Origin of the sequence: Methylobacterium sp. Leaf113, assembly GCF_001423325.1 — a bacterium.
In the GTDB taxonomy this organism is placed as follows: Bacteria; Pseudomonadota; Alphaproteobacteria; order Rhizobiales; family Beijerinckiaceae; genus Methylobacterium.
On the sequence record NZ_LMNJ01000054.1, the window covers coordinates 56,319 to 113,017 of the forward strand.

At 70.3% G+C, this 56,699-nt stretch carries 49 protein-coding genes, 1 tRNA gene and 1 pseudogene (1 of these 51 only partly in view); 33 read left to right on the top strand and 18 right to left on the bottom strand.

Annotation, left to right across the window (positions count from 1 at the left end; translation table 11 throughout):
• Positions 1-71: 71 nt before the first annotated feature.
• The 7 genes and pseudogenes from puuE to ASF60_RS22850 form a co-directional block, all read left to right on the top strand.
• Positions 72-962, top strand: a pseudogene (gene puuE / locus ASF60_RS22820) (allantoinase PuuE); the annotation flags it as partial.
• A 90-nt stretch (positions 963-1,052) separates the two neighbouring features.
• Entirely contained in the window at positions 1,053-1,718 is a 666-nt protein-coding gene (rutR, locus tag ASF60_RS22825) for an HTH-type transcriptional regulator RutR (protein ID WP_156634376.1), read from the top strand.
• Positions 1,719-1,971: 253 nt separating this feature from the next.
• The gene (gene rutA / locus ASF60_RS22830) at positions 1,972-3,072 is read left to right on the top strand and encodes a pyrimidine utilization protein A (protein ID WP_056190549.1); all 1,101 of its coding nucleotides are present in this window, start codon (positions 1,972-1,974) and stop codon (positions 3,070-3,072) included.
• Complete coding sequence (gene rutB / locus ASF60_RS22835) at positions 3,072-3,824, top strand: pyrimidine utilization protein B (RefSeq protein ID WP_056190551.1); 753 nt, start codon at positions 3,072-3,074, stop codon at positions 3,822-3,824. Before rutA ends, rutB begins: the two co-directional genes overlap by 1 nt.
• Positions 3,825-3,896: 72 nt before the next feature.
• Complete coding sequence (gene rutC, locus ASF60_RS22840; protein ID WP_056190553.1) at positions 3,897-4,286, top strand: pyrimidine utilization protein C; 390 nt, start codon at positions 3,897-3,899, stop codon at positions 4,284-4,286.
• Positions 4,287-4,373: 87 nt separating this feature from the next.
• Positions 4,374-5,147: a pyrimidine utilization protein D gene (gene rutD, locus ASF60_RS22845; protein WP_056190555.1), complete on the top strand. Its 774-nt coding sequence runs from the start codon at positions 4,374-4,376 to the stop codon at positions 5,145-5,147.
• 5 nt (positions 5,148-5,152) lie between these two features.
• Positions 5,153-5,728, top strand: a complete 576-nt coding sequence (locus ASF60_RS22850; protein ID WP_056190557.1) for a flavin reductase — start codon at positions 5,153-5,155, stop codon at positions 5,726-5,728.
• Positions 5,729-5,867: 139 nt separating this feature from the next.
• Here the strand turns inward: ASF60_RS22850 and ASF60_RS22855 are convergent, their stop codons facing one another.
• The 3 genes from ASF60_RS22855 to ASF60_RS22865 form a co-directional block, all read right to left on the bottom strand.
• Positions 5,868-6,131 (bottom strand): hypothetical protein, encoded by a 264-nt coding sequence (locus ASF60_RS22855; RefSeq protein ID WP_056190559.1) that lies wholly within the window; start codon positions 6,129-6,131, stop codon positions 5,868-5,870.
• 393 nt (positions 6,132-6,524) lie between these two features.
• On the bottom strand, positions 6,525-7,367 hold the full coding sequence (gene pucL, locus ASF60_RS22860; RefSeq protein WP_056190710.1) for a factor-independent urate hydroxylase: 843 nt from the start codon (positions 7,365-7,367) through the stop codon (positions 6,525-6,527).
• Between the two features lie 49 nt (positions 7,368-7,416).
• A complete protein-coding gene (locus ASF60_RS22865) occupies positions 7,417-8,727 on the bottom strand; it encodes a nucleobase:cation symporter-2 family protein (RefSeq protein WP_056190561.1) in 1,311 nt (436 codons plus the stop codon).
• Between the two features lie 443 nt (positions 8,728-9,170).
• Between ASF60_RS22865 and ASF60_RS22870 the strand changes: the two genes are divergently transcribed.
• Positions 9,171-9,431, top strand: a complete 261-nt coding sequence (locus tag ASF60_RS22870) for a hypothetical protein (protein WP_056190563.1) — start codon at positions 9,171-9,173, stop codon at positions 9,429-9,431.
• A gap of 97 nt (positions 9,432-9,528) precedes the next feature.
• Here the strand turns inward: ASF60_RS22870 and ASF60_RS22875 are convergent, their stop codons facing one another.
• Positions 9,529-9,972 (bottom strand): hypothetical protein, encoded by a 444-nt coding sequence (locus tag ASF60_RS22875; RefSeq protein WP_200941017.1) that lies wholly within the window; start codon positions 9,970-9,972, stop codon positions 9,529-9,531.
• Between the two features lie 165 nt (positions 9,973-10,137).
• Between ASF60_RS22875 and uraD the strand changes: the two genes are divergently transcribed.
• The 3 genes from uraD to ASF60_RS25920 all read left to right on the top strand — a co-directional run bounded on the left by uraD (position 10,138) and on the right by ASF60_RS25920 (position 11,990).
• Entirely contained in the window at positions 10,138-11,019 is an 882-nt protein-coding gene (uraD, locus tag ASF60_RS22880) for a 2-oxo-4-hydroxy-4-carboxy-5-ureidoimidazoline decarboxylase (RefSeq protein WP_082508154.1), read from the top strand.
• 241 nt (positions 11,020-11,260) lie between these two features.
• On the top strand, positions 11,261-11,593 hold the full coding sequence (locus ASF60_RS22885; RefSeq protein WP_156375970.1) for a hypothetical protein: 333 nt from the start codon (positions 11,261-11,263) through the stop codon (positions 11,591-11,593).
• A 100-nt stretch (positions 11,594-11,693) separates the two neighbouring features.
• Complete coding sequence (locus ASF60_RS25920) at positions 11,694-11,990, top strand: hypothetical protein (RefSeq protein ID WP_082508155.1); 297 nt, start codon at positions 11,694-11,696, stop codon at positions 11,988-11,990.
• A 21-nt stretch (positions 11,991-12,011) separates the two neighbouring features.
• Here ASF60_RS25920 and xdhC read toward each other — a convergent pair whose 3' ends face one another.
• The 9 genes from xdhC to ASF60_RS22935 all read right to left on the bottom strand — a co-directional run bounded on the left by xdhC (position 12,012) and on the right by ASF60_RS22935 (position 24,001).
• Positions 12,012-12,830, bottom strand: a complete 819-nt coding sequence (gene xdhC / locus ASF60_RS22895) for a xanthine dehydrogenase accessory protein XdhC (RefSeq protein ID WP_082508156.1) — start codon at positions 12,828-12,830, stop codon at positions 12,012-12,014.
• On the bottom strand, positions 12,827-15,187 hold the full coding sequence (gene xdhB, locus ASF60_RS22900) for a xanthine dehydrogenase molybdopterin binding subunit (RefSeq protein WP_056190568.1): 2,361 nt from the start codon (positions 15,185-15,187) through the stop codon (positions 12,827-12,829). The genes xdhC and xdhB overlap by 4 nt, the downstream gene beginning before the upstream one ends.
• Positions 15,180-16,676, bottom strand: coding sequence for a xanthine dehydrogenase small subunit (gene xdhA, locus ASF60_RS22905; RefSeq protein WP_056190570.1), 1,497 nt, complete (start codon positions 16,674-16,676; stop codon positions 15,180-15,182). The genes xdhB and xdhA overlap by 8 nt, the downstream gene beginning before the upstream one ends.
• 60 nt (positions 16,677-16,736) lie before the next feature.
• Entirely contained in the window at positions 16,737-17,828 is a 1,092-nt protein-coding gene (locus tag ASF60_RS22910) for a BMP family ABC transporter substrate-binding protein (RefSeq protein WP_056190571.1), read from the bottom strand.
• A gap of 28 nt (positions 17,829-17,856) precedes the next feature.
• Entirely contained in the window at positions 17,857-18,798 is a 942-nt protein-coding gene (locus tag ASF60_RS22915; RefSeq protein WP_056190573.1) for an ABC transporter permease, read from the bottom strand.
• Positions 18,795-19,871: an ABC transporter permease gene (locus ASF60_RS22920; RefSeq protein WP_056190575.1), complete on the bottom strand. Its 1,077-nt coding sequence runs from the start codon at positions 19,869-19,871 to the stop codon at positions 18,795-18,797. The genes ASF60_RS22915 and ASF60_RS22920 overlap by 4 nt, the downstream gene beginning before the upstream one ends.
• Positions 19,861-21,465, bottom strand: coding sequence for an ABC transporter ATP-binding protein (locus ASF60_RS22925; RefSeq protein ID WP_056190577.1), 1,605 nt, complete (start codon positions 21,463-21,465; stop codon positions 19,861-19,863). Before ASF60_RS22925 ends, ASF60_RS22920 begins: the two co-directional genes overlap by 11 nt.
• A gap of 1 nt (position 21,466) precedes the next feature.
• Complete coding sequence (locus ASF60_RS22930) at positions 21,467-22,828, bottom strand: 8-oxoguanine deaminase (protein ID WP_056190579.1); 1,362 nt, start codon at positions 22,826-22,828, stop codon at positions 21,467-21,469.
• A 174-nt stretch (positions 22,829-23,002) separates the two neighbouring features.
• The gene (locus ASF60_RS22935) at positions 23,003-24,001 is read right to left on the bottom strand and encodes a hypothetical protein (RefSeq protein WP_056190580.1); all 999 of its coding nucleotides are present in this window, start codon (positions 23,999-24,001) and stop codon (positions 23,003-23,005) included.
• Positions 24,002-24,578: 577 nt separating this feature from the next.
• Here ASF60_RS22935 and ASF60_RS22940 point away from each other — a divergent pair.
• From ASF60_RS22940 to hpxZ, 5 genes are all read left to right on the top strand, one after another.
• On the top strand, positions 24,579-25,253 hold the full coding sequence (locus tag ASF60_RS22940) for a cysteine hydrolase family protein (protein WP_056190582.1): 675 nt from the start codon (positions 24,579-24,581) through the stop codon (positions 25,251-25,253).
• An 86-nt stretch (positions 25,254-25,339) separates the two neighbouring features.
• Entirely contained in the window at positions 25,340-26,956 is a 1,617-nt protein-coding gene (locus tag ASF60_RS22945) for a hypothetical protein (RefSeq protein WP_056190585.1), read from the top strand.
• A gap of 56 nt (positions 26,957-27,012) precedes the next feature.
• Complete coding sequence (locus ASF60_RS22950) at positions 27,013-27,213, top strand: DUF4089 domain-containing protein (protein ID WP_056190587.1); 201 nt, start codon at positions 27,013-27,015, stop codon at positions 27,211-27,213.
• A 41-nt stretch (positions 27,214-27,254) separates the two neighbouring features.
• On the top strand, positions 27,255-28,631 hold the full coding sequence (locus ASF60_RS22955) for an AtzE family amidohydrolase (protein WP_156634388.1): 1,377 nt from the start codon (positions 27,255-27,257) through the stop codon (positions 28,629-28,631).
• A gap of 11 nt (positions 28,632-28,642) precedes the next feature.
• On the top strand, positions 28,643-29,023 hold the full coding sequence (gene hpxZ / locus ASF60_RS22960; RefSeq protein ID WP_056190590.1) for an oxalurate catabolism protein HpxZ: 381 nt from the start codon (positions 28,643-28,645) through the stop codon (positions 29,021-29,023).
• 15 nt (positions 29,024-29,038) lie between these two features.
• Here hpxZ and ASF60_RS22965 read toward each other — a convergent pair whose 3' ends face one another.
• A complete protein-coding gene (locus ASF60_RS22965; RefSeq protein WP_056190592.1) occupies positions 29,039-29,695 on the bottom strand; it encodes a hypothetical protein in 657 nt (218 codons plus the stop codon).
• Between the two features lie 272 nt (positions 29,696-29,967).
• Here ASF60_RS22965 and rfbC point away from each other — a divergent pair, with 272 nt between their 5' ends.
• The 15 genes from rfbC to bcsN all read left to right on the top strand — a co-directional run bounded on the left by rfbC (position 29,968) and on the right by bcsN (position 47,282).
• A complete protein-coding gene (rfbC, locus tag ASF60_RS22970; protein ID WP_056190593.1) occupies positions 29,968-30,522 on the top strand; it encodes a dTDP-4-dehydrorhamnose 3,5-epimerase in 555 nt (184 codons plus the stop codon).
• A 90-nt stretch (positions 30,523-30,612) separates the two neighbouring features.
• The gene (rfbB, locus tag ASF60_RS22975) at positions 30,613-31,686 is read left to right on the top strand and encodes a dTDP-glucose 4,6-dehydratase (RefSeq protein WP_056190595.1); all 1,074 of its coding nucleotides are present in this window, start codon (positions 30,613-30,615) and stop codon (positions 31,684-31,686) included.
• A gap of 57 nt (positions 31,687-31,743) precedes the next feature.
• Positions 31,744-32,652: a dTDP-4-dehydrorhamnose reductase gene (gene rfbD, locus ASF60_RS22980; protein ID WP_056190716.1), complete on the top strand. Its 909-nt coding sequence runs from the start codon at positions 31,744-31,746 to the stop codon at positions 32,650-32,652.
• Complete coding sequence (gene rfbA / locus ASF60_RS22985; protein ID WP_056190597.1) at positions 32,649-33,539, top strand: glucose-1-phosphate thymidylyltransferase RfbA; 891 nt, start codon at positions 32,649-32,651, stop codon at positions 33,537-33,539. The genes rfbD and rfbA overlap by 4 nt, the downstream gene beginning before the upstream one ends.
• Before the next feature lie 117 nt (positions 33,540-33,656).
• Positions 33,657-33,974: a hypothetical protein gene (locus ASF60_RS22990; protein WP_056190599.1), complete on the top strand. Its 318-nt coding sequence runs from the start codon at positions 33,657-33,659 to the stop codon at positions 33,972-33,974.
• A gap of 183 nt (positions 33,975-34,157) precedes the next feature.
• Positions 34,158-34,231: transfer RNA gene (locus ASF60_RS22995), tRNA-Gln, on the top strand.
• A gap of 104 nt (positions 34,232-34,335) precedes the next feature.
• On the top strand, positions 34,336-34,542 hold the full coding sequence (locus ASF60_RS26115; RefSeq protein ID WP_338011517.1) for a DUF6538 domain-containing protein: 207 nt from the start codon (positions 34,336-34,338) through the stop codon (positions 34,540-34,542).
• Between the two features lie 444 nt (positions 34,543-34,986).
• Positions 34,987-35,208, top strand: coding sequence for a hypothetical protein (locus ASF60_RS23005; RefSeq protein ID WP_056190603.1), 222 nt, complete (start codon positions 34,987-34,989; stop codon positions 35,206-35,208).
• Between the two features lie 108 nt (positions 35,209-35,316).
• Positions 35,317-36,780: a PDC sensor domain-containing protein gene (locus ASF60_RS23010; protein WP_056190605.1), complete on the top strand. Its 1,464-nt coding sequence runs from the start codon at positions 35,317-35,319 to the stop codon at positions 36,778-36,780.
• A 410-nt stretch (positions 36,781-37,190) separates the two neighbouring features.
• Positions 37,191-38,000, top strand: coding sequence for a cellulose biosynthesis protein BcsS (gene bcsS, locus ASF60_RS23015; protein ID WP_244476838.1), 810 nt, complete (start codon positions 37,191-37,193; stop codon positions 37,998-38,000).
• Between the two features lie 95 nt (positions 38,001-38,095).
• The gene (gene bcsA, locus ASF60_RS23020; protein ID WP_056190607.1) at positions 38,096-40,489 is read left to right on the top strand and encodes a UDP-forming cellulose synthase catalytic subunit; all 2,394 of its coding nucleotides are present in this window, start codon (positions 38,096-38,098) and stop codon (positions 40,487-40,489) included.
• 64 nt (positions 40,490-40,553) lie between these two features.
• Complete coding sequence (locus ASF60_RS23025) at positions 40,554-43,076, top strand: cellulose biosynthesis cyclic di-GMP-binding regulatory protein BcsB (protein WP_056190609.1); 2,523 nt, start codon at positions 40,554-40,556, stop codon at positions 43,074-43,076.
• Positions 43,073-44,368: a glycosyl hydrolase family 8 gene (locus ASF60_RS23030; RefSeq protein WP_443136792.1), complete on the top strand. Its 1,296-nt coding sequence runs from the start codon at positions 43,073-43,075 to the stop codon at positions 44,366-44,368. Before ASF60_RS23025 ends, ASF60_RS23030 begins: the two co-directional genes overlap by 4 nt.
• Complete coding sequence (locus tag ASF60_RS23035; RefSeq protein ID WP_056190611.1) at positions 44,353-46,308, top strand: hypothetical protein; 1,956 nt, start codon at positions 44,353-44,355, stop codon at positions 46,306-46,308. Before ASF60_RS23030 ends, ASF60_RS23035 begins: the two co-directional genes overlap by 16 nt.
• The gene (bcsN, locus tag ASF60_RS23040; RefSeq protein WP_056190613.1) at positions 46,305-47,282 is read left to right on the top strand and encodes a cellulose biosynthesis protein BcsN; all 978 of its coding nucleotides are present in this window, start codon (positions 46,305-46,307) and stop codon (positions 47,280-47,282) included. Before ASF60_RS23035 ends, bcsN begins: the two co-directional genes overlap by 4 nt.
• A gap of 358 nt (positions 47,283-47,640) precedes the next feature.
• On the opposite strand, the gene ASF60_RS23045 is transcribed toward bcsN, so the two are convergent.
• The 4 genes from ASF60_RS23045 to ptsP all read right to left on the bottom strand — a co-directional run bounded on the left by ASF60_RS23045 (position 47,641) and on the right by ptsP (position 54,540).
• On the bottom strand, positions 47,641-49,083 hold the full coding sequence (locus ASF60_RS23045; RefSeq protein ID WP_244478548.1) for a carbohydrate porin: 1,443 nt from the start codon (positions 49,081-49,083) through the stop codon (positions 47,641-47,643).
• Between the two features lie 137 nt (positions 49,084-49,220).
• Entirely contained in the window at positions 49,221-50,963 is a 1,743-nt protein-coding gene (locus ASF60_RS23050) for a fructose-specific PTS transporter subunit EIIC (protein WP_056190617.1), read from the bottom strand.
• A gap of 68 nt (positions 50,964-51,031) precedes the next feature.
• Complete coding sequence (gene pfkB / locus ASF60_RS23055) at positions 51,032-51,991, bottom strand: 1-phosphofructokinase (RefSeq protein WP_056190619.1); 960 nt, start codon at positions 51,989-51,991, stop codon at positions 51,032-51,034.
• Positions 51,988-54,540 (bottom strand): phosphoenolpyruvate--protein phosphotransferase, encoded by a 2,553-nt coding sequence (gene ptsP, locus ASF60_RS23060; RefSeq protein ID WP_056190621.1) that lies wholly within the window; start codon positions 54,538-54,540, stop codon positions 51,988-51,990. Before ptsP ends, pfkB begins: the two co-directional genes overlap by 4 nt.
• A 168-nt stretch (positions 54,541-54,708) precedes the next feature.
• On the opposite strand from ptsP, the gene ASF60_RS23065 reads away from it, so the two are divergent.
• Together ASF60_RS23065 and ASF60_RS23070 are read left to right on the top strand one after the other, a co-directional pair.
• Entirely contained in the window at positions 54,709-55,692 is a 984-nt protein-coding gene (locus tag ASF60_RS23065; RefSeq protein WP_056190623.1) for a LacI family DNA-binding transcriptional regulator, read from the top strand.
• Between the two features lie 324 nt (positions 55,693-56,016).
• A protein-coding gene (locus ASF60_RS23070) for a putative bifunctional diguanylate cyclase/phosphodiesterase (protein ID WP_056190722.1) crosses the window boundary here: on the top strand, positions 56,017-56,699 show its 5' portion. Its footprint extends 1,648 nt past the window's final position; 683 of the gene's 2,331 nt are visible here — the first part of the coding sequence; its start codon is at positions 56,017-56,019; the stop codon falls past the right edge of the window.

The window sequence follows — 56,699 nt, forward strand, 5'->3', positions numbered from 1 at the left end:
GCCGGTTGACAGCAGGCGCCTCCCCGGCCGAACAGCGGAGCCGATCCTTCTCTCCCCCGAGGGCCGGCCCCGTGACCTACCCCCGCGATCTCGTCGGCTACGGCCGCACCCCGCCGCACCCGCACTGGCCCGGCGGCGCGCGGATCGCGGTGCAGATCGTGCTCAACTACGAGGAGGGGGGCGAGAACTGCATCCTGCACGGGGATGCGGCCTCGGAGGCCTTCCTGTCGGAGCTCGTCGGCGCGCAGCCCTGGCCGGGCCAGCGTCACATGAGTATGGAATCGCTGTTCGAATACGGCGCGCGGGCCGGGTTCTGGCGGCTGTGGCGGCTGTTCCAATCGCGCAACATCCCCGTGACGGCGTTCGCCGTCGCCACCGCGCTGGCCCGCCATCCCGACATCGCCGCCGCCATGCGGGAGGCCGATTGGGAGATCGCCTGCCACGGGCTGAAATGGATCGACTACCGCGACTTCACCCGCGCCGAGGAGAAGGCGCATATGGACGAGGCGATCCGCATCCACACCGATCTCACCGGGGCGCGCCCGCGCGGCTGGTACACCGGGCGCTCCTCGCCCCACACCCTCGACCTCGGGATCGAGGCCGGGATGACCTATCTCGCCGATTCCTACGCCGACGACCTGCCGTACTGGATCACGGAGCCCAGCGGCCGGGGCCTCGTGGTGCCCTACACCCTCGACGCCAACGACATGAAATGCGCAGCGATCCAGGGCTTCAACACCGGCGACCACCTCTTCACCTACCTGCGCGACACCTTCGATGCGCTCTATGAAGAGGGCGAGCACGCGCCCAAGATGATGTCGGTGGGCCTGCATTGCCGGCTCGTCGGCCGGCCGGGGCGGATCGGCGCCCTGGTCCGCTTCCTCGACCATATCGCCGCCCACGACCGGGTCTGGGTCGCCCGCCGCATCGACATCGCCGAGCACTGGATGCGGACGCACCCGCCCGCCTGACGGCGGCGCGCCGGAATAACGCGGGACACGCCGCATCGCCCCTCTTGCCAGCCGCCGCCGCCGCGGGCTTCGATGCGCGCCATGACCGAGACCAGCCCGGACGCCGCCGTCGCCCCCCCACCCGCACGTCGGCGTCGCAAGGACGGCGAGGCGCGCCGCGTGATGATCCTCGATGCAGGGCTTGCCCTGTTTTCGAGCGTTGGGCTGCATGGCGCCAGCGTCGAGGGCATCGCCGAGCGGGCGGGCCTCTCGAAGACCAACCTGCTGTACTACTTTCCCTCGAAGGAGGAGCTTTACATCGCGGTCCTGCGCCGGGTGCTCGCGGTCTGGCTCGATCCGCTCCAGGCCTTCGACGCCGACAGCGAGCCGGCCGAGGCCTTCCGGCACTACATCCGCGCCAAGCTGACCCTGTCGCGCGATGCGCCCCAAGCCTCGCGCCTGTTCTGCCTGGAGATCGTTCAGGGAGCGCCGCTGCTGCGGCCGGAGCTGAAAGGCCCGCTGCGCGACCTCGTCGAGGCCAAGGCCACCGTCATCCGAAGCTGGAGCGCGCAGGGGCGAATCGGCCCGCACGACCCGCATCACCTGATCTTCTCGATCTGGGCGATCACCCAGCACTACGCCGACTTCGCCGTGCAGGTGGATGCCGTCAGCGGGCGCAGCCTCGACGATCCGGCCTTCTTCGAATCGGTCGTCGCCAGCACGCAGGACTTGATTCTGGCCGGGCTCGGCCTGAATCCCGCGCGGTAGCGGGCCGAATCCGCCATCCATCTGGGCAGCGACCGCTCAACCGCTAGGCAAACCGGAGAGACTTTATGCAACCACCGGAAAAGCGCCGGATGGAGTTTGACCATTTGGTCTGAATAGAGTTGGATCGTCGGTGCCGGGGGTGATGTCAGTCTCCCGTCCGGTCTCGACAGGCCCTCGTCTTGCTTTGTCCAGTCCGTGCCTGTTGCGAAGTCTTGTCCTTCAGCCGGGGCTGCCCGGTGCGAGCGAGGTTGCCATGAACGTCGGCGTCTTCATCCCGATCGGAAACAACGGCTGGCTCCTGTCGGAGAACGCGCCGCAGTACAAGCCCAGCTTCGAGCTGAACAAGCAGATCGTGCTCAAGGCCGAGGGCTACGGCTTCGACTTCGCCCTGTCGATGATCAAGCTGCGGGGCTTCGGCGGCAAGACCGAGTTCTGGGACCACAACCTCGAATCCTTCACCCTGATGGCGGGTCTGGCCGCCGTCACCAGCCGGATCAAGCTGTTCGCCACGGCCGCGACCCTGTGCATGCCCCCCGCCATCACGGCCCGCATGGCCGCCACCATCGATTCGATCTCGAACGGGCGCTTCGGCCTCAACCTCGTCACCGGCTGGCAGCGGCCGGAATACGCCCAGATGGGCCTGTGGCCCGGCGACGAATATTTCTCGCGCCGCTACGAGTATCTCTCGGAATACGCGCAGGTTCTGCGCGACCTGTGGGAGACCGGCACCTGTACCCTCAAGGGTGACTTCTTCCAGATGGACGATTGCCGTCTCAGCCCGCGCCCGCAGGCCGAGATGAAGATCATCTGCGCCGGCCAGTCGAGCGCCGGCATGGAGTTCACGGCGAAGTACGCCGACTATAATTTCTGCTTCGGCAAGGGCGTGAACACGCCCACCGCCTTCGCCCCCACGGTGGAGCGGCTGGAATCTGCCAAGGCTGCGACCGGCCGCGACGTCTCCTCCTACGTGCTGTTCATGATCATCGCCGACGAGACCGACGAGGCCGCCTGGGCCACCTGGGAGCATTACAAGGCCGGCGCCGACCAGGAGGCCATCGCCTGGCTCGGGGTGCAGGGCGCCGCCGACACCAAGTCGGGCACCGACACCAACGTGCGCCAGATGGCCGACCCGACCTCGGCGGTGAACATCAACATGGGCACGCTGGTCGGCTCCTACGCCGAGGTGGCGCGCATGCTCGACGAGGTCGCCACCGTGCCGGGCACCGAGGGCGTGCTGCTGGTGTTCGACGACTTCCTCAAGGGGCTCGACGCCTACGGCACCCGCATCCAGCCCCTGATGGCCAGCCGCGCCCATATCGCCGCGGACGCCGAGACCATGGCGAAGGTGGCGTGATGGACCAGATCGCAAGACCGGCCGGCTACACCGACGCGGCAGGTCGCCAGGGCGCCATCACCCTGGCGGCACGGCCCGAGCCCATCGCCTTCGACGCCGCGGCCACCGCGCTCATCGTCGTCGACATGCAGAACGCCTATACCAGCCCGGGCGGCTACCTCGATCTGGCGGGATTCGACGTCTCGGGCACCGGACCGGTGGTGGCGCAGATCGCCCGCGCGGTGACGACGGCCCGGGCCGCCGGCATCCGGATCGTCTGGTTCCAGAACGGCTGGGACCCCGATTACGTCGAGGCCGGCGGCCCGGGTTCACCGAACTGGCACAAGTCCAACGCCCTCAAGACCATGCGGGCGAAGCCGGCCATGAACGACCGCCTGCTCGCCAAGGGAACCTGGGACTACGCCCTGGTCGACGCCCTCAAGCCGGAGCCCGGCGACATCGTGCTGGGCAAGTCGCGCTACAGCGGCTTCTACAACACCCAGCTCGACAGCCTGCTGCGCGCGGCCGGCATCCGCACCCTGGTCCTCACCGGCATCGCCACCAACGTCTGCGTGGAATCGACCCTGCGCGACGGCTTCTTCCTCGAATATTTCGGCATCGTGCTGGCCGACGCCACCCATCAGGCAGGGCCGGCCGCCCTGCAGGCGGGGGCGCTCGCCAACATCGAGACCTTCTTCGGCTGGGTCTCGGACGTCGCCGCCTTCGAGGCGGCCCTGCGGCCGGACCTCACCCGCTCGGCGGCGGCGGAATAGGGCCGCCCGCCGCGATTCGCCTGCAAGCTCCATCGACAAAGGCGCCTTCCCCGCCCCAGGAGACCTCCGACCATGCCCAAGACCGTGATCATTCCGCCCGGCACCGGCAAGCCGCTGGCGCCCTACGTGCCCGGTACGCTGGCCGACGGCGTGCTCTACGTCTCGGGCACGCTGCCCCTCGACGCGGAGGCGAACGTCGTCCACGTGGGCGATGCCGCCGCGCAGACCCGGCATGTGCTGGAGACCATCAAGGGCGTGGTCACCGCCGCCGGCGGCACCATGGACGACATCACCTTCAACCACATCTTCCTGAAGGACTGGGCCGATTACGCCGCCATCAACACGGTCTATGCCACGTACTTTCCCGGCGAGAAGCCGGCGCGCTACTGCATCCAGTGCGGTCTGGTGAAGCCCGACGCGCTGGTGGAGATCGCCTCGGTCGCGCATGTGGGCAAGGCCTGAGCCCTCATCCTTCGCTGAAGCCTCGTCCTTCGTTCAAGCCTCATCCTGCCCGAGGCATTCCTCCTGACCCATTCTCGTGAGGCATCGATGGCGATCCATCACGCGGTCCAGGGCTCCGGCGCCCGGACGGTCCTGCTCTCCCCGGGGCTCGGCGGCTCGGCCGGCTACTTCGCGCCGCAGATGGACGCGCTGACCGCGCGCTTCCGCGTGATCACCTACGACCATCGCGGCACCGGCCGCTCGGGCGGGCCCCTGGAGCCCGGGCACGACATCGCCGCCATGGCGCGCGACGCCCTCGCCGTGATGGATGCCTGCGGGTCCGAGCGCTGCGACATCGTCGGGCACGCCCTCGGCGGGCTGATCGGCCTCGAACTCGCCCGCACCCATCCGGACCGGGTCGGCCGCCTCGTCGTGATCAACGGCTGGGCCCGGGCGGATTCCGCCACGAAGCGCTGCTTTGCCGCCCGCAAGGTGTTGCTGGCCGAGAGCCCGGAGGCCTATGTCCGGGCACAGGCCATCTTCCTCTACCCGGCGGCCTGGCTGTCCGAGCACGCGGACCGCGTGGCCGACGACGAGGCGCACGCCCTGGCGCATTTCCCCGGGCGCGACACGGTGCTGGCCCGGATCGCGGCGCTGGAAGCCTTCGACCTGACGGCGGATCTCCCAGGCATCGCGCACGAGACCCTCGTCATGGCGGCGGAGGACGACGTGCTGGTGCCCTATCTGTGCTCGGAGGCTCTGGCGCGGGGGCTGCCCAACGCGCGCCTCGACCGGGTGCCGAGCGGCGGCCACGCCCACAGCGTGACCCGCGCCGACGCCTTCAACCGGACGCTCGTGGCGTTCCTCGCATCCCAGGAGTGATCCCCATGAGCCAGACGAACCCCAGCGCGGCAGATTTCCCCGGCGCGGCAAACCTGCCCGGCGTCGAGGCCGACGCCTATCGCGGCGCGATGGCGCGCGTGGCCGGCGCCGTCCACCTCATCACGACCGACGGGGACGGGGGCCGGGCCGGCTTCACCGCCTCCGCGGTGTGCAGCGTCAGCGACGGGCCGCCGACGCTGCTGGTCTGCATCAACCGGTCGTCCTCGGCCTATGCGGCGGTGAGCGCCAACGATGTGCTGTGCGTGAACACCCTGGCGGCGGAGCAATCCGGAATCGCCACGGCCTTCGGTGGGCGCACCCCGATGGAGACGCGCTTTGCCGCCGCCACCTGGACCACCCTCGTGACCGGCGCTCCGGCCCTCCCCGGAGCCCTCTCGGCCTTCGATTGCCGCATCGTCGGCCGTCACCCGGTCGGCACCCACGACGTCCTCTATTGCGAGGTGGTGGGCCTCGCCGAGCCCGGCGACGGTCACGGCCTCGTCTACGCCGACCGGCGCTATCACACCGTGCCGCTCAGCCCCGAAGCCCCGCCCGAAGCCCCGCGCGAAGCCGCGGCCTGAACGGCCTCCGTCCTCTGGCGAAGCAGAAACTCCGGCAAAGCAGAAACTGCGGCGCATCAAAAACCGCTCCGCTTCCGGAACGACGAAGGCCGGCGCCCCGCCTGGGAACACCGGCCATCCTCAGGATCGGGACCGGGACTTACCAGCGGTCGGCGCGGGGAGCGCGGACCGAACCGGTGGTCAGATCGCCCGTGACGTTCCGCTGAACGATCGTATCGCCGTGGCTCCGGCGCAGTGCGTGCAGGTTGTGGGCGGCGGCCCGTCCCTCGAGACCACCCGGAGCCACGGCGGCCGGGATGCCGGCGGGTGCGTTGTAGCTCTGGGCGACGGCGCCCGAGGCGGACAGGCCCAGGGCGATGGCGAGGGTGGCGGAGACGGCAGTGGTGAGACGACGATGGGTCATGGCAGGAATCCTCGATCGGAACGCGTGTCGCAAAGACGCGAGGCGGTGCGTTCCAGTTCCTGCAATCTGTGCGCGTATGGCGCCGAAAACAACACACTCTGCTTGAGGATTGTGCATTAAGGATGAGCAAAGCGGCACGAACTCCAACGCTCATCTCCCGCCGATGCGCTCGAAGTCTTGAAAATTCCTCATTTGCTCCGGGCACTTGATCGAACATCACCGTTTTCTGCGGCATCGCGGTGGATCTGGCATGGTTCTGGACGCCGCGTGCGAATCCGCACCCGGACGGCTGGATTTCTCGACTTCGGCACGCGAAACGCCGGCCCGGCCTGCGGGCGAACCGAGGTCTGAAGCACGGATCGGCGTCCAACAGGAGGCTCGGCTTCGCGGCGGTCAGCCGTCGCGCGCCAGGGTGGCCTCGATCTGGCCGTGCGGCTCGTCGGTGGGCAGGAAGACCTGGCCTCCATGGGCGATGCCGAAGGGCGCCAGGTTCATCGGGATGTAGTGCTTGTTGGGCATCGCGAAGTGGATCTCGGCGATGTCCGGCCGGGCCGCCAGCACGGCCTCGCCCATGCGGTACATGCTGTCCTGCACGCCGGCGCTGTAGGTGGTGGCGAAGACCGTGATCATCGTGTCGAGGATGGCCGCGTTGGCCGCCACCGGGTCGGCCGGCGGCGCGGTCCAGGTCCAGGTCGCGTCCATGCTGGTGGCGCAGATGCGGTCATGGGTGTCGGGCAGGGTCCGGAAGGCGTCGTCGACGAAGTCGGCCCAGCCGGATTCCGTGGTCTTCATCAGGGTGTAGCCGCGCAGGCCCGATTGCAGCACCGCGCCGGACCGGTCGGCGACGAGGCGGACGAAGGGCGCGCCGTTGCCGTCGAGGGTGAAGGTGTGGGCGTGCGGCGCCCCCGCGATGGTCCGGCGCAGCCAACGGGTTTCCAGCGCCTCGATGGTGACGGTGGCGACCTGCGCGTAGCGCTCCAGGAACAGGTCGGCGACATGGCCCACGAAGGCCTCGGTCTCCGCCTCGACCTGCTGGGCGGCGGTGATGTTGACGATGTTCTTGATGCTGTCGGTGGCGATCACCTGCCGGTTGTCGCCCGACGTCCAGGCGGCGCCGAAATCGCCCTCCAGCAGCACCGTCAGGGTGAGTTCGCGCACGCTGTGACGCGCGTCCCCGCGCACCAGCCGGAGCACCCGCACGCGGCCCTTGCCGTATCGTGCCTTCGTCAGCGCCATGGTGCGGGTCCTCTCACGATCGATGGTCTCCCGGACCGGGTCCGGCGGCTCACGCCTCGGCGGCATGGGCGAGGCGGGCGGCCTCGGCCCGGGCGCCGTCCCGGCTGCCGAGACCGTTGAAGAACAGGTTCAGGGCGACCGCCGACAGGGCCGCCAGCAGGATGCCGGATTCCAGCAGCGGATGCAGCACGTCCGGCATCTGCTTGAAGAAGGCCGGCGCCACCAGGGGGATCAGCCCGAACCCGACCGAGACCGCGACGATGAACAGGTTGTTGCGGTTGGCGGCGAAATCGACCGCGCCGAGGATGCGTGTGCCGGTGGCCGCCACCATGCCGAACATCACCAGCCCGGCTCCCCCCAGGACGCAGGACGGCACCGCCTCCACCAGGGCCGCCAGCTTCGGAACCAGCCCGAGGCCGAGCATCACCACGCCGCCGATCACCGTGACGACGCGCGAGCGCACGCCGGTGACGCCGACGAGGCCGATGTTCTGCGAGAACGAGGTGTACGGGAAGGTGTTGAACACCCCGCCCAGCACGGTGCCGAGGCCGTCGGCGCGCAGGCCCCGGATCAGGCGGGCCTCGTCCACGGTCTCGCCGGTGATCTCGGCCAGGGCCAGGAACATGCCGGTTGATTCGATCATCACCACCACCATGACGAGGCAGAGGGTGAGGCTGGCCACGAGATCGAACTTCGGAACCCCGAAGGCGAAGGGCCGCACCACGTCGAACCACGGCGCCGTGGCCACCCGCGACAGGTCGACGAGGCCGAAGGCGCCCGCGACCCCCATGCCGACCACGATGCCGATGAGCACCGAGGCCGAGGCGACGAAGCCGCGGGTGTAGCGGGTGAGGCCCAGGATGACGAGAAGGACGAACAGCGCGATGCCGAGATAGAGCAGCGCCCCGTAGGCGGGGTTGCCGAGGCCGCCGGCGGCCCAGTTCACGCCCACCCGCATCAGCGAGATGCCGATGACCAGGATCACCGTGCCGGTCACCACCGGGGGAAACAGGGGCAGCAGCCGCCCGACCAGGGGCGCCGCCAGAAGGGCGAACAGGCCCGCGACGATGACCGCCCCGTAGATGCCCGTGAGCCCGAGATCCGGGCTGGTGCCCATGGCGATCATCGGCGTCACCGCCGCGAAGGTCACGCCCATCATCACCGGCATGCGGATGCCGATGCCGGGCAGGCCCCAGCTCTGGATCAAGGTGGCGAGGCCGCAGGCGAACAGGTCGGCGCTGACCAGCATCGCCACCTGCTCGGGCGGGAGCTTGAGGGCGCGTCCGACGATGAGCGGCACCGCGACGGCGCCGGCATACATCACCAGCACGTGCTGAAGCCCGAGAAGCAGGAGGGCCAATGGCGGGGCGGTGGGCGCGGAGCGGCCGGCTGGACCGGGCTGGGACGATGCGGGGGTTGAAGAAGAGCCGGATGCGGAAGAGCCGTGATCCACGCGTCGGTCCCTCGTCTCGCGCGCGCCCGGGAAGGCCGCGGCAGTCCGGGTCCGCAAGCCACATGCCAGCCCGAGGCCTCGTCCCCCGGAAGGGCGGACCCGCACGACCGGGTGAAATCACGCGGCACCATCCGAAGCCGCGCACCGGCCCGGAGGCCGCAGGTCAAGGTCGGTATTCCGAGCGCCTTCCCCGTGCGGCCCGGACAAAGGGCGCCCAGACTCAACATTTACGCAAGATACATTGCGCAATCACCCTCATAAGAATGTTTATGAGGGCATTCTATACATGATCCGACCGAACCAATGGCCAAGAGCCGCACTTGATTGTCTGTCCTGATCAGGAGATTGGCATGTCGAACCGACGTATCCTCATGGTTGCCGCCTCGGCTCTCATCGCAAGTCCGGGCGTCGCCCTGGCCCAGCAGTCCGGCGTCCCCGCCCCGTCCGGTACGTCGCCGGCCGGCACGGCGGGAGAGATGCGGAAGGGCGAGATGCTCAAGGCCGGGGAGATGGGCGGCGGATCGGGCAATACCGGCGTCCCCGGTGCATCGCCCGCCGCCGACGGCAACAAGACCCAGGATTCGCGCACGACCCACACGCGGGATCGCTGAACCCTACTCCGCCCGGGGGCGGGGACACCCACGCCCGGGCGGGCGCCGGATGGCGGCCCGGATCGCGGCCCTGCCTGTCGGGCCGCCTGACGGAAGGTCAGGACTCGCGCGGCACGCTTTGAGTCACGTCGTCCCGGCTTCCGTCTTGCCGGCTCGTGCCATCCGTTTTCGGGTCGCGCTTATGCGAATCGCCTTTGCGAAGTTCGTCGTAGAGGCGCTGGACCTCTTGGATCGTGGCATGGCCCCGGCTCCAGTTGGTCTCGCGGACATTGGTCTCGGTGAAGGCGCTGTGCGAGGTGCCGCCGAAGCCGTTGAACACCGTCTCGACTCCGTCCTGGTGATAGTCGATCCGGTACGAGGGGCTGAACCCCTTTCCTTTGTGTTTGCCGGTCACGCCGATGCGCACCCGGGCGTCGCCGTGCCGCTTCTGGCAGAAGCGCATGTTGCCGAGGAGGCGGCGCAGGTACTCCTCCGGCGCGGCGAGATCGCCCGCGACCTGGAGCAGGGTCGCGTCGGGCGGAAGATGCGTCTTGCGGATCATGGCGCCCTCGTCTCGTGGTCCAGCGGACCGGGCGGACTTCGCCCGGCGGGCAGGAGCGCGCGCAAGACCACATTTCCGCGGCCCTGGCGAGCGCCACCCGCGCCGGATGGCCCGTTGCCTGCTATGCCGGCCTGCCGAAACCGGCTGCGCACAGGAAGGATTCCGATGCCGATTCTCGACGATCTGAACCGCGCTTCGCCCGCGGCGTTCGTCGATGCCCTCGGGGCGGTGTTCGAGCACGCGCCCTGGGTCGCCGAGGCGGCGGCCGGGCAGCGCCCGTTTCCCACGGTCACGGCGCTCCTCGCCGCCATGCGGGGCGCGGTGGAGGCCGCCCCCGAGACGGCGCGCCTCGGCCTGCTGACCGGCCACCCCGAACTCGCGGGCCGCGCCGCCCGCGACGGACGGATCGCCCCCGATTCGATCGCCGAGCAGGCCTCGGCCGGGCTCGACCGCTTGTCCGAGGCGGAATACGCGCGGTTCGCGGCGCTGAACGCGGCCTACGTGGCGCGCTTCGGGTTTCCCTTCATCCTCTGCATCCGGCGCCACGGCCGCGCCTCGCTCCTGCGCGCTTTTGCGGCGCGCCTCGCCTCCGACGCCGAGACCGAGCGCGCCACCGCCCTGTCGGAGGTGTTCCGCATCGCCGCGATCCGCCTTGGCGCGCTGGTCGAAGGACCGGGCGCCCTGCGCACCACCGGGCGGATCTCGACGCACATCCTCGACACCGCGGCGGGACGGCCGGCGTCGGGCGTGGCGGTGGAACTGCACGAATGGGTCTCCGACACCGAGACCGCCCTCATCGCCCGGGCCGTGACCAACGCGGACGGGCGCACCGACGCGCCCCTCATCGCCGACCGTCCGGTGCCGATCGCCGCCTACGAGCTGCGCTTCCACATCGGCGACCATTTCCGGACGACCCAACCGGGCCTGCCCGAACCGCCCTTCCTCGACATCGTGACGCTGCGCTTCGGCGTCGCCGAGCCGGAGGGGCATTATCACGTGCCGCTGGTGGCGAGCCCGTGGAGCTACCAGACCTATCGGGGCAGTTGAGCCACGGACTCCTGAGCCCCGGACTTCTGAGCATTGGACTTCTGAGCACCCGAATCCTTCGCTCTTTGGGATGCGCTGTCCCGACGCGGAGCGCCCGCGCTTCCCCATCCAGTCGATCCGTTGCCGAGCGAAGCAGCCATCATCGATCCAGCCTGATCCGCGCAAGATATCGACCAGCACCATCCTGAAGACCGCCGGCACGCGTGCGCAGACGTCGAGATGTGCGGAACAAGCCTCGGTGATGTCGGGCCGGTCCGGCACGTCCTTTGCCAGGACCATCCTCGATCATGCGGGCGCCGGGCTCGCGGGAGGACGTGATGTGCCGCAGCTGTTCCTGAAGCGTAGGTTTGCAAGCGTTGGAATGCTCGGGCGGAGCCTCGCGGCCGCGCTCGTCACGGCCGGCCTGTTCATGCTGACGCCGGCGCCCCGGGCCCAGGGCACCCTGATCGCTCCCGGCGGCCAGTCCCGGGTCACGGCCCCCGGCGGCCTGCGCGGACGCGCGGCCCTCCGACACCGGGCGATCCGGCACCGGGCAGCCCGGCACCGGGCACCCCGGCACAAACGTCACCGCTGAGCCCGCTTCCGCCGAAGCCGCGCCGAACGCCGACCTTTCCGAAAGCCCGACGCGACATCGCGCGACGCTCTCCGCCTCCTTGCGAACCCTGGAGCCTGCCATGATCCAGCCCACCCCGATCCGTTTGATCACCGTCCTGACCCTGTCGCTCGGCCTCGCCGGGGCGGCCCTGGCCCAGGGCGCCGGCGCGCCGGCCGGCATGGATGCCGCCACCGCGCCGGGCGGCACCGAGGGCCGGGCAGGCCCCCGCAACGAGGCCGAGGCGATCAGCAGCGGCGACGCGATCCCGGTCCCGCCCCGGGCCGGCGGCATTGCGGCCGAGTCGATGCCTGCCGAGTCCATGCCTGCCGAGTCGATGCCCGCACGCGGAGCGAACGTCCCGCCGCCGCGTCCCTGATCGGCCGGTCGAGCCTCCAGATCAGCCCGCAAAGACGCCGATCAGTTCGGCCGCCACCAGGGCGGCGATGACGGCCGGGCGCTTGTCGCGCACCGGCCTGCCGCCGATCGGGCAGACGAGGCGGTCGAGGGCGGCCGCGTCGAGCCCCATCGCCCGGAAGGCGCTGAGGAAGGTCGCCCGCTTGGTGGCCGATCCGATCAGGCCGAGATACGCGAAGCTGTTGGCCTCCAGCAGGCTGGCGCAGATCAGGCTGTCGAGGGCGTGGCTGTGGGTGAGCACCACGTGCGCGGCCCCCGGCGGCGCGGCCTCGGCCACGGCACTGGCCGAGCCGACCTCCCGGAGGATGCGGGCGCCCTCCACGCGGGCGATCTCCCCGGGCCGGTCGTCGACGATCCGGGTGCGGAACGGCAGCGGGTCGAGGGCCAGCGCCAGGGCGCGCCCGACATGGCCGGCGCCGTAGATCAGCACCCACGGCGCCCGCGCCGCTCCCTCGGCCTCCCGGGCGCTGAGGCTCGCGCACGTCTCGGCCCCGGCCCGGACGATCGTCAGGGTGACGTGCCCGCCGCAGCATTGTCCGGTTTCCGGCCCGAGCGGCATCGGCAGGGTGGCCTCCCGCTCGCCCGCCGCCAGGAGTTGCCGGGCCCGGGCGATGCCCGCCCATTCGTAGGTGCCGCCCCCGATGGTGCCGACGACCCGGCCGGGCATCACCAGCATGGCGGTGCCGGCGGCGCGCGGCGTCGAGCCCCGCGCCTCCGACAGGGTAACGAGGGCCGCCGGCTCGCCCGCCGCGAGGGCGCCCGCCAGGGTTTCCGACAGCGCCTCCGACGGGTCGAGGCTCACGGCTGCGCGGTTTGCGGATGGTCCGCCAGGGCCCGCATCCGCTCGACGGCGTCGAGGACGCGTTCGGGCGTCGCCGGGGCGTCGAGGCGGGGGCAGTGCCGGTGCCCGGCGACGCTCGCCACCGCGTCCGACAGGGCGTGCAGCCCGGCGATGCCGAGCATCAGCGGCGGCTCGCCCACCGCCTTCGAGCGGTAGATCGTCGCCTCGCGATTCGCGTTCTCGTAGAGGGCCACGTTGAAGATGCGCGGGCGGTCGCCGCAGGCCGGGATCTTGTAGGTGGACGGCGCATGGGTGCGTAAAGCGCCCTTGCCGTCCCACCACAATTCCTCGGTGGTGAGCCAGCCCAGCCCCTGGATGAAGCCGCCCTCGATCTGGCCCCGGTCCACCGCCGGGTTCAGGGAGCGGCCGCAATCGTGCAGGATGTCGGCCCGCTCGATCCGGTATTCGCCGGTCAGCGTGTCCACCGCCGCCTGCACGCAGGCCGCGCCGTAGGCGAAATAGTAGAACGGGTGGCCCCGGCCGGCATCGCGGTCCCAGTGGATGGTCGGGGTCTTGTAGAAGCCCGTGGCCGAGAGCTGGACGCGGGCGAGGTAGGCCTTGTGGATCAGCTCGGCCCAGGCGATCTCCTGGTTGCCGACCCGGACCCGGTTGGGCAGGAACAGCACCGTCTCGGGCGCGACGCTCCAGGCCTCGGCCGCGAAGGCGACGAGGCGGTCCTTCAGTGTCTGGGCGGCCGCGCGGGCCGCCATGCCGTTGAGATCCGCCCCCGACGAGGCGGCGGTGGCCGAGGTGTTGGGTACCTTGCCGGTCGTGGTCGCGGTGATGCGGACCCGGTCGGCATCGATCTGGAATTCCTCCGCCACCACCTGCGCGACCTTGACGTAGAGCCCCTGGCCCATCTCGGTGCCGCCGTGGTTCAGGCCGACCGAACCGTCATTGTAGATGTGCACCAGGGCGCCGGCCTGGTTATAGGCGGTCGAGGTGAAGGAGATGCCGAACTTCACCGGCGTCAGGGCGATGCCGCGCTTGATCACCGGGCTCGCTTCATTTGCCGCATGCAGGGCCGCGCGGCGCCCAGCATACTCACAATCCACTTCCAGTTTGGCCACCAAATCCCGGATGCAATTGTCGGAAATGGTCTGGTGGTAGGGCGTGACGTTGTCGGTCTCGGTACCGTAGAAATTGCGCTTGCGCACCTCCAACGGGTCGAGGCCGCAGGCATAGGCCACCTCCTCGATCACCCGCTCGGCCGCCACCATGCCCTGCGGGCCGCCGAAGCCCCGGAAGGCGGTGTTGGACTGGGTGTGGGTGCGGTAGGGCCGCGAGGTCAGGTGCACCGCCGGGTAGTGATAGCAATTGTCGGCGTGGAACAGGGCGCGGTCGGTGACCGGCCCCGACAGGTCGGCGGCCCAGCCGCAGCGGGCGGCGAGCTGCATGTCGACCGCCAGGATCTTGCCCGCGGCATCGTGGCCGACGAGGTAATCGACCTCGAAATCGTGGCGCTTGCCCGTGATGATCATGTCGTCGTCGCGGTCGGGCCGGATCTTGGCGGCGCGTCCGGTCGTCTTGGCCACCAGGGCCGCCACGCAGGCGAACAGGTTCGACTGGCTCTCCTTGCCGCCGAAGCCGCCGCCCATCCGGCGGATCTCGGCCGTCACCGCGGAATTGACCGTGCCCAGCACCTTAGCGACCAGGGCCTGGGCCTCCGAGGGGTGCTGGGTCGAGGTGTAGACCGTGACCTCGTCGTCCTCGCCCGGAATGGCCAGCGCGATCTGGCCCTCGAGGTAGAAGTGCTCCTGGCCGCCGATGGCCATCCGGCCCCGGACGATGCCGGGAGCCTCCGCCAGCACCGCGTCGGAATCGCCGCGCGTCAGGGTCATGGGCGGCCAGACCAGCGTGCCGTCCGCCCGGGCCTCCCGGTAGGTCAGGACGGGCGCGCGGTCTTCGTAGGCGATGACGGCGTGGCGGGCGGCGCGGCGGGCCGCATCGCGGGTCAGGGCCGCCACCGCGAAGATCGGCTGGCCGACATACGACACCGTGTCCTCGGCCAGCATCGGCTCGTCGTTCCGGTGCGAGGACGAGATGTCGTTGACGCCCGGGACGTCGGCGGCGGTGAACACCGCGACCACGCCCTCGGCGCTGCGCACGGGGTCGAGATCCACCGAGACCAGGCGGGCATGGGCGCGTTCGCTCAGGCCCAGGCAGACATGCAGCAGGCCGGCCGGCTCGGCCATGTCGTCGATGTAGATCGCCGAACCGCCGACGTGGCGGGCGGCGCTGTCGTGGATGCGCGGCGTGTGGGCGCCGCCCGCGATCCGGTCGTCCGCCTTCGGGGCAGGGGGCGTGCGATCAAGCATGAGCCAGTGCTCCCACCCTCGCCAAGCGGGTTTCCGGCGCCTCCGGGGCGCTCTCGTGGATCAGGCGCTCGATCAGGTTGCCGGCGACCTTGAGGCGGTAGGCAGCCGAAGCCCGCATGTCGGTGAGCGGGGTGAAGTCCTGCGCGAGTGCGGCCTTGAAGGCCGGGATCACGGCGGCGTCGAGGGCTTGCCCCACCAGCGCGGCCTCGGCCTGGACGGCCCGCTTCGGGGTGCCGGCCATGCCGCCATAGGCGATGCAGGCTTCCTCGATCGTGCCGCCGTCGAGCGTCAGTCGGAAGGCGCCGAGGACGGCCGAAATATCCTCGTCGAAGCGCTTCGAAATCTTGTAGGCGCGGAAGATCGCCTTCGGGCCGAGTCTCGGCACCCGCACCCCGGCGACGAACTCGCCCGGGCGCAGGTCCTGCCGGCCATAGGCGACGAAGAAATCCGCGAGGGGAATCTCGCGCTCGGTCCCCCGGCCGATGAGATGGAGGCCTGCCCCGAGGGCGATCAGGGCCGGCGCCGCGTCGCCGATGGGGGAGCCGTTGGCGATGTTGCCGCCGAGGGTGCCGGCATTGCGGGTCTGGGCGGCACCGTGGCGGCGGAAGAGTTCGCCGAGATCCGGATGCAGTCCGGCGAGATGCGTGCCGGCCTCGGCGAGGCTCACGCCGGCTCCGAGATACAGGTGATCGGGCGCCTCGCCCACGACGCGCAGGCTTCGCACCCGCCCGAGCCAGATCACCGGGTCGAGCACGCGCAGGCCCTTGGTCACCCAGAGGGCGACATCGGTGGCGCCGGCCACGATCGTCGCCTGGGGGTGCTCGGCCATGAGATCGACGAGCGCCTGGATGGTGGCCGGGGCGAAGAAGCGGCCCTTCGGCCCGGAGACCGCAACGGTCTCGTCGTCGCGCAAGGCCAGCAGCCGGGCGAGGGTGGCGTCGTGGGCGGCGTCGAAGGCATCCGCTTCCGGCAGGGCCAGCGCCCGCTCGGCCGCGCGCACGATCGGGGCATAGCCGGTACAGCGGCAGAGATTGCCCGCGAGGGCATCGTCGATGGGGCTCGCGGAGGTCCAGACTTCCCCGGCCGCGGCGGGCCAATCCTTGGTCATGGCGAACAGCGACATCACGAAGCCCGGCGTGCAGAAGCCGCATTGCGAGCCGTGCTCCTCCACCATCAGGCGCTGGACCGGATGGAGCGTGCCGTCGCTCCCACGCAGGTGCTCCACGGTGAGGAGCTGGCAGCCGTCGAGCATGCCCAGGAAGGTGATGCAGGCATCGACCGTGCGGTAGCGCAGGCGCTCGGCGCCGGGCGGCCCCTCGGGGCGCACCACCACCACCGTGCAGGCCCCGCAATCGCCCTCGTTGCAGCCCTCCTTGGTGCCGACCAGCCGCTCGGGGCCGCGCAGCCAGTCGAGCACCGTCAGGGTCGGATCGCAGGCCTCGATCGTGCGCGCCTCATGGCCGAGGAGGAAGCGGATCGCGTGTCTCATGCGGCCTCTCGTGTTCGAACGCCGGTTCCTCGCTCCCCCACGGGTCGGTTCGCGACGGCCCTAGCGCGGCAGCGTGTCGGCGATGCCCTTCACGTACCAGTTCATGCCGAGGATCATCGGGTCGGGGGCGTTCTCGCCGGCCTTCACCGCCTCGGTGCCGTCCTGCTTGAAGACGGGGCCGTGGAAGGGCAGGAGCGTGCCGTTCGCGATCGCCGTCTTGGTGGCCTCGGCCTGGGCCTTCACGTCGTCGGGCATGTTGGCGAAGGGCGCCAGCACGACCATGCCGTCCTTGATGCCGCCCCAGGTGTCGTGGCTCTTCCAGGTGCCGTCCAGGACGGCCTTGGCCTCGCCGATGACGTAGCCGTCCCAGTCGTCGACGATCGAGGTGAGCTGGGCCTTCGGGGCGAAACGCATCTGGTCCGAGGATTGTCCGAAGGCGAGCTTGCCCTGCTTCTCGGCCTCCTGCAACGGCGCAGCGGAATCGGTGTGCTGCGACAGGATGTCGGCGCCCTGGGCCAGCAGCGCCTTGGCGGCCTCGGCCTCCTTGCCCGGGTCGAACCAGGTGTTGACCCAGACGATCTTGATCTTGATGTCGGGGTTCACCGACTGGGCGCCGAGCATGAAGGCGTTGATGCCGCTCACCACCTCGGGGATCGGGAACGAGGCGATGTAGCCCAGCGTGCCGGTCTTCGAGAGGCGCCCGGCGATCACCCCGCAGACGTAGCGGCCCTCGTAGAAGCGGGCCGAGTAGGTCGAGACGTTGGGCGCGCGCTTGTAGCCGGTGGCGTGCTCGAACTTCACCTTGGGGAACTTCTTGGCGACCTTCAGGGTCGGCTCCATGAAGCCGAACGAGGTGGTGAAGACCAGGCCGTAGCCGGAGCGGGCGAAGCTCTCGATGGACCGCTCGCTGTCGGCCTCCGGCACGTTCTCGAGGAAGCTGGTCTCGACCTTGTCGCCCAGCGCGGCGGCGAGGGCCTTGCGGCTCTGGTCGTGCTGGTACGAGTAGCCGTAATCGGCCACCGGCCCGACATAGACGAAGCCGACCTTCAGCTTCTCGCCGGGCTTCTTCTCCTGCGCGTGCGCGTCCGGGGCCTGCGCGGCCCCGAGTCCGAGGGCGAGAACGGCCACCAGGGCACCCTGCACGATCCGCATCGTTCCGATATCCTTCCAGAATGCACGTCTACCGGTGCGGGGTGAAGACGCGGCCGAGGGCCGCCGGGGCGAGGGAGCCGCCCTGGCGCCTGCCGAGGGAGAGCAAGACCAGGGCCAGGATGGTGGCGAGGTAGGGCAGGGCGGAGAGGAGTTGCCCCGGCAGGCCGAGGCCGGCCGCCTGGGCATTGAGCTGGAGCACCGTGGCGCCGCCGAACAGCAGGGCGCCGGCCACCGCCCGGAGCGGATTCCAGGAGGCGAAGACCACGAGGGCCAGGGCGATCCAGCCGCGCCCGGCCGTCATCGCGGGCGCCCAGAACGAGGTGTAGGACAGCGACAGGTAGGCCCCGGCCAGCCCCGCGCAGGCCCCGCCGAACAGCACCGCGAGGACGCGCACCTTGCGGACCTGCAGGCCCAGCGCGTGGGTGGCGGTGTGGTCGTCGCCGATGGCCCGCAGGATCAGGCCGGCGCGGGTGCGCCACAGGAACCACCACACCCCGGCCGCCAGCGCGAAGGCGAAGTAGACGAAGCCGTCCTGCCCGAAGAGCAGGCCGCCGAGGCCGGGCAGATCGGTAAGACCCGGCACGGACAAGTGCGGCGCCGGATCGCGCTTGAGGCCGACATAGGAGGCGCCGACGAGGCCCGAGAGCCCGAGCCCCAGGATCGTCATGGCGAGGCCGGAGGCGACCTGATTGGCGCTCAGCACCACCGTGAGAAGTCCGAACAGGGCCGAGAGGGCGAGGCCCGCCCCGGCCCCCGCCAGCGCGCCGAGCAGCGTCGAGCCGGTCTCCACCGCCACCGCGAAACCGGCGGCGGCGCCCAGCACCATCATGCCCTCGACGCCGAGGTTGAGCACGCCCGCGCGCTCGGCGACGAGTTCGCCGAGCGCCGCGATCATCAGCGGGGTGGCGGCGGCCACGATGGTGATGAGCACCATCTGGACGATATCGAGGCTGACGCCGTGGATGGTCATGCGGTCGCTCCCGGCACGAGGCGGACCCGGTAGCGCGACAGGGCGTCGGCCCCGAGCACCAGGGCGAGCAGCAGGCCCTGGAAGGCCCGCGTCAGGTCGAGGGGGAGCTTCAGGTCGATCTGCGCGCCCTCGCCCCCGATGGTGGTGAGGGCGATGACCAGGGCCGCCACCAGGATACCCATCGGGGACAGCCGCCCGAGGAACGCCACGATGATGGCGGTGAAGCCGTAGCCCGGCGAGATCGACGGCTGGAGTTGGCCGATCCGGCCCGCCACCTCGCAGATTCCGGCCAGTCCCGCGGCGCCCCCGGAGACGGCGAAGACCGCGAGCGTCAGGCGCCCGTCGCTGAAGCCGGCGAAGCGCGCCGCGCGCGGGCTCGCCCCCACCACCCGCACGGTGAAGCCGAACAGGGTGCGGCCGAGAACCAGGGTGGCGAGGACCACAACCGCCAGCGCGATGGCGACGCCGGCATGGAGGGTGCCGCCCTCCATCAGGTAGGGCAGGCGGGCGGCGTCATCGAAGGTGACGCTCTGGGGAAAGTTGAAGCCGGCCGGATCGCGCAGCGGGCCGCGCGCCATGTAGTCGAGCAGCAGTTCGGCCACGTAGACCAGCATCAGGCTGGTGAGGATCTCGGAGACGCCGAGGCGCACCTTGAGGAGGGCCGGGATCAGCCCGTAGAGCATGCCGGCCCCCGTGCCGACGAGGAGCATCAGGGGCAGCACCCAGAGGGGATCGCCGGGCGATCCGTGGGTGGCGACGCCGATCCAGCCGCCGAACAGGCCGCCGACGACGAACTGTCCCTCGGCCCCGATATTCCAGATGTTGGCGCGGTAGCAGAAGGCCAGGCCGGTGGCGATGAGGGCGAGCGGCGCGGCCTTGACGGCCACCTCCTGCAGCGACCAGACCTCGCTCAGGGGCGCCACGAAGTAGGTGACGAAGGCGGTGGCCGGCGAGCGGCCCATGACGGCCACCACGAGCCCGCCCGTCACCAGCGCGGCCAGGAAGGCCAGGATGGGCGAGAGCGCGTCCATCAGGGCCGACCGGTTGGTGCGCGGGGTCAGGTCAATGCGCATGGGCCGGCTCCCGGGCGTGATCCGGCGCGCCCGCCACCGGACCCTCGGCGGCTTCCGCGGGGTTCGCCCCGCCCATGCGCAGCCCCAGGGCCTCGCGGGTGGTCTCGGCGGCCGGCACCGGCGGCGACAGGGTGCCGTCATGCAGCACGGCGATGCGGCCGGCGATCTCGAACAATTCGTCGAGGTCCTGGCTGATCACCAGCACGGCGGCGCCGCGGGAAGCGAGATCGAGGAGCGCCTGCCGGATATGGGCGGCCGCGAGGGCGTCGACGCCCCAGGTCGGCTGGTTGACCACGAGGATGCCGGGCTCGGCCAGGATCTCGCGCCCCATCAGGTATTTCTGCAGGTTGCCGCCCGACAGCGTTCCGGCGGCGGGATCGGGTCCCGCCTTGCGCACGTCGAAGGCCGCGATCACGTCCCGGGCCAGGGCCTTGGCGGCGGCGCGGCGCAGGACTCCGAAGCGGCTCAAGCCTGCGGTGGCGTGGCGCGACAGGATCGCGTTGTCGGACAGGCTCAGGGTCGGGGCCGCGCCGTGGCCGTTGCGCTCCTCCGGCACGAAACCGGCGCCGCCGCGCCGCCGGGCGGTGATGCCGAGGCGCCCCGAAGCGACGCCGTCGAACCGCACCATGCCGGCCTCCGGCGCCAGGGTCTCGCCCGAGAGGGCATCGAACAGCTCCGCCTGCCCGTTGCCGGCGATCCCCGCGAGGCCGACGATCTCGCCGCCGCGCACGCTCAAGGAGACGCCGTCGAGGGCGGTGCCGTGCAGGCCGGGGGCGGGGAGGGTGAGCCCGGACAGGACCAGGCGCTCCGGCCCGGTCGCCACGCCGGAAGGTGGCTTCACCTCACGCACTTGGACGCCCACCATCATGGCGGCGAGGGACCGGGCGGTCTCGGCGCGGGGATCGCAGGCCCCCACCACCCGGCCGCCGCGCAGGATGGTGGCACGCGCGCACAGCCGGCGCACCTCGTCGAGGCGGTGCGAGATGTAGAGCAGCGCCCGGCCCTCGTCGCGCAGGCGTTCCAGCACGGTGAACAGCAATTCGGCCTCGCCCGGGGTCAGCACCGAGGTCGGCTCGTCGAGGATCACGAGCTTGGGGTCCTGCAGCAGGCAGCGGATGATCTCGATGCGCTGGCGCTCGCCGGCCGAGAGCGACCAGACCGGCCGGTCGGGGTCGAGGTGCAGGCCGTAGGTCGACCCGACCTCCGCGATCCGGGCCTTCAGGGTCCGGCCGCTCAGGCCCTTGGGCATCACCAGCGCGATGTTCTCGGCGACCGTCAGGTTCTCGCAGAGCGAAAAGTGCTGGAACACCATGCCGATGCCCAGCGCGCGGGCGGCCTCCGGATGGGCGAGGCGCACGACGTCGCCCCGATGGGTCACCACCCCCTCGGTGGGCTCCAGGAGCCCGTACAGGATCTTCATCAGGGTCGACTTGCCGGCGCCGTTCTCGCCCAGCAGGGCGTGGATCTCGCCGGCCCGGATCTCGAGATCGATGCCGTCATTGGCCGTGAAGGCGCCGAAGCGCTTGACGATGCCATAGGCGCCGAAGAGGGGTGTCGGCCCCTCCGTGCGGACAGGGGGGACGACGGGGACCACGCTAGAGCGCGCCGAACAGCGCGTGGGCGAGGCGGGTATGGGCCTCGCGCAACTGGCCGGTCTCGATCCCGAGGGGCTGGCCGTCGATGACCCGCCAGGAGCCTGCCACCATCACCCGGTCGGCCCGGTGGGCGCCGCACAGTACCAGGGCCGCGAGGGGATCGTGCGCGCCGGAAAAGCGCAGTTCGTCGAGGGTGAACAGGGCCAGATCCGCCTCGCAGCCCTCCGCGATGCGGCCGATGTCGCTGCGCCCGAGGCAGGCAGCGGAGCCCTCGGTCGCCCAGCGCAGGGCGTCGAGATGGGTGACGGCCTCGGCGCCGTAGGTCAGGCGGTTGATCATCAGGGCGTGGCGCACGCCCTCCATCAGGTTCGAACTGTCGTTGGAGGCCGAGCCGTCGACCCCGAGGCCGACGGGCGAGCCGGCCGCCTCCAATTCGCAGGTCCGGCACTGGCCCGAGGCCAGGGTCATGTTTGAGGTCGGGCAGTGGCACACGCCGACGCCGGCCGCACCGAGGCGCTTCACCTCCGCGTCGTTGAAGTGGATGCCGTGGGCGAGCCAGGTGCGCGGCCCCATCCAGCCCACCTCCTCGAGGTAGTCCACCGGGCGCTGGCCGAACATCGCGACGCAGTAGCGGTCCTCGTCCAGCGTCTCGCCGAGATGGGTGTGCAGGCGGCAATCGTGGGCGTCCGCCAGGGCCGCGCTCTCGCGCATCAGCCGCTTGGTGACGTTGAAGGGCGAGCACGGGGCCAGCCCGATCTGCACCATCGCGCCCGGCTTGGGGTCGTGGAACAGGCGCAGCACCCGCTCGCTGTCGGCCAGGATGGTGTCGTCGTCCTGCGTCAGGCATTCGGGCGGCAGGCCGCCGTCGCGCACCGACAAGCTCATCGAACCGCGGGTGACGAAGGCCCGGATACCAAGGGGGCCGGCCTCCTCGACCTGGATGTCGACGGAGGATTCGAGGCCCTTGGGGAACAGGTAATGGTGGTCGCCGGCCGTGGTGCAGCCGGAGAGCAGCAGCTCGGTATAGGCAAGCCGGGTGGCCAGCCGGAACGCCTCGGGGGTGATCCTGTCCCAGACCGTGTAGAGCGCTTTCAGCCACGGGAAGAGCGGCTTGTTGATCGCCACCGGGTGGGCGCGGGTGAGCGTCTGGAAGAAGTGGTGGTGGGTGTTGATGAGGCCGGGCACGACCACGTGGCGGCTGGCGTCGAAGGTCTCGTGGACGGGCGCGGCGGGCGTGCCGCCCGCGGGCACGCGCTCGACGATGCGGGTACCTGCGACGACGAGGCCGCCGCCGGAATCCAGCGCCAGGATCGCCAGCGGGTTGCGGATCCAGACTCGTCGCGTCGCGGGGATTTCGACCATGCTGATCCGGTGTTCCCTCGGTGCGGACCGGCCCTCACCCTGGCCCGCCCGGAAATCGGGAGGCCGGACGGCGGTCCGGCCTCGTCGTTCAGGTCATGGTCTGCAGACCTCGCCTGCAGACCATCGATCAAGGTGCCTGTCCTGTGAGAAGGCGCCTGCCGTTGGAGCCTACCCTTAGAACACGTGGAAGGAGACGCCGGCCAGGAAGCTCTTCTCTTCGGTCCCCTTGAAGTTGGCGCGCTCGACGTTGCCGAATTTGTTGAGCCAGTATTGGAAGCCGATGAAGACGTCGACCCGGTTCGGCTGGTTGTAAATCAGCTTGCCGACGTCGAGGACCAGGTTGGTCCGCGACAGGAATTCGAGGCCCGTCTTCGGGTTGGAGGCGAAGGCGGACGGATCGCTCACGCCACGCCCCTTGGGCAGGACGATGTTGTTGAAGCCCGCGATGCTGAGCGGCAGGCCCGTGAAGGCCAGCGGGAAGCTGTAGACGATTTCGAATTCCGGGACCGTGTTGAAGCTGGTATCCCGGTTCGGGGCGACGTTGAAGCCGTTGCGATTCCACTCCTTGTAGGCATGGACCGAGGCGCTGAGGAAGCCGGCCGGGACGTCGAAGGCAAAGTTCAGGCCGCCGACCACGTCGCGCTTCTTGGAGCCGAAGGCGTCGTTCTGCGCATTGGCATCGAAGCCGAAGGCGAGCGACACATCCTTGATGATGCCGGGCACCACGAAGGCCTTCGTCCCCGTCAGGGCGTTCAGGCTCAAGGTTCCGCGATAGAGGCCGTAGGCCTCGGTGTTCCCGTATTCGAAGTAGGTCGGCACGCCGAAACCATCGGTGGTGCCCGCCGGGAACTGCGACCCCGACTTCAGGATGTCGAGGGTGAAGAAGTTGGTGCCGTAGGCCCAGGCATCCGCATGCGAGAGGTTGAGGATGTGCTTGGGCGCGTCCTGGTTGCGGAAGCTGCCGTCGGACCGCTGGACCTGGGCGCCGGGACTGGCAGCCGGGAACTGGTAGCGGTAGCTGATCTGCGTATCGGAGAACAGGAAGAACCCGGACGGCACCACCACGGGTGCGATCGGCGCCTTCTCCTTGGTGAGGTCTGCGGCCAGGGCCGGCACCAGGGCGGCGAGGCTCAGCGTGGCAGCCAGCAGCGGTCGTGTGAATGTCGTGATCATCGATAACGTCCCCCTCGGATTTAAGCATCCGTTGGGGCAAATGACCGCAACCGATGTGCCATCCGGCCGGCCCGTCCACGCAACCAGGCGGGGTGATACAAAAATGCAACAGTCCTGGCGCGCTCCCCTACGGAAACGGACCTGCGCCGTCCCGCACACCGGGCCGCTCGCGCCCTGGAAACGCCACGCGCCAAATGATAGTCGGACCAGATGGTCTAATTTCTAGCCAGGGTTGCATTATCGTTAGGCATTGGAGCGTCCACGGCTCGAGCGTCCATGGCCTTGTGGCACGCGCCCCGGACCGTCCGTTCCGCGGCGTCCCGGCCGGCTGGCGAAGGCACCGGGTCGCGTGGACTGCCCCCCCCCCGCGTGTCCCGGCGGACAGGTACCGTCACGCTGGGCGCGCCGAGGGGCGGACAAGCGTGGCGCAACCTGCACGGCAAGGATGCAGCGCCGCGCATCATTTGGGCGTGTCTCCGGCAGAGCTTGGATCCATGATCACCGGAGATTCGAGATCGGGGCCGGACACGACGCCGCCCCGCCCGGGTCGAGACTCCTCCGGCCCGGTGCCCCGATCATGCGTCCCGTCATCGCGGCCGAACCTGCCCCTGCCTCCTTCGATCCGGCGACCACCGCGCTGGTGATCATCGACATGCAGCGGGACTTCCTGGAGCCCGGCGGCTTCGGCGAGACCCTCGGCAACGACGTGAGCCTGCTGCAGACGGCGGTGCCGCCGATCCGGTCGGTGCTGGCCGCCGCACGAAACGCCGGCCTCCTCATCGTGCATACGCGCGAGGGCCATAAGCCCGACCTCTCCGATGCGCCGCCGGCCAAGCTGGAACGAGGGACGCCCACCGCGCGCATCGGCGCGCCGGGTCCGATGGGCCGCATCCTGATCCGCGGCGAGCCGGGTCACGGCATCGTGCCCGAACTGGCGCCGATCCGGGGCGAGGTGGTCATCGACAAGCCCGGGAAGGGCGCCTTCTACGCCACCGATCTCGGGGCCGTCCTGTCGGCCCGCCGGATCGCGACCCTGCTGGTCTGCGGGGTCACCACCGAGGTCTGCGTGCACACCACCATCCGCGAGGGCAACGACCGCGGCTATCGCTGCATCGCGATCGGCGATGGCTGCGCCTCCTACTGCCCTGAATTCCACCGAGTCGGCCTCGCGATGATCGCCGCCCAGGGCGGCATCTTCGGTTGGGTCACGTCCTCGGATGCGGTGGTCGAAGCCCTCGCCGGCGCGCGCTAGGCGCGGGCGCAGCCCCGGTCTCACGACGCGACCGGATCATCGCCCCGGCACGCGGGCGCGGCATACCAGCAGGAAGGACCTCGATCATGGCGGCGGGCGCGGACGGAACGGGGCCAGCGACATCCGGTATCGGGCGACGCCACGGGCCGAGCCTGTGGGTGCCGGGGGATTGGAACGCCTTCTTCGGCTTCGGCACCAACATCCTGGTCAACCTCCTGGTGCTCACCGGCCTGCTGCGCTTCGTGCTGGGCATGCCCGACGCCATCACGTTCGGGCGCATCCTGCCGGCCATCGGACTGATGCTCTGCCTCTCGACTGCCTATTACGGCTGGCTCGCCTATCGGCTAGCCGCGGCGACTGGGCGCAACGACGTCTGCGCGCTGCCCTCCGGCATCAGCGTGCCGCACATGTTCATCGTGGTCTTCGTGATCATGCTGCCGATCAAGCTCGCCACCGGCGATCCGGTGAAAGCCTGGGAGGCGGGGCTCGCCTGGGTCTTCATCCAGAGCTTTATCCTGATGATCGGCGGCTTTGCCGCCCCGGCAATCCGCCGGATCACCCCGCGGGCGGCGCTGCTCGGCACGCTCGCCGGCGTCTCCGTCACCTTCATCGCCATGCGCCCGGCGCTCGAACTCATCACCACGCCGGTGATCGGCGTGGTGGCCTTCGCCATCATCCTGCTCGCCTGGTTCGGGGGCCTGCGCTATCCCGGCCGCCTGCCGGCGGGCCTCGTTGCCATCCTGTTCGGGATGGGAATCGCCTGGGGCGCCAAGCTGTTCGGCCTCGACATCGGCGGGGTGAGCGGCCCCGGCCTCGCGGCGGCGCTCCACGGCATCGGCTTCTCGGTGCCGTTGCCGGCTCTCGGCCACGTCTTCTCGGGCTTCGACTTCATCGGGATCATCCTGGTCACCGCGATCCCGTTCGGCATCTACGACCTCGTGGAGGCCATGGACAACGTCGAGAGCGCCGAGGTGGCGGGCGACCCCTATCCCACCACCCGCGTGCTCACGGCCGACGGCGTCGTCAGCCTGATCGGCTGCCTGATGGGCAACCCCTTCATCAACGCGGTCTATATCGGCCATCCGGGCTGGAAGGCGATGGGCGGGCGGATCGGCTATTCCTTCGCCACCGGAGCGGTGATCCTGCTGCTGTGCTGGCTCAACCTGGTCTCGCTGCTGTCCAGCCTCGTGCCCGTGGTCGCGATCGCCCCGATCCTGCTCTACATCGGCATGCTGATCGGCGCGCAGGCCTTCCAGGAGACGCCGCATTCCCATGCGCCGGCCATCGTGCTCGCCTTCGCGCCCCATCTGGCGGCTTGGGCCAAGACCCTGATCGACGGGGCGCTGGGTGCGGCCGGCACCAGTGCCGCCGCGGTGGGCCTCGACAAGCTCGGGCAGGCCGGCGTGCTCTATGCCGGCCTCGGCATCCTCGGCGAAGGCGCGATTCTGGGCGGGCTCGTCCTCGGGGCCATCACGGTGTTCATCATCGAGCGCGCCTTCGCCAAGGCGGCGGCCTTCGCCCTGGCGGGGGCGGTCCTCACCTTCTTCGGCTTCATGCACGGACCGGCGGTCGGCGTGGCGGTGACGCCCGGCCTGGCGCTTGCTTACGCGATGGTGGCGGGCTTGCTCTACGCCGCGTCCCGCTCCCTGGCGGCCGCGCCGTCGACCCCGCCCGCGACTCACGCCGCCGCGGCGGCAGAATAGATCCCCGTCCGCGGGGCGTCCCGGCGGCACGAAAAAACATCACTGGGAGAAAGCTCATGTCGGAGCGCAACGAACCGCCGACCGGCGGCCTCGATGCCTACATCGAAGCGGCGGCCGGGCTGCTCGCCATTCCTCTCGATCCGACCTGGATCGGCGCCATCGGCAGCAACCTCGCGGTCCTGCGCGCGGCCGCGGCCCATGTGGCCGAATTCCCCCTGGCCGACGCGGTGGACGCCGCCCCGGTCTACGAGGCATGAGCCGCATGGAGGGTGTGGAGCAGGCCCGCGATCCGGGCACCATGACGGCCGAGGCGCTGGCGGGCGCATTTCGCGACGGCACGCTGAGCGCGCGCACCATCGTGGCGGCCTGCCTGGCGCGGATCGCGCGCATCGACGGCGCGGTCAACGCCTTCACGGATGTGCTGCCCGAACGCGCCGCGGCCCGTGCCGAGGCCTTGGACGCGGCCCGTGCCCGCGGTGAACCCCTCGGGCCGCTCGCGGGCGTGCCCTTCGCGGTCAAGAACCTGTTCGACATCGCCGGCCTGCCGACACGGGCGGGATCGACGATCAACCGCGCACGGGCGCCCGCGTCGCGCGACGCCGCCCTGATCCGCCGCATGGAGGCGGCCGGCGCCATCCTGGTCGGCGGCCTCAACATGGGCGAATACGCCTACGACTTCACGGGCGAGAACGTGCATGACGGGTCGACCCGCAACCCGCACGCCCTCGGCCACATGTCCGGGGGCTCGTCCGGCGGGTCCGGCGGCGCCATCGGGGCGGGGCTGGTGCCGATCGCCCTCGGCTCGGACACCAACGGATCGATCCGGGTGCCCTCGGCCTTCTGCGGCTGTTTCGGCCTCAAGCCCACTTACGGCCGCCTGACCCGGGCCGGCAGCTTTCCCTTCGTGGGCAGCCTCGACCATCTCGGGCCCATGGCCCGCAGCGTCAGGGATCTCGCCCTCGGCTACGACGCGATGCAGGGGCCGGACCCGGACGACCCGGTCGCCACCACGCGGCCGGCCGAGCTCACCGCCTCCCGCCTCGCAGACGGCCTCGGCACCCTGCGCGTCGCGGTGGCGGGCGGCTACTTCGCGCGCGGCGGCGATGCCGAGACGTTCGAGGCCGTGGCGACCGTCGCCCGGGCGCTGGATGCGACGCGCGAAATCGAGATTCCGCAAGCGGCCCGCGCCCGGGCGGCGGCCTACCTCATCACCGCCGCCGAGGGGGCCGCCCTCCATCTCGACCGCCTGCGGACGCGGGGCCAGGATTTCGACCCGGCAGTGCGCGACCGCCTGATCGCCGGGGCGATGATCCCGGCCCCGATGGTCGAACGTGCCCAGCGCTTCCGCCGCTGGTACCGGGCGGCGGTGCTCGATCTGTTCCGCGAGGTCGACGTCATCCTGGCACCCGCCACGCCGTGCCGCGCCCCCCGCTCGGGCCAGACCACCTTCGTGCTCGACGGGGTGACCCTGCCGGTGCGGGCCAATATCGGGGTGTTCACCCAGCCGATCTCGTTCATCGGCCTGCCGGTGGTGGCGGTGCCGGTGCGCCTCGACGCGGGCCTGCCGCTCGGCGTCCAGGTCATCGCCGCACCCTGGCGCGAGGACGTCGCCCTGCGGATCGCGTACCACCTCGAGCGGGCGGGCGTCGCCCGGGCCCCCGTGGCGAACCTGTGAGCGGAACCCCGATGATCATCGACGATCCGGCCGTGAAGGCCGAGGTGGAAGCCGCCTTCGCGGCCTACGAGGCGGCACTGGTGGGCAACGACGTCCCGACGCTGGAGGCGCTGTTCCACGACGATCCCCGCACCATCCGGTATGGCGGGGCCGAGAACCTTTACGGCATGGAGGCGATCCGGGCCTTCCGCCGGGCGCGCTCTTCCGAGGGCCTCGCCCGCGACCTCCGGGACACCGTGATCACCACCTACGGCGCCGATACGGGGATCGCCATGACGCTGTTCACCCGGTCGAGCGCTCCCGGGCGCATCGGACGCCAGAGCCAGACCTGGATCCGCTTCCCCGGCGGCTGGAAGGTGGTCGCGGCCCATGTGAGCGTCATCGAGAACTGACCGAGGGGCGTAGCCTCAGCTGTCCAGCGCCTTCGACAGCCGGCGCACGCGGCCGCCGCGCTTCTCGTAGGCGAAGAGCGAAGCGAGGGTGCGGTCGTCCGGCGCGATCTCTTCGATCGCGCGCTCATCGCCCGAATGTGCCTCACCCGAGTGTGCCTGACCGGAGTGTGCATCGCCCGAGTGTGCCTGACCGGAGTGTGCCTCGCCCGAATGCACCGCGATCCCATCCGCCGGGGGAGCCTCGTCGGCCGCGGCGTCCGGCACCGAGGGATGCGCTGGGGACAGGCGCAGGGTGGCGTGTTGAACCACCGCGCGGTCGCGCTCGATCTGCGCGGCCATGTCGGCCGCCACCCGGATCAGTGCCGTGGCGCCATCCCGGAACCGGAGTTCCACGAACAGGCTCGGGCCCTCGCCCCCGAGCACGTCCAGGCCGACGCCCACGAGGGAGGCGGCCAGACCCAAGGGATTCGGCAAGGGACCGGTCGCCGCCAAGGCCTCGCGCAGGCCGCGGGCGATGCCGCTGCGCCGGGGCGCCGGGCGCTCCGGAATCGGCAGAACCAGCGCCTCCAGATCCTCGACGCCGCGCAGGCTTCCATCCGGAAGCCGAAAGAGGCCGAGTTCATAGGAGGCCGAACCGGTGCCGCAGGATCCGGCGGTGACCTGAATCTCCATCGTCGCTCCTTATCCATCCGGGCGATCCTCCGGGGGAGGGGACGTCCGTGAGATCGAACCTTGGTTCCCGTGTCGCGACATCCTGTGTCGGAAACAGGGCCACCTTCTGCGGCGCGGTTCGGGGGCGGTCGATCCCGACTTGAATCCCGGATTGCATTCGGACGAAAAATCGCCTCGGGCCTTGACGGTCGCCGGTGGAACCCCGCCTAGAACGCGTGCCATTCTGATGTCGCGGATCTTTTCCGTTCGACGCCCCTGCTGAGGATCCGGGTATGCGCGTGATCGAGACGACCATTCCTGCGGTGCGGCGCGTGGTGCCGACGCGCTTTGGCGATGCGCGGGGCTGGTTCTCGGAGACCTACCGGGCGGACATCCTGGCCGCGAGCGGCATCGACGACGTCTTCATCCAGGACAACCAATCCTTCTCCGCCCCGCAGGGCACCGTGCGCGGCCTGCACTTCCAGCGCCCTCCGATGGCCCAGGCCAAGCTGATCCGTGTGCTGGCCGGCGCCATCCTGGACGTGGCCGTCGACCTGCGGCGCGCCTCGCCCACCTACGGCCGCCACGTGGCCGTGCGGCTCGATGCGGAGGGCGGCGAGCAGCTCTACATTCCGGTCGGCTTCGGGCACGGCTTCTGCACCCTGGAGCCCGACACCATGGTGGCCTACAAGGTCGCCGGCGGGGTCTACAGCCCCGAGCATGACGGCGGCCTGCTCTGGAACGATCCGGCGCTGGGCATCGACTGGCCGGTGACGGACGCCGACGCGCAGCTCTCGGCCAAGGACCGGATCGCCCCACGGCTGGCCGATCTTCCGCCGCTTTTCTGAAGCCTGTACAGGGGGGGCGCGGCCGGAGACGACAGCGCCGCACCGCCCGATCGTCCGCCCGTCCCGATTTCACGAGAGACCGTTCATCCCATGCGCATCCTGGTAACCGGCGGCTGCGGCTTCATCGGATCGGCCCTGGTGCTGCACCTGGTGCAGGATCTCGGACACGAGGTGGCCACCCTGGATGCGCTGACCTACGCGGCCAATCCGATCTCGCTCCAGCCCCTGGCCAACGATCCCCGCCACCGCCTGGTGGAAGCCGACATCTGCGACCCGAAGGCGGTCCACGCCCTCTACGCCGATTTCCGGCCCGAGGCCGTGATGCATCTGGCCGCCGAGAGCCACGTCGACCGCTCGATCACCGATCCGGGCGCCTTCATCCGCACCAACGTGGTCGGCACCCAGGTGATGCTCGACGGCGCCCGCAGCCATTGGGACGGGCTTTCGGGCACGGCCAGGGCGGGGTTCCGCTTCCTCCACGTCTCCACCGACGAGGTCTACGGCTCGCTGCCGCCGGACGGCTTCTTCACCGAAGACAGCCGCTACGATCCGCGCTCGCCCTACTCGGCCTCCAAGGCCGCCTCCGACCACCTGGCCCGCGCCTGGCACGAGACCTACGGCCTGCCGGTGCTGGTGACCAACTGCTCGAACAATTACGGCCCGCGCCACTTCCCCGAGAAGCTCATCCCCCTGATGATCCTCAACGCGCTCGAGGGCAAGCCGCTGCCGGTCTACGGCGACGGCCTCAACGAGCGCGACTGGATCCATGTCGAGGACCATGCCCGCGGCCTCGTGGCCGTGCTCGAGAAGGGGCGGCTCGGCGAGACCTACCTGCTCGGCGGGCGCTCGGTGCGCAACAACCTGGCCGTGGTCAAGGCGCTGTGCGCCGCCTTCGACCGCCTGCGCCCGGAGCACGCGCCCCACGACCGCCTCATCACCTCCGTCACCGATCGGCCCGGCCACGACCGGCGCTACGCCATCGACCCGTCCAAGGCCGAGGCCGAGGTGGGGTGGCACCCGACCAAGGACTTCGAGCAGGCGCTGGAGGAGACCGTGCGCTGGTATCTGGCCAACGAGTCCTGGTGGCGCCCGATCCGCGCGGGGCGCTACACCGGCGAGCGCCTCGGCCTCGGCGCGAGCGCATCGCCCGCCGGGCACGGGTGAGCCCGGCAGATGCCTGACCCCGTCAACATGCCTGAATCCATGCATACCCCTGGGGCGATCAACATCCTGATCCTCGGCGGCGCCGGCCAGGTCGGCACCGAACTGCAGGCGTCCGGCCTCTGGGACCCGAGCGTGCGCCTGTACGCCCCGAGCCGCACCGAACTCGACGTCACCGACGCGGCTGCGATCGAGGCCGCCCTGGCGCAGCGCCCCTACGCGGCGGTGGTCAACACGGCCGCCTACACCGCCGTCGACCGGGCCGAGAGCGAGATCGCCGCGGCCTGGACCCTGAACGCGGTGGCGCCGGCGCTCCTGGCCGCCGCCACCGCCCGGGCCGGCATTCCGCTCGTCCACGTCTCCACCGACTACGTCTTCGACGGTACCGGCACCGGCGCCTATCCCTCGGACGCGGCCGTGACCCCGCAGAGCGTCTACGGGGCCAGCAAGGCGGCGGGCGAGATCGCCGTGCGGGCGGCCAATCCGCGCCACGCCATCATCCGCACCGCCTGGGTGGTGAGCCCGCACCGCGGCAACTTCGTCAAGACGATGCTGCGCCTCGCCGCCGAGCGCGAGCGCCTGAGCGTGGTCGACGACCAGCACGGCTGCCCGACCAGCGCGGGCGACCTCGCCGCGGGGCTCGCGGTGGTCGCCCAGGCGCTGGCCACCGATCCGGCCGCGCCCACGGGCACGCATCACTACGTCAATGCCGGGGCCACGACCTGGTGTGGCTTTGCCCGCGCCATCATCGCCGGCAACGCCCGGCGCGGCGGGCGCTCCGTGCCGGTGGATGCGATCCCGACCTCCGCCTTCCCGACCCCGGCGCGGCGCCCGGCCAACTCGGTGCTCTCGACGGCGAGCCTGACGGCCGCCTACGGCCTGACGCCGCGGCCCTGGGCCGAGGCCGTCGACGCCATCCTCGACCGACTGGTCGGCCCTGAACGGACACAGACGGAGACGCGGGCATGAAGGGGATCGTTCTGGCCGGCGGCACGGGCACGCGCCTGCACCCGGCCACCCTGTCGATCAACAAGCAGCTGCTGCCGGTCTACGACAAGCCGATGATCTACTATCCGGTCTCCGTGCTGATGCTGGCCGGCATCCGCGAGATCCTGATCATCTCCTCGCCCGAGCATCTCGACAACTACAAGCGCCTGTTCGGCACCGGCGAGCAGTTCGGCCTGTCCTTCAGCTACGCGGTCCAGCCCCGGCCGGAAGGACTGGCCCAGGCCTTCCTCATCGGGCGAGAGTTCATCGGCGACGACAGCGTCGCCCTGGTGCTGGGCGACAATCTGTTCTTCGGCTCGGGCATGACCGAGTTGCTGCGCAGCGCCCGCGCCCGGACGACCGGCGCCACGGTGTTCGCCTACCATGTCGACAATCCGGCGGCCTACGGCGTCGTCACCCTCGACACGGAGGGGCGTCCCCTGCGGCTCGTGGAGAAGCCGACGGAGCCCGAGAGCCCCTGGGCGGTGACGGGGCTGTACTTCTACGACAACCAGGTGCTCGACATCGCCGCCGCCGTGAAGCCCTCGGCGCGTGGCGAACTCGAGATCACCAGCATCAACGAGGCCTATCTCGAGCGGGGCCAGCTCCACGTGGAGCGGATGAGCCGCGGCTATGCCTGGCTCGATACCGGCACGCATGACAGCCTGCTGGAAGCGGCCGAGTTCGTGCGCACCCTGCAGCACCGCCAGGGCCTCCAGGTGGCCTGCCTGGAGGAGATCGCCTACCTGCAGGGCTTCATCGGCAAGGACCAGCTCATCGCCCGCGGCAACCTGTTCTCCAAGACCGCCTACGGCCAGAACCTGCTCAAGCTCGCCAAGGAAGATCAGGCCTCCCTCCTGGCACGGTGAGCAGCGCTTTTGCCGACCCGGTGAGCGGACGGGATCCGCAACGGAGAGGCGGATGTCCTGCGCCGCGCGGACAGGGGGGTCTCCCCGAATCCGAGGGGGTCGGGTATAGGGACGGGCATGGACAACATCATCCGCCCCACCTTCGGCGCCCCGCGCCGCACGGAACAGACCGATCCGCGCCGCGTCCAGGTGCTGACGCAGCGGGTCTACGGCGAGGCTCACGGCTGCCGGGTCTGCCTCGTGCATGACGAGGCCGCTCCGGAGGGTGACGTCTACAAGGTGGTGGTCGGCTTCCTGACCGACGACGAGGTCAGCACGGTGGCGATCCTCCCGGCCACGCCGGAAGGCGAGACCGATTGCGAGATCGTCGCCCTGGCCATCCTGCGCACCCTCGGCATGATCGAGGCCCGCACCGAGCCACCCGGCATCGCCTGAGACCCGGGCCGGCGCCCCATGTCAGGGTAACGGACCCTATCACGGGCCGTCAGAAGCGGGGTTGCATCGGTCCGGAAAGCCATGCTATCGCCCCTGCACCGGAACGGACCGGGTCGAAACCGTCGGGCATCGCATCGGCGCAGACGCAAAAACCGGATCCATCCTCGTGCCACGCGGGGATCTTGGGGGATAGTTTAACGGTAGAACAGTGGACTCTGACTCCTCTAGTCCAGGTTCGAATCCTGGTCCCCCAGCCACCGTCAGAACTAAGTAACTCTCGGCATTCGATACTTCGCTGAGCCGCTCTGCGGTCTGAGCCCTTTGCCACACTGGCTGTCCGCACGAACGGCGGGAGCACGGTCTGGGTTCGGTCGCCAACGTCGTCCAGCGCGGACGCCCTTCCCATTTCAGACGCCGGGTTCCAGCCGACCTGCGGCAGCACCTCGGTCGCCACGAACTCGTGTGCAGTTCGGCACGAACGACCTCCGCACTGCCAAGCTTGGGTCCTGTCGGCTATACGTGGGCGCGGAAGAGCTGTTCTCGACTCTACGCGCCCTGCCGATGCTGACGGACGACCAACTCGCTCTTCTTGTCCGAGACTTCTACGACACCATGCTGTCGGACGAGAACGCCGGCCGGCTTACCCGCGGACCGCTGCCTGAGTGCGGACGCGAAGCCCGCGTTAGGCAATAGGCGACGATGGCCGCTCAAGGGTCGCGAGGCGCTGCCCGGCAACCGTCTCGACGAGGCGGCCTTCGCGGAGATGATGTTGAAGTGTCAGGGAATCGCAGTCCGGGATCTGACGCCCACAGAAGCCGCCAAAGCTTGACCCTGACCCAGCAAACCAGTCCGCGCTGAGCGCAAGTTTTTCGGGCATCCTGAACCCTGAAGGAGGGTGGATGCCATGCCTCGCAAACGCTTCACGAATGAACAGGTCGCCTTCGCATCAATTGAAGCTCCTCCAGATCATCGACGCCGGCGCGGGCAACGACGCCGCTCCAGTCGAACGCGCTTGGGCGACCTCGTCGACGCGCTCGCCGCGCGCAACCGGTTGGAGAACGAGGTCCTGGCCGTGCTCGACCACCGGCGCGTGCCGCTGCTGGCGGCCGCGGACGGGGGCGGGCTCGCCTGCGCCGCTGCCCCGAAGACGATGGAGCGTTGGACGAGCATGCCGAGGATGGCTGCACAGACCTCACACCGGAGAACTGAATTTTTCGAAGGGATACACGTCTAAACCGGCGCACCCAACAGTAAGGTTTCGTTTACCATTTCCGATCATGACTCGTTAACCCATCTTCGACCCGCCGGTCGAATGCGGCACCTCCGCTCGTTTGGCAGGCCTATGCGTACCGGACTGTTTTCCTCCCTCCGCAGCCTGCTGGCCTTCCTGCTCCTCCTAGCCACGGTGTTCGGCGGGCTCGCCGTCCTGAGCACGAGCGATCGGGTGACCGGCAACCCGCGGCGCATTGAGGCCGAGTGGCGCGTCCAGGCGGACCTCGTTGCCGAACGCCTGGAAGGGGGCCTTCTAGCGGTCGAACAGGAACTGCTCTTCGCTGCACAGAGTCTGGCGATCCAGGGGCCCGGCGGCGATCCGGACGCGCCAGCGCGCCTGCTCGCGGCCTGGCAGCGGCTCCATCCCGAACTGGCCGACGCGCTCTTCGCCGACCGGGCTGGTGTGGTTCTGGCTGCCTCGCGTCGGAGCATCCAGGGGGCAGACGTCTCCAGCAGTCCTTGGTTCGCCAAGGCGCTCTCGGGCTTGGTCGTCGGGGAGGCGGCGCAGGGAAGCCGGGCCGGCATCGGAGTCATCCGCAACCTCATCGTGGCGGCCCCCGTGGGCGAAGCCGGCGCTCCCCTCGGCATCGTCGCCGTCCAGCTACCGCCCGAATGGACCGATGGAATCGTTGCCGGCGCCCGGCGCATGCTTCCGAACGGGGGGCGGGGCCTGTCGATCCGCGTCATGAACGGATCGGGGCGCAGCCTCCACGACTCCGGTCCAAACGCGCAGGGCCCCGAAGTTCGGGCGACCGTCGGCGACGTCGAGCGGGGCGGCGTGGGATGGCTCGTGACCCTGCGCCCCCCCGAGACCGCGGCCCCGGCGCTTCCCCTTCTGATCCTGCTCGGCGCCGGCCTGTTCGCGGCCGCGGTCGGCTGGCTCCTCGGCGGATGGGCGACATGCAGCCTCGACCTCGCCGAGGCGCTCTGCCGTCAGGAGGGCCAGAATCGGACGGTCGCGTTCCCCCTGACCCGCGACTTGAACCGCCTCACCGGGTCGATTCGCGCGGCCATCGAGCGGAGCATGGTGCGCGAGCGCCTGCTCCAAGAGAAGCGCGCGGCCCTCGCGCGCAGCCGTGATCGGATCCGGGCCATCCGGTCCCTGTCGGGCTCGACCTGCTGGGAAATCGATCTCGCGACCGGGAAGGTCGTCTGGACGGACCGCGAGGATGAGCAGGGCGGGACCACGCCGGAGCGGGTCTGCAACCTTGAAGATGTCCTCGCGCATGTCGAGCCCGAGGATCGCGCGATGATGAGCGACGCCCTCGGCACGGTTCAGGCCAAGCACGGGGCTGTCCGCGAAGTGATCGTACGGACCCGGTCGGGCGCGGAACGGATCTCCGGCCGCCGGCTCGCCTTCCGCCTCTCGGCGATGGGGGGAGCCGGCACGGGCCGCATCTACGCCCTGAGCCGCGAGTACTTCGAGCCACTCCTGATCGCCCCGAGCGTCGAGTGCAGCGCGGTAAGCGTCGAGCGCCGCAGCCCGGGCCTGGCGCGGCCGCGCCACGAAAGCGCGATTCGCCGCCTTGGCTGACCCTGCGGGGTAGGGGACGCAAGGCCGGGAACGGCACCGAGCGGCTGACGCGGCACGCGGCACGCGGCACGCGGCACGCGGCACGCGGCACGCGGCACGCGGCGCGTCCGCGACCTCACGTCGAGCTTCAAGCCCGAAACTCTGCAGAAAGCTTCCAGATTTCGTCCGAGCGTCATCGGCGTCGCGAAAACACCGTCCCGCGCTCCGAAATCAGTTCCTCATGAAATGGGACGTGAAACGCTAAACTTCGATATTGAATCGCTAGCAACGTCGCTTTTCCATTCAATGCTCTCGAGTGTTACGAGCACGGACTTCACGCACGGCGATGCTGCCGAAAACAGTCTTCGCACGCGCCGGCGGCGCAAGCCGAGGAATCTCGATTAACCAGCAATTAACTATACAAGCGCTTAATGATGCAGCGCGAAAAGAGGCGCAAATTTGCCACCTCTCGGGGTTCAGCACAAGTGTTCCACCGTCTCAGAAACGTGTCGTTCCTGCTCAGTGCTCTGGCCGTGGCGCCGACCTCTCCCCGCGCGGCCGACTGGTATACGGGCGCCGCTCAGCCAGAAGTCGCGGGTGACGAATGGATCGTGGCCGTCGATGCCAGTGCGACCGTTACAACCAATAGCTCCGCTTTTGGAACGATCACGGCGACGATCGCGCCCGTCGGCAACCTCCTCAACGACGGTCTCCGCGTACGCCTGCAAGGCGTAGCCGGCACCTATTCCTATCCGGGCGCGGCAGTCCGTCAAACCGTCAATGGCGTTCAGCAGGAAGGCACGGTCCTGCTCGGCTACGAGTGGATCTGGCAGCAGGCGGCGCTGGCCGGCTACATCGGCATGAACGTGCGCAGCAACGAGCTCTCCATCCTGGACCCCGGCAATCCCGTGGTCGGCACGGGCCTGGGCGTGAAAGTGGCGGCGGACCTTTATGTGAACCCCACCGAGAACACGCTGTTCTCGGCCAATGCCTCCTACTCGACGCTGTTCAACGCCTATTACGCGCGCTTCCGCACCGGCGTTGCGGTGGTGCCGGGCGTCTTCGTCGGCCCCGAGGCCACACTCCTGGGCGACGAATTCTTCAACGGCTGGCGAGCCGGCGGCCACATCACCGGGTTCGCCATCGGTCCGATGAAGTTTTCGCTCGGGGCTGGCTACGCATTCGACCGTATTCGCAAGGGTGGATACTACACCAGCGTCGATGGTCGCATCGCATTCTGAGATCACGCTGGAGGTATGCCGCGCGGGCGGCATCCCATCATCCCATCCTTCCTTCGCCTAACCCATCCTTCCTTCGCCTAACCCGGAGTGGCCCCATGCCACCCTTTCTCGTCCGAACCATCTGGCTCGCCAGCGCCGCGGTGACCCTGCTGTTGCTGTCGCAACCTCTGGGAACGGACGTTCAGCTTGAGATGAGCCTCGGCGCCATTGCGGTCATGATCCTCCTGTGGCTGTTCGCCAAGGGGCGCACCGGGCGTCTGACCTTCCTTGCCATCGGCAGCCTCGTGGTGCTGCGCTACATCTATTGGCGCCTGTCGAGCACGCTGCCGCCTGTCAGCGATCTTCCGGGTTTCACGGCCGGCGTGATCCTGATCGCAGCGGAGCTCTACTGCTTCTACATCCTGGCGGTCAGCCTCGTGATCAACGCCGATCCCCTGCGGCGTCCCCCGCCCCCGCAGGACGCGGAAGACGACCTGCCGACCGTCGACATCTTCGTCCCGACCTACAACGAGGACCGGCACATCCTCGCGACGACACTCGCGGCCGCAAAATCCCTCGACTACCCGGCGCACAAGTTCACCGTCTGGCTCCTCGACGACGGCGGGACGGACCAGAAATGCGCGGATAGCGATCCCCGCAAGGCCGAGGAGGCGCGTGCGCGCCGCAAGGTCCTGCAGGCCCTCTGCGCGGATCTCGGGGTGTCCTACCTGACTCGACGGCGCAACCTCCACGCCAAGGCCGGAAACCTCAACAACGGCCTCCAGAACTCGATCAGCGAGATCGTCGTGGTCCTGGATGCGGACCACGTGCCCTTCCGCTCGTTCCTGCGCGACACGATCGGCCATTTCGGCGTGGATCCGAAGCTGTTCCTCGTGCAGACGCCGCACGCCTTCCTGAATCCCGACCCGATCGAGCGGAACTTGAAGACCTTCGAGCGGATGCCCTCCGAGAACGAGATGTTCTACGCGGTGGGGCAGTGCGGGCTCGACAAGTGGAACGGCTCGTTCTTCTGCGGCTCGGCCGCGCTGCTCCGGCGCAGCGCGCTGGACGAGGCGGGCGGTTTCTCCGGCATCACCATCACGGAGGATTGCGAGACCGCCTTCGAGCTGCATTCGCGGGGCTGGACCAGCCTCTACGTCGACAAGCCCCTGATCGCCGGCCTCCAGCCGGAGACCCTCTCGGCCTTCATCGGGCAGCGTTCGCGCTGGTGCCAGGGCATGCTGCAGATCATGCTTCTCAAGAACCCGCTCTTCAAGAGTGGGCTGAGGCCGATCCAGAGGCTCTGCTACCTGTCGAGCATGACGTTCTGGTTCTTCCCGCTCCCGCGCCTGATCTTCATGGCGGCTCCACTGCTGTACATCTTCTTCGACATGAAGATCGTCGTCGCCAACGTCGACGAGGCCATCGCCTACACAGCCACCTATATCGTCGTAAACCTGATGATGCAGAACTACCTCTACGGACGGGTACGCTGGCCCTTCGTCTCCGAACTGTACGAGTACGTGCAGGGCCTGTTCCTCATCAAGGCGACCGCCGCCGTCATCCTGTCGCCGCGCAAGCCGACCTTCAACGTAACGGCCAAGAACGTCAGCCTGGACCACGACCAGCTCTCCCCCCTGGCGCTGCCCTACTTCATCGTCTTCGCGGTCCTCTTCCTCGCTCAAGCCTTCGCTACCTACCGCTACAGCTTCGAGCCCGGCGTCACGAACCTGATGCTCGTGGTCGGCCTCTGGAACCTGTTCAATCTCATCACGGCCGGCGCCGCTCTGGGCGTCGCTACCGAGCGGCGTCAGACGGAGACGGCCCCCTCGCTGCCGGTCGACCGGCCTGCGGTGCTGAACCTCAACGGCACGACCATCGACGTCACCGTGGAGCGCATCTCCAGCGCCCGATGCCGGATCCGGATAGATGCGGTGGTTCCGATGCGCCGTAGCGACGACGGTTCGGTCGGCACCCTCGCGGCGACCCACCAGGGACACATGCCGCTCCTGAGTCATGCCCGGACGATCCCGGTGCGGGTGGCAGGAATCACCGCCGCCGGCGAGGAATCGATCTGCGACCTTGTCTTCGAGACCCTGACGCCCGGCAGCTACTTCGCCCTCGCGGACATCATGTACGGCGATGCCGACGCGATGGTCCGCTTCCAGCAACGCCGCCGCACCCACAAGGACATCCTGTCGGGGACCGGGCAGTTCATCGGCTGGGGTCTGTACGGACCGATCCGGGCCCTGGCCTGCCTGATGACGGGAACGGCACAGCGCCCTGTCGAGGAGGAGGCCCCGAAGGCCGCCGCCGCAGGCCCGCGCCGCCGCGCCGCCGATTCGGACACGCAGACGGCCCCCAGGCCGGCGGCCGCCGCGCCACCGGCCGACGGATCGCCGAGCTGGCTCCAGCTGATGGTCGAGACCGAGACCGGGCAGGACGAGGCGGAGCGCGGACGTCGGACCTCAGACCGGATGGTCGCTGCCCCGACGGGGCTGCGCAGCTAAGATGGCGCGACCGCAAGCCCACCCACGGACAGTCCATTCCTCGGACACGAGCGCGAACCCGGCCATGCCCGTCACATCCCAGCGTCGCCCCAGATCGCACGCGGCCTCAGCGCTGACGCTGGCCGGCCTGCTCCTCGCAGTGTCCCACCCGGCCCTGGCGCAGAGCTTCATCGGTCGCGGCGCACCGCGGGTCCTCGCCGTTCCCGATGCCGAGCGCGCCGGCCGGCCGGCCGCCGCCGGCCGGGCGGAGGCGGAGCCCGCGTCTCCTCCCGCTGCGCCGCCGCTGCCGCAGCGCCCGTTCCCGGCCCTGTCCAGCAGCCTGCGACTCAGCGGCGAGGAGAGCGGTCTGCAATGGCCGGTCTACCTCACGGAAGCGCAGTCTCGGGAGCACCTGCGCCTGCGCATCGGCTACCTCGCCGCGATCTCGGTGGTGCCCGACGCCTCGTTCCTCACCGCGAAGGTCAACGGCGTGGCCGTGGGCCGCAGCGAGATCAAGGCACCGGGCGCGATCCGGATCATCGAATTCGACATCCCCGGCGACCTCCTGAAGCCGGGCTACAACGCCCTGGAAATCGCCGGTGTCCAACGGCATCGGGTCGACTGCTCCCTCGATGCGACCTACGAGCTCTGGACCCAGATCGACCCGGCCTGGACGGGTCTCGTCTCGGTCTCCGGCGCCGCGATGGCCAACTCCCTGCGCGATCTGCCCGCCATCGCGCCGGATGCGCGCGGCATCGTCCCGATCCGGATCGTCCTGCGCAACCGGCCGGGCTTCGCCACCTTCGAGCGCCTGATCGGCCTCGTCCAGCGCTTGGCGCTCGCCGGCAGGTTCAGTCAGGTGTCGGTCGAGTTCGCCGGCGAAACTCAGGGGTCGGCCGGCCTCGAGATCCACGTGGCGGATGACGGTGGCCCGGGCGGTCTCAGCCGCCAGCCCCTGACCTTCGAGCCGCCGCAGGGTGACCGGGCCGCTCGCATCACCCTCGCGGGCGACACGCCCGCCGAGATCGAGGCGGCCAGCAGCATCGTCAGTGGCCTCGCCACACGCGAACCGATGGGTAGCCCGCAGGGCCTCCAGGCCCTCGCTTTGGCGCGCGGCGTGCCGGCCCAGGGCCGCGAGACGTTGCCGTTCTCCGCGTTCGGCATCGAGAACCGGGAATTCAGTGGCCGCCTGTTCCGGACCGGCTTCGATCTGACCCTGCCGACGGATTTCGTGCCGGCGGATTACGACAAGGTCGCCCTCACCCTCGCGGGTGGCTATGCGGCGGGGCTGGAGCTCGGCGCCCAGATCATCGTGGACGTCAACGGGCGCAACGTGGCCAGCGTGCCCCTGGCGAATGCGGGCGGCGAACTCTTCCGGGACGAGACGATCGCCCTGCCGCTCAGCCGCTGGCGGCCTGGACGGAACAAGGTCGAGGTGAAGGCCCTGCTGCCGGCCCCCTCGGACCGCGCCTGCGAGGGAGGCAGCACGAAGAGCCGCTTCCTGCTCCTCAACCGGTCGACCCTGGCGGTTCCCCAACTCGCCCGAGCGATCCGCCTGCCGGACCTCGCCGCGACGCTCGGTGGCGGCCTGCCGAAGGTCGCGCCCGGCCAGCGCCCGCGCCTCGTCGTGCCGGCGCCCGACCGGGAATCCATGGCCGCCGCCGCGACCCTCGCGGTCCAGATGGCGCTCTCGGCCGAGAAGCCCATCGACTTCGAACTGACCAACGATCGCGCCCTCGAAGGGCGGACGCCGACCGTGGTCGTCGGGCCGGCCCGCGCCCTCGATCCCGCCATCCTGCGCACCACCGGCCTCGATCCGGACCAGATCCGCCAGATCTGGCAGGGACGGGCGGCCACGGCACACCTGAGCGAGCCCGGCCGTCGCTTCGCCGTGATGGACGGCGCGAGTCTCGATCGCCTGCGCAACGACCGCCCCCCGGCCTGCGCGCTTCCGGCCGCGGGTCCCCGTCCGGCCGGCGCGGTCGGCCGGTCGCGTCCCGATTCCACCACGGACCGGCGCGAGCGCGATGTCATCGCCGAATGGAACGGCGCCACCGCTTCGCAGGACCGCCTCTCCGACCAGGTCGCCACGATGTCGGCGAGACTCGGCGCCGCGGCGCGCGAGAGCTGGGCCGCCACCAAGGCCTGGGCCGAGGACCAGGTTCGCGAGCCCGAGATCGAGATCGGATCGCAGGCCTCCCTGATCGTCAGCCAGGGCCTGCCCGGACGCGATCCGAATGGACTCCTGACCGTGTTCACGGCCCCGAGCGCGGCCACCCTCCAGGCCTCGGCCATCTGCCTCACGACGCCCTCGATCTGGAACCGGATCGAGGGTCGCGTCGCCACCCTCGACGCCAATGACGGCGCGCTCACCAATCACGCGGCCAAGCAGGCCCGATTCGTGGAGAGCGGGCCGGCCTCCCTGGAGAACCTGCGCCTCGTGGTTGCGGGCTGGTTCTCCACCAATCCGAGCATGTTCACGCTCATCATGTTCGCCGCCGCGATCAGCCTCGGCCTGAGCACCTCGGCGATGCTACGCGGCCTGGGCCGGGCCAATCCGGGCACCGCAGCACCGGCCCGATCCGACGATGAGGGAGTTCCGCGATGAAGCGGTATCGGGCGCAAGCGTATGCGGCTTCGCTCTGTCTGCCGCTGCTGGCCATGGTGCCGGCGGCCGCGCAGGGCCCTGCCATCCCTTTCGGGACGAAGACGGGCGAAGCCGGACCGGGTGACGCCAAACCCATCGAAACGAGGCCCTACGAAGCGCGGCCCGGTGAGATCCAGACCACCGATGCCAAGCCCGTCGGGCAAGGCAGTCCCCAGCAAAGCGGTCCCCAGCAAGGCGGGGCTCGGCAAAAGGGGCCTCAACAAAGCGGGGCTTGGCCGGCCGAGGTGCTTCCGATGCTGAACAGCCTCGGGAACACGCCGGGCTGGCGCAGCTACAAGGCCCGCTTCGTCACGGACCAGGGCCGGGTCGTCGACACGGGCAACGGCCGCATCAGTCACAGCGAAGGGCAGGGCTACGGCATGCTGCTCGCGGTGGCGGCGGGCGACCGCGACGCCTTCCAGCGGATCTGGAACTGGACCCGCGCGAACCTGATGGTCCGCGACGACGCCCTGCTGGCCTGGCGCTGGGAGCCGGACAAGCGGCCCGCTGTCGCCGACATGAACGACGCCACGGACGGCGACATCCTCGTGGCCTGGGCCCTCGCCGAGGCCGCCGAAGGCTGGTCGGACGAGGGCTATCGCCTCGCCAGCCGGCGCATCGCCGTGGACATCGCCCGTCGAACGGTCCTGTTCCGTAACGAGGGCCTGCCCCTGCTGTTGCCCGCCATGAGCGGCTTCTCGGCCGAGGACCGGAACGACGGTCCGGTGATCAACCTGTCCTACTGGGTCTTCCCGGCCTTCCCACGGCTCGCCGGCGTCGCGCCGGAGTTCGAGTGGAGCCGCCTCAGCGCCGTGGGCCAGGAACTCACCCTGCGCGCCCGCTTCGGTGCGGCCCAGCTGCCGACCGAATGGATCTCGATGCGCGGGGGCCAGCCCCACCCGGCCGCCGGCTTCCCGCCGCACTTTTCCTACAACGCGGTGCGGCTCCCCCTCTACCTTGCCATGGCGGGCATCACGGAGCGGAACTACTACGAGCCCCTGTTGAAGCTCTGGGCCGAGCCGGATCCCGCCGGGCTGCCGATCATCGACACCGCGAGCGACACCGTCGCGGGACGCATGGCGGAGCCCGGCTACGCGGCGATCCCGGCCTTGGCCGCCTGCGCCGTCTCCGGCACGCCGCTGCCAGGCGGGCTGGCGGACCCGGCCCCGAACGAGAACTACTATCCCGCCACGCTCCACCTTCTGGCCCTGACGGCCACCAACATGAGGTACCGCTCATGCCTCGGCCGCTGAACCTGCGACCCGGCGCGGCGCCGCTCCTCCTCGCCCTCGCGGGCGGTCTCGCCTGGGTCGGCCCCAGTTTGGCGCAGCAGGCCCCCGTCCGCACGGGGGTGCTCCAACTCAACGAACGGCGCGCGCCGGTCATCCTCGACACGCCGCAGAACGCGGGCGGCGCCGAGATCATCGACGAGAGCGCCCTGCGCTACTACGCCGCCCAGCGCCAGGGCGAGCGCGTCCAGGCCGAGATCGCGCGGCTGCGGCGGCGCCATCCGAACTGGACCGTCCCGGCCGATCTCGACACCCTGAAGCCGAGCCCACCCGAGGAGGCCCCGATGTGGGACCTCTTCACGGCCGGCCGCTTCGATGAGCTGCGCACGGCGATCAGCGTCCGCCAATCGGTGGATCCCGGCTGGCAGCCGTCGGAGGATCTCGCGCGCAAGCTCAACCGCGGCACCCTGCGCAGCGCCGCGCGGGCGGCCGCCCGGGACGGATCCTGGGACGACCTCATCGCCCGGGTGAAGGCCACCCAGGAGGGCATCCAGAACCTCGACATCGACATCGCCTGGACGCTGGCCGAAGCCTATGCGCGGACCGGCGACATCGCTTCGGCCTCCGCCCTGTACGGTACCCTGTTGAAGGAGCAGGCCGATCCCGGCCTGCGCCTCGCCACGGTGCAGAAGGCCATGGCGGCGATGCCGATGGCCGCCGTCGAGCCGCTCCTGGCCATGCGGAGCCCCGGCACCGAGGGCACGGACGAGTTCCGGTCCATCCATCAGGACGTGACCCGGGCCCGCATCGCGGCGGTCCTGCACGGGCAGCCGGCCGGACGCATCGAGCCGGCCGATCTGGCCGCCCTCGGCGAACAGGCCCGCCGCGTAGGCGAGCCCGCGCAGATCGCGCTGCTCGGCTGGTACGCTTATCACCGACGCCAGTTCCGCGAGGCCCTCGACTGGTTCAAGACGGCCCTGGCCCGCGGCGGCGATGCCGCGGTGGCGACGGGCCTTGCCCTGTCGCTGCGCGAGATGGGACAGGATCGCGAGGCGGAGGAGGTCGCCTTCGCCTGGCGCACCGCCTCGGTGACGAACCTCTCCCTCTACGTCGACATGATGGAGCGGCGCCTGGGCGAAGGCCCCGCCTCGCCGGTCGAGACCGAGCGCCTCGACCGGTTTGCCAAGGTCGTCCTTGCCACGAGCGCTCCCGAAGGCGCGCAGGCGCTCGGCTGGTACGCCTACAATGCCTGCCAGTTCGACGCCGCCGCGGACTGGTTCCAGAGGGCCGTCAGCTGGCGGCCGCGCGAATCCGCCGTGCTCGGCTACGCCCTCAGCCTGTCGCGCCTCAGGCGCACGCGGGACTACCTGGAAACCGTGAACCGGTACGATGGCCTGTTCCCGAAGGTGGTCGGACTCGTCTTCGCCGAGCCCGATCCGCAGGCGCGCGACACCGGCCCGTGCGGCCCGGCCCCAACCGTTCCGCAGCAGGCGGCGCCCCCCGCCCCGTCGCGCGTGATGGTGCCGAAGCCGGCCGTCGCCACCGCGCCGGTCCGACCCCTGGCCGTCCAGCGTGGGGAATTTCCGATTACGGTCGCGGCTGAGAACCCCCTGCGCTTCGGCGAGGGCGCCTCTCTCACGCCGCGTGCGCGGGACTCGGAATACTTGCGTGAGGTGCGCGGGCCGCAGCCCCTGATCGCCCGCCGCGTCGTGGGCGTCGGGGCCATGCCCTACGAGCGCTACGGCTTCACCCTGCTGCCGGGATGGAACGGCCTCGCTCGGGCGAGCCTCCAGGCAGGACCGCCGGCCCCGCCTGTGGGCACCCTCGCGCAAGCTGAGGGTGGCATTCTTGCGCAGACCGGCTCGCCCCGGTCGGTGCAGCCCCGGGACGGCGACCGCTTCGGTCCGTTCGATACCGCCAGCACCGAACGGAGCGGCCAGCGAAATCCAGGACTGGATCGATGAACGGACCGAAGCTCTCCTCCGGCCGGCCGCAGGTGCCCTTCCGGAACACGCTGCTCCGGATGACCGGCCTCGCCCTCGGCCTCAGCCTGCTCGGGGCTTGCCAGACCGCGAAGACGAGCCGGAACGCCCCCCGCTTCGAGGCGGCCTTCGCCTCCACGGGGTCCGCCGGCAACCAGCCCCTGGTCTTCGTTCCGAACAGCGGCGCCATCGAGTCCGTCGAGGAGACGCGCTCGAGCGCGAGCCTGCGGCAGCGCATCGTGTACGGACAATCCCGCGGCCGGGTGGATCTCACCATCGCGTCGGGCCGGGTGTGGGACGATCCGGCCATGGCCAAGCCAAGCCGCGCCGGAATCGCGGCCGAACTCGGAAGTCTGGAAGACGGGTCCTCCTACCGCATCGTCCGCCAGCCCATGCGCAACGCCTACGGACCCATCGGGGTCGCCGTGAGCCAACGCTGCGCCTATGCTTGGCAGTGGATCGACGACCTTCAGCGGGTAGAACTCGGCCGTGCCGCCCTGCGCGGGCCGGTCGCGGTCTCGCTCCGCGTGCAGCATTGCGGCCGCAGGCCGATGGCCGCCGAGACGCTCCTGGCCGACCTCACGCGCATCCGCCTTGGGGTGTCCACCGAAGCTGTAGCCCGTGCCACGCGTCCCCGGATCGTACGGCCGAGACCGGCCGCCGAGCCCTTGGCCGCCGAGCCCGTGGCCACCCTGGCCCCGGTCGCCCCTGCCATCGCTGCGCCGACCCCAGTTCCGGGCCCGCCCTCGGTTGCAGTCAACAGCAGTCGCACTCTGGTGACGCTGCCACCGGCCCCGGCAGGCCAGTCCTACCTCGCGCAGCCCGCTCCGGCTCCGGCCGCGCAGACCGTATCCGTGGTTCCCCGGCCGACGGCCTCGGGGGGCTCGGATCGCGCGCGCTTCCTGACCGACGCGCTGCCGGCCTCCGGCCGTACGCCGCCGCCAGCTGGCTGGTAGGGGTCCCGGACGGCGAGGATGCCCATCGCGTCGTGGCGGACGATGCAGGATTGTCCGACTCACGCTCGCTGCGCTGATCATTGCAGGCGAGCCCAGCCCAGACCACACGACCTCGTTCCAGCGGTGACGGCAGGTGCTCGCCGACGAGAACAACGCTTTTTCGTTCGAACCGAAACGTCGAGCCTGAGCGTGGGAAGGGTCTGCGGAGTGAGCCTGTCGCGGCGATCCGCGGCCACAACGCGCGTTCGAAGCTGCCGCGCGGCCTCGGACATCGCCGGTCTCATTATCGCACCCGGACCGGGTGTGGGTGAAACCGGCAGCCGATCGATCCTCGCGGCGAGGCCGGAGGCAGGCGCCCTCAGTTCGACACCGGTCCCGGCGCCAGCCCCGCGAGGGTGAAGAGATCGACCGACAGCTTGGCGCCGACCACGAGGGCGTCGGGGATGTTCCGGGTGTAGGCCGGGAAGCGGGTCTGGTCCGGGTTGATGATGTACTGAAGGTTCGGGGTCAGGCGGATCGCCGGGGTGACCTGGATGCCGTAGTTGAGCTCCATCATGATCTGCTGTCGGGGAATCGACCGGTCGAGGCCGAGGGCGTTCTGCGCGGCCGTGATGTTCGAGAGGGCCAGGGGCGAGAAGCGCTGGGTGTTGATGACGAAGCCCAGGGTGTCGAAGGGGCGGCCCGCGAAGGTGCCGGTCTGGAGAGCGCCGATCTCCAGGAAGTAATCCTCGACGAGGCGCCCGGAGGTGCCCGCCATGGCGACGCCGAACAGGGTCAGGCCCTGGATGGCGCTGGGATCGGGACGCCAGACCATCTGGTCGAAGCGGGCATAGACGCCCGAGCGCCCGAAGCGGTTGGCCGGGGCGAGACCCGTCAGGACCGCGTGCTGGCCGGTGATGTCGCGCACCGGGTCGGCATAGTCGGAGGCGTCGTACCAGCCGCCGATGCCGTAGTTGCGCGGCAGGGGGTCGTTGGCGAAGGTGGTGGAATAGCCGAGCTCGACCGGCAGGATCGCCCCGGTGGCGCCGCGGATCGAGAAGTCGAGGCCATTGTCGCCGGGCTGCTGATGGCGGGGATTGACCTCGTAGACGCCGGCATGGACGAAGACCCGGTCGGTGAGCCAAGCCTTGGCGTGGGCGCCCCAGCTGGAGACCGGCCAGAAGGTGAAGTTCGAGGTCTTGAACACGAAGGTCGGGTTACCGCAGGCGGAATTCGACTGGAAGTTGCAGTAGATCGGTGAGTTCAGGAAGGCGATGTTGGCCACCAGGCGGCCGAACTCGATCACGAGCCGATCGTCGAAGAGCTTCTGCTCGTAGCTGAGCAGGGTGAGCCGGGTGGTCTGGCCGCCACCGTAGATCTCCTGCACGGAGGTGTTGTTGCCGATGAAGTCGCCGGCGAGATTGTCGCCGTGGCGGTTGGTGACGGCGATGTGGAAGGCGCCGCCACGGATTCCGGCGAGGCGGTTCAGGTCGGCGTCGATGCCGAAGAACAGCTGCCCGGCATAGGCGCTGCCCTGGCGGATGCCGCCGATCGGGTTGGCGGCGGCCTGACCGGTGTAGTTGGCACTGAGCGTCAGGCCGTGGCCGAGGTCGAACACGCCCGTGGGCAGGGTGGGGGGCGTCGCGCTCTGGCCCAGGGCGTCCGCCGCACCGGCCGCGCTCTGGGCCCCCGCGATGCCCTGGCCGCCCGGACGGGGCGGCAGGCGCCGCGGACGGCGCAGGGCCTGCCGCCGGACCGTCTCCGCCACGCCGATCCCGACCGCTTCCACCGTCTGCGCCCGCGCCTCCGATCCCAGCGTCATCAAGCCCAGGCTTACGACAGCAGCCCTCAATCCCTTGCTCATCCGGTGTCCCCTTCGATCGCGTGGTGTTTGCGTGGCCGGTCTTGATGCCGGGTAGGGTGCTGGCCGCCGGTCCCCGTGCGGGGCCGCCGGCGGCCTCAGGCGGCGCGCTTCTTGAGCAGGCCGACGAGCAGACCGGTGACGAGGGTTCCGACCACCAGGGCGATCAGCGCGCCGGGGACGTTGGTCACCGCGTTGGGAATCGGCAGGACGAAAAGGCCGCCATGCGGCACCTTCAGCTCGACCCCGAGGCTCATCGCGATGGCACCGGCGAGCGCCGATCCCACCACCATGGAGGGAATCACCCGAAGGGGGTCCGCCGCGGCGAATGGGATCGCGCCCTCGGTGATGAAGGCCGCTCCGAGCACCGCCGCCGCGCCGCCGGCTTCGCGCTCGGCCTTGGTGAAGAGGCCGGGGAACAGCCGGGTGGCGAGCGCGATTCCGAGCGGGGGCGTCATGCCGCCGATCATCACGGCGGCCATGGGCGCGGTGATGCCCGATGCGATCAGGGCGGCGGCCGAGGCATAGGCGGCCTTGTTGACCGGGCCGCCCATATCCACCGCCATCATCCCGCCGAGCACCAGGCCGAGCACCAGGGCGCTCGCCCCCTGCATGCTTCTCAGCCAGTCGGTGAGGGCCGCCAGGATCGCCGCCACCGGGACGCCGACGACGTAGATCATCAGCAGGCCGGTGACGGTGGTGGCCAGCAGCGGCAGGATCAGGACGGGCTTCAGGCCCTCCAGGTTCCTGTGCAGGCGGATGTGCCGGTTGAGGAAGGCGGTGGTGGTCCCGGCGATGAAGCCCGCGGCGATGCCGCCGAGGAAGCCGGCCTGCAGGTTGGCGGCGAGCATGCCGCCGATCATGCCCGGCGCGATGCCGGGCCGGTCCGCGATGGAGAACGCGATGTAGCCGGCCAGCACCGGCACGATCAGCGCGAAGGCCGCCTTGGCGCCGATATCGCCCAGGGCGAAGCCGAGGCTGCCGGCGTGGTCGGGTTTCATCGCGTCGATGCCGCCGAAGGCGAAGGCCAGGGCGATCAGCAGGCCGCCCGCCACCACGAAGGGCAGCATGAACGAGACACCGGTCATCAGGTGCTTGTAGGCCCCGGCCTTCTTCTCCTCCGGTTCCGGCCGGGCCGACCCGCCGGCCTCGGTAGCGGTTCCGGCATCGGGCTGGCGCTGCGCCTCGGCGAGCGCCGTCGCGAGCAGTCCCTTGCCGTCGCGGATCGCCGCCTTGGTGTTGGTGGCGTAGAGCCTCTTGCCGGCGAACCGACTCCGGTCGACGCCGGTATCGGCGGCGATCAGAACGATGTCGGCCGCAGCGATCTCGGCAGCCGTGAGGGTGTCGCGGGCGCCGACCGACCCTTGCGTCTCGATCCGAACGTCGTGGCCGAGCGCCTGAGCCGCCGCCTGGATGCCCTCTGCGGCCATGAAGGTATGGGCGATGCCGGTGGGGCAGGAGGTGATGGCGACGATCCGCCGGCGCCCCTTCGGCGCCACGTCCTTCGGCGCCACGTCCTTCGGCGGACCCGCCTCGCCCGACCCGGCGAGGAAGCGGTCGAGCACCGCATGGGCGTCGGTGAGCACGTCCTCGATGCGAATCCGGGCGCGGCGCATGGCGCCGAAGCGGCCTTCGTCGAGGTCGCCGTCGCCCACCAGCAGGACGGCGTCGGCGCCCGCGATCGCGTCGGCGCTCAGGGCGTTGCCGGAGACGCCCTTGCCGCGCAACTCGAGGTCGAGGGGCTGGTTGCGCCGGCCGGCCGCCTTGCGCAGGGCCTCTCCGGCCAGCACCGCGTGCAGGCCGAGATCCCCACCTCCCACCACTGCGAGCACCTGCGTCATGGCTTCCTCCCGTTGCGTCGCGCGCCGCTGTGCGGGTGCGTCGGTGTCATGGTCCGGAGTCCGAGGTTTCAGACCGGGACGTCGAGCGATTCGACCCGCACCGTCCTGGCGATCGCCAGGACGGTCTCGCGGGCGGGCAGGTTGGCGCCGGCCAGGCCGAGCTTGCCGGCCGCGAAGGCCATGGCGAGGCGCGCGGTCGCGACCCGGTCGAGGCCTGCATGGAGGCCGGCGACGAGGCCGGCCACGAGGGCGTCGCCCGCCCCCACCGTGCTGGTCACCCGGGTCGGCGGGGGATGGGCGTGGACCATGCCGTCGGCCGCCGCGAACAGCGCGCCCTCGGCCCCCAACGAGACCACCACCAGGGGGATGCCGCGCGCCACCAGATCGCGGGCCGCCCCGACCACATCGGCCAGGGTCGGTAGCGGCCGCCCGACCCAATCCTCGAGTTCGTGCCGGTTGGGCTTGACCGCGAAAGGCAGGGCTTCGGCCGGGGCCGCCAGGGCCGCCGCCAGGGCGGGGCCGGACGCGTCGAGGACGAGGCGGGCGCCGCGCGGCCGCAGCTCGGCGGCGATCTCCGCGTAGATCCCGGGCACGACGCCGCCCGGCAGGCTGCCGGCCAGCACCACCAGGGCATCGGATGTCACATCCCGGCGCAGCAGCGCCCGGACGAGGTCGAGGGTGGCGGAATCGACGGCGAGCCCCGGCAGGTTGAGGTCCGTGGTGTCGCCGGTCTCCGCGTCGAACAGCTTCAGGTTGGTCCGGGTCTCGCCCGGGATGCGCACGAAGCGATCCTCGATGCCCTTGGCCGCCAGCAGGGCCTGGAACGGCGCGGCGTTGTCCTGGCCGAGGATGCCGGCGGCGGCCACCGGCACGCCCCAATCGGCGAGGCAGGCGGCGACGTTGACGCCCTTTCCGCCCGCATCCGAGCGCGTGCCGCGCGCCCGATGGACGTGCCCGGGCCGCAGGGCGTCGAGGGTCACGGACCTGTCGAGGGCCGGGTTGAGGGTGAGGGTGACGATGCGGCTCATGCGGGCTCTCCCTCGTCGGGCACAGCCAGGGCTCGGACCGCGGCCGCGTCCTCCTGGGCGCAGGCCCGGGCGGCCAGCGCCCGCAGGGCGCCGATCTCGCTCACCCGCAGCCGGGCCTTCACGGCGGCCACGTCGCGCGGGGTCATCGACAGCTCGTGGACGCCGAGGCCGGCGAGCAGGCCGGCGCCGAACGGATCGCCGGCGATGCCCCCACAGACGCCGACCCAGCGCCCGTGCCGGGCCGCGCCCGCGCAGGTCATGTGGATCAGGCGCAGCACCGCCGGATGCAGGGAATCGGCCTCCGGCGCGAGCTCGGTGTTCTGGCGGTCGATGGCCAGGGCGTACTGCGTCAGGTCGTTGGTGCCGATCGAGAAGAAGTCGCAGTGCCGGGCCAGGGCGTCGGCCTGGATCGCGGCGGCCGGCACCTCGATCATGATCCCGAGCGGCAAGGCCGGCGCCTCGAGTTCGGCCTGGATGCGCGCGCAGTGGGCGCGGAGCGCGAGCACCTCCGGCACCGAGGTGATCATCGGGAACATGATGGAGAGCGGGGCCTCCCTGCCGGTGGGCGCACCGGCCGGAATGCCGTCTCGTGCCGCCCGGTACAGGGCGCGCAGCTGCGGCTCCATCAGGTCGGGCCGGCGCAGGAGCAGCCGGGCGCCGCGCACGCCGAGAAACGGGTTCTCCTCCCGCGGCAGGTGCAGGTGAGCCACCTGCTTGTCGCCGCCGATGTCGAGGGTGCGCACGATCAGCGGCCGGCCGGCGAGGGCGTCCAGCATCGCCCGATAGGTGGCGTACTGGTCGTCCTCGGTCGGCGTGTCGCCGCGCTCCAAAAACAGGAACTCGGTGCGCATCAGGCCCACGCCCTCGGCGCCCTGGTCGAGGGCGAGGGGCACCTGTTCGGGATTGTTGACGTTGGCCCCGATGGCGACCGTGTGCCCGTCGCGGGTGCGCGCGGGCAGGGACCGCTCGCGGGCCTCCGCCTCGGCCCTGGCGCGCTGGCGCGCACCCCAGGCCCGGGCCGAGGCGAGGTCGGCCGCGCTCGGGTCGAGGTAGAGCCGTCCGGTGCCGCCGTCGAGGATCGCGGGCGTGTGGTTCTTCAGGGCGAGCAGGGTGGGGCCGCCCGCCACCATGGCGGGAATCCCCAGGGTGCGGGCCAGGATCGCGGTGTGCGAGGTCGGGCCGCCCTGGGCGGTGGCGAGGCCGATGACCCGGGACGGGTCGAGCCCGGCGGTGTCGGACGGGGCGAGATCGGGGGCGATGAGGATGCAGGGCGCGTCCGGCAGGTCGTGGCGGCTCCTGAGCGACGGATCGATCTGCGCCAGCACCCGCCGGCCGACGTCGCGCAGGTCCGCCGCGCGGGCGGCGAGCACGGGATTGCCCAGGGCCGAGAGCCGGCCGGCCATCCGCTCCACCGCCTGGTTCCAGGCGAATGCGACCCCGTGGCCCTCCACCATCAGCTGGCAGGCCAGGGTGATCAGGTCCGTGTCGGCGATGAGCTCGCCTTGCGCCCGGAAAATGCCGGCATCCGCCTTGCCGAGGCGGCGCTCGGTGTCGTCGGCCAGGGCCCGGAGCTGACCCTCGGTGGCGGCGAGGGCCGCGTGCAGGCGGTCGCCGCCGGAGGTCAGGGGCTCGGGCACGTCCGGGACGGTGACCTCCGCCTGGCTCAGCACATGGATAGGCGCGATGGTGAGACCGGGGCTCGCGCCGATGCCCGCCAGCACGCGCGGCGCGTCGGCGGGATTCCAGCCGGCCACCGGGCCGGCCGCACGAGCGGCGGCTTCCGCAGCGGCCCGCGCGGCGGCCTTTTCCCCGGCGCTCAGGCCCGTCACCGCCGCGCAGATCCGGGCGAGGGCACCGGCCTCGTCGTCCCCCTCCGACGAGATCGTCACCGCGTCGCCGCAGCGCAGGCCGAGCTGGAGCAGGGCGATCAGGTTCTTGGCGTCGGCGACTTCGGCGCCGTGGCGCACCTGGATCCGGGCGGGGCAGGCGCGGGCCGTCTCGACCCAATGGGCGGCCGGGCGGGCATGGAGCCCGGTGGGATAATCGACGGTCCAGTCGAAGCGCTGCCTGAGGTCGCCCGCCGGGCCGGCCGCACCGGGCGCAGGCGCATCTTCGGTGAGGGCCGCGACGATCTCCTCCTTGCGGGTGGTGGTGCGCAGGGCGGCGAGGCGCGCCTCGTCCTGGATCAGCCGGGTCAGGCGACGCAGGATGGTGATGTGGGTGTCTGACTGGGCCGCGATGGCGACCACGAGGTGGGCGATCTGGCCGTCGTGCCACGCGATGCCGCCCGGAACCTGCAGGACCGCCAGCCCGCTGTCGCGGACGTGGTGACGGTCGTCGACCATGCCGTGCGGGATGACCACGCCGTGGCCCAGATAGGTGTTCGCCACGCCCTCGCGCCGCAGCATGCTGGCTTCGTAGGGCGCCTCGATGCAGCCGGATGCGATGAGGAGCTGGGCCGCAGCCCGGATCGCCGCTTCCTTGGTGGCCGGCGCGGCACCCAGCTGAATCAGCAGGCGCGGAGAAAGGGTCGGCGTCGGCGCGAGCATGGCGTGCTCCTCCCGTGAACATCGTTGCCGGTGCAGTTGTTGGCTGTATGAAAACGTTTTCACAAATCGTGTCAACGGAATTCGGCGCAATAATGCAAATCGGACCCTTGTCGATCACGGATCCCGGTGCCAGAACGGCGCTATGACGCTGAAAACGTTCTCTTCCCGATGAGTGCCAGTATTCGCGACGTGGCGCGCGCGGCCGGTGTCTCGACAGCGACGGTCTCTCGGGCTCTGGGGCGGGGACCGGTCAGCGACGTCCTGCGCCAGCAAGTCGAAGCCGCGGTTCGAGCCACCGGATACCGCCCGAACCTCTCGGCCCGGCGCCTGCGCTCACAATCAACGCAGACCATCGGGCTGATCGTCGCCGACATCCGCAATCCCTTCTTCACGGCCGTGAGCCGCGCGGTCGAGGATGCCGCCTACGCCGCCGGCATGCGGGTGATCCTGTGCAACACCGACGAGGACCCCGAGCGCGAGCGTCTGTACCTGCGCCTGATGGAGGAGGAGCGGGTCACCGGCGTGATCTTCGCGCCCACCCGCGTCACCGCCGAGTCGCTCAAGGCCGACAGCCTGGACGTGCCGGTGGTGTTCATCGACCGGACCGGCCCCGCGGGCACCTATGACAGCGTGGTGCTCGACAACGCGGCCGCGACCGGCACCCTGGTCGATCATCTTCGAGCCCGGGGCTATCGCCGGATCGGCGGCCTGTTCGGCTCGACGAGTTCCACGGCGCAGGAGCGGCAGGCCGGCTACGAGGTGGCGATCCGGCGCCTCGGCGCCGAGCCCCTGACCCGCGTCGCGCCGCCCACCGCGGAGGCGGCCGAAGCCACGCTGACCCGCTGGCTGACCGAGCCGGACCGTCCCGATGCGCTGATCCTGTCGAACGGCCTGATGCTGATGGGAGCAGTGCGGGCCGCGCGCGCGCTCGCCCTGGCGGTGCCGGACCGGCTCGGCCTCGCTGGCTTCGACAACGACCCCTGGACCGACCTCGTGGAGCCCGGACTCACGGTGATCGAGCAGCCCGTCGCGCAGATCGGCGCCCAGGCGATGGCGCTGCTGTTCGACCGGCTGAAGGCGCCGGCGGAAGCGGTGCGCAAGGTCACCTTGAGCGGCCGCCTCGTCGTGCGGGGATCGTCGGGGCGCGTTTAGACCCGTTGCGGAGCGCGGGACCACGGAGGGGCGACCGAGGAGGATCGGAGACGTGACGGGTCGGGCGATCCGTATCCCGACGGCCGGATGGTCCGGCCCACCCGGAGCCAACGATCATGCGGGAAGATCACGCCATTTGCGTCGATCTCCGATATTCAAAATACACTTGAGGATCATAGCATGGTTCATCGAGGGATCTTATGTTTATGTTAACCTTTTGTTTCGCCCATCGTCGAAGAATTCCGGCTACAGGGCATATTAAGAGTTTCCACCTTTAGTTCCAGGTCTACAGACGCTCAGCAAGGGACGTCGGTGTCGTTCGAGATGTTGATTTCATTCCTGGTCGACACGGATCGGCGGGACGGACCCCTGGATTCCAGTCTGCGCGATCGCGTTCGTCTCGAGCAGATCGATGTGGCCCTGCGCCTCGTGCCCTTCACGGTGCTGGTCAGCCTCAGCGTCGTGCAGGTCATCGTGTACCTTTACTGGAACTCGCCTGAGCGGATCTATCTGGCCCTGCTCGAAGCCTTCATCCTCCCGCTGGCCGTCGGCGCGCTGGAGCAGTGCTGGCGCTGGCGCTCGCGCGCCAAGCCGACCGAGGTGAATCTGCGCTTCGTCCGCCGGGTGACGCTCGCGGCGTTTCTCTACGGGTGCCTCCTGGCTTCGATCCCCATCATGCTGTTCGGCAAGGCCGACGCGGATGGCCGCCTGCTGATCGCGGCGAGCTGCGCCGGCCTTATCGCCACCGGCATGAGCGCGGCGGTCCTGCCCCGCGCCGCCATCGCGTATTCCGGCCCGATCATCGTCGGTTCGTTCGTCGCCCTCGTGATGACGGGCGAGCAGTTCTACATCTATGTCGGCCTTCTCCTCACCTTCTATGCCGCGTTCGTCTGCCTGACGATCATCCACCTGAGCCGTCTCGTGACGATGCGGGTGATCGCGCAGGCCGATCTCGAACGGCAGCAGGAATTCACCCACCTGCTGCTCAACGAGTTCGAGGAAAGCGC

Excerpts from the sequence above, each read along its gene's own strand:
- rutR (WP_156634376.1), top strand. The coding sequence starts at position 1,053 with ATGACCGAGACCAGCCCGGACGCCGCCGTCGCCCCCCCACCCGCACGT.
- rutA (WP_056190549.1), top strand. The coding sequence starts at position 1,972 with ATGAACGTCGGCGTCTTCATCCCGATCGGAAACAACGGCTGGCTCCTG.
- rutB (WP_056190551.1), top strand. The coding sequence starts at position 3,072 with ATGGACCAGATCGCAAGACCGGCCGGCTACACCGACGCGGCAGGTCGC.
- rutC (WP_056190553.1), top strand. The coding sequence starts at position 3,897 with ATGCCCAAGACCGTGATCATTCCGCCCGGCACCGGCAAGCCGCTGGCG.
- rutD (WP_056190555.1), top strand. The coding sequence starts at position 4,374 with ATGGCGATCCATCACGCGGTCCAGGGCTCCGGCGCCCGGACGGTCCTG.
- ASF60_RS22850 (WP_056190557.1), top strand. The coding sequence starts at position 5,153 with ATGAGCCAGACGAACCCCAGCGCGGCAGATTTCCCCGGCGCGGCAAAC.
- ASF60_RS22855 (WP_056190559.1), bottom strand. The coding sequence starts at position 6,131 with ATGACCCATCGTCGTCTCACCACTGCCGTCTCCGCCACCCTCGCCATC.
- pucL (WP_056190710.1), bottom strand. The coding sequence starts at position 7,367 with ATGGCGCTGACGAAGGCACGATACGGCAAGGGCCGCGTGCGGGTGCTC.
- ASF60_RS22870 (WP_056190563.1), top strand. The coding sequence starts at position 9,171 with ATGTCGAACCGACGTATCCTCATGGTTGCCGCCTCGGCTCTCATCGCA.
- ASF60_RS22875 (WP_200941017.1), bottom strand. The coding sequence starts at position 9,972 with ATGATCCGCAAGACGCATCTTCCGCCCGACGCGACCCTGCTCCAGGTC.
- uraD (WP_082508154.1), top strand. The coding sequence starts at position 10,138 with ATGCCGATTCTCGACGATCTGAACCGCGCTTCGCCCGCGGCGTTCGTC.
- ASF60_RS22885 (WP_156375970.1), top strand. The coding sequence starts at position 11,261 with ATGTCGGGCCGGTCCGGCACGTCCTTTGCCAGGACCATCCTCGATCAT.
- ASF60_RS25920 (WP_082508155.1), top strand. The coding sequence starts at position 11,694 with ATGATCCAGCCCACCCCGATCCGTTTGATCACCGTCCTGACCCTGTCG.
- xdhB (WP_056190568.1), bottom strand. The coding sequence starts at position 15,187 with ATGCTTGATCGCACGCCCCCTGCCCCGAAGGCGGACGACCGGATCGCG.
- xdhA (WP_056190570.1), bottom strand. The coding sequence starts at position 16,676 with ATGAGACACGCGATCCGCTTCCTCCTCGGCCATGAGGCGCGCACGATC.
- ASF60_RS22910 (WP_056190571.1), bottom strand. The coding sequence starts at position 17,828 with ATGCGGATCGTGCAGGGTGCCCTGGTGGCCGTTCTCGCCCTCGGACTC.
- ASF60_RS22915 (WP_056190573.1), bottom strand. The coding sequence starts at position 18,798 with ATGACCATCCACGGCGTCAGCCTCGATATCGTCCAGATGGTGCTCATC.
- ASF60_RS22920 (WP_056190575.1), bottom strand. The coding sequence starts at position 19,871 with ATGCGCATTGACCTGACCCCGCGCACCAACCGGTCGGCCCTGATGGAC.
- ASF60_RS22930 (WP_056190579.1), bottom strand. The coding sequence starts at position 22,828 with ATGGTCGAAATCCCCGCGACGCGACGAGTCTGGATCCGCAACCCGCTG.
- ASF60_RS22935 (WP_056190580.1), bottom strand. The coding sequence starts at position 24,001 with ATGATCACGACATTCACACGACCGCTGCTGGCTGCCACGCTGAGCCTC.
- ASF60_RS22940 (WP_056190582.1), top strand. The coding sequence starts at position 24,579 with ATGCGTCCCGTCATCGCGGCCGAACCTGCCCCTGCCTCCTTCGATCCG.
- ASF60_RS22945 (WP_056190585.1), top strand. The coding sequence starts at position 25,340 with ATGGCGGCGGGCGCGGACGGAACGGGGCCAGCGACATCCGGTATCGGG.
- ASF60_RS22950 (WP_056190587.1), top strand. The coding sequence starts at position 27,013 with ATGTCGGAGCGCAACGAACCGCCGACCGGCGGCCTCGATGCCTACATC.
- ASF60_RS22955 (WP_156634388.1), top strand. The coding sequence starts at position 27,255 with ATGACGGCCGAGGCGCTGGCGGGCGCATTTCGCGACGGCACGCTGAGC.
- hpxZ (WP_056190590.1), top strand. The coding sequence starts at position 28,643 with ATGATCATCGACGATCCGGCCGTGAAGGCCGAGGTGGAAGCCGCCTTC.
- ASF60_RS22965 (WP_056190592.1), bottom strand. The coding sequence starts at position 29,695 with ATGGAGATTCAGGTCACCGCCGGATCCTGCGGCACCGGTTCGGCCTCC.
- rfbC (WP_056190593.1), top strand. The coding sequence starts at position 29,968 with ATGCGCGTGATCGAGACGACCATTCCTGCGGTGCGGCGCGTGGTGCCG.
- rfbB (WP_056190595.1), top strand. The coding sequence starts at position 30,613 with ATGCGCATCCTGGTAACCGGCGGCTGCGGCTTCATCGGATCGGCCCTG.
- rfbA (WP_056190597.1), top strand. The coding sequence starts at position 32,649 with ATGAAGGGGATCGTTCTGGCCGGCGGCACGGGCACGCGCCTGCACCCG.
- ASF60_RS22990 (WP_056190599.1), top strand. The coding sequence starts at position 33,657 with ATGGACAACATCATCCGCCCCACCTTCGGCGCCCCGCGCCGCACGGAA.
- ASF60_RS23010 (WP_056190605.1), top strand. The coding sequence starts at position 35,317 with ATGCGTACCGGACTGTTTTCCTCCCTCCGCAGCCTGCTGGCCTTCCTG.
- bcsS (WP_244476838.1), top strand. The coding sequence starts at position 37,191 with ATGATGCAGCGCGAAAAGAGGCGCAAATTTGCCACCTCTCGGGGTTCA.
- bcsA (WP_056190607.1), top strand. The coding sequence starts at position 38,096 with ATGCCACCCTTTCTCGTCCGAACCATCTGGCTCGCCAGCGCCGCGGTG.
- ASF60_RS23025 (WP_056190609.1), top strand. The coding sequence starts at position 40,554 with ATGCCCGTCACATCCCAGCGTCGCCCCAGATCGCACGCGGCCTCAGCG.
- ASF60_RS23030 (WP_443136792.1), top strand. The coding sequence starts at position 43,073 with ATGAAGCGGTATCGGGCGCAAGCGTATGCGGCTTCGCTCTGTCTGCCG.
- ASF60_RS23035 (WP_056190611.1), top strand. The coding sequence starts at position 44,353 with ATGCCTCGGCCGCTGAACCTGCGACCCGGCGCGGCGCCGCTCCTCCTC.
- bcsN (WP_056190613.1), top strand. The coding sequence starts at position 46,305 with ATGAACGGACCGAAGCTCTCCTCCGGCCGGCCGCAGGTGCCCTTCCGG.
- ASF60_RS23045 (WP_244478548.1), bottom strand. The coding sequence starts at position 49,083 with ATGACGCTGGGATCGGAGGCGCGGGCGCAGACGGTGGAAGCGGTCGGG.
- ASF60_RS23050 (WP_056190617.1), bottom strand. The coding sequence starts at position 50,963 with ATGACGCAGGTGCTCGCAGTGGTGGGAGGTGGGGATCTCGGCCTGCAC.
- pfkB (WP_056190619.1), bottom strand. The coding sequence starts at position 51,991 with ATGAGCCGCATCGTCACCCTCACCCTCAACCCGGCCCTCGACAGGTCC.
- ptsP (WP_056190621.1), bottom strand. The coding sequence starts at position 54,540 with ATGCTCGCGCCGACGCCGACCCTTTCTCCGCGCCTGCTGATTCAGCTG.
- ASF60_RS23065 (WP_056190623.1), top strand. The coding sequence starts at position 54,709 with ATGAGTGCCAGTATTCGCGACGTGGCGCGCGCGGCCGGTGTCTCGACA.